Raw genomic sequence first — 57,671 nt, 5'->3', positions numbered from 1 at the left:
AGTCCTGCAGTACCGAATTCCAATTCTTTGTAGAATCTATCTTCGATTTCTTTTTCATCTTTTAAAGCATTCAGTTCTGATTTTGTGTTTTCATCAATATATGGATTGTTTAACCAATCCCCATAGATTTTTTTATAATCCATGTATTCCACTCCCTTACTATAATTTTTTATAAGGATAAAACTAATATAAACCTATTTTATTATATTAGTCTTTGAAATAAAAGTAAACTTATACTGTTACTTTGATGCTTGCATGAAAAGAGTGATACGATAAAAAAAATTTAAAAAATTTAATTTTTTTTATATGCAATAAAAATTAAAGAATATGCATAAAATAAAATTTATTTTTAAAAGGCAACTGGATTAATATGGATCTTGATAAGAGGATAAATGAGAGTCAAACTCACTTATACTTTAATTAAGATAATATAATTAAGAATAGTCCCAAAATTTAATCTATTTTAAAGAAACTAAAAAATTAATAAAATTTTTAAATTAATAAACATAAATATTCAAGTAATTCTTTATAATTAATACAATAATTATAATAAAAAGTTAAAAACAAGCATAAAATGTAAAAAAATGAGTTTACTTTATCTTAAAAATTATTTATAATAAGGTCATAGTTAAGCTTAACAAATTTCGACATAATATAAAGATATATTCCCCAAAAATTTTTAAGTACCATTGTTAAAAAAATAACTACTATATTATATCTTAAGTAAAAACATCAAGAAAAGGAGAGTTATTATGGAGAAACAAGAGAATAATAAGTTAGGTTTATTAATGCTTGTTTTATTAGGAATAGGTTCTATGATTGGCGGCGGGATTTTTAATAGTCCAACAGATTTAATTAAGCAGGGAAATCCTCAAGCAGTGCTTATAGGATGGATTGTTGGTGGTATAGGTGTTATATCTCTTGCCTTAGTATTTAATTTACTTGCTAATAAGAAATCTGAACTTACTGGTGGAATTTATGCTTATGCCAAAGAAGGGTTTGGTAACTTTGCAGGATTTAACTCAGCTTGGGGATACTGGCTAAGTGCTTGGCTTGGAAATGTTGCATTTGTTATTTTATTATTTAAGACTTTATCAGATTTTACAGGTGGTATGAATCCATTTATAACTTTTATATTAGCATCAATATTTTTATGGTCAGTATTCTTACTTCAAATAAAGGGTGTAAAAAATGCAGGAATTATAAATGCTGTAGCAACAGTAGCTAAATTAGTACCTATAGTATTAGCTATTATCTTAGGAGTTTTAGTATTTAAAAAAGATATATTTGTAGTTCAAAATTGGAAGAATACTTTAGCCGCGACTGGTGAGGCTACATCTTTATTAAAACAAGTTAACGGTTCTATGGGTGCTATATTATGGTGCTTTGTTGGAATAGAGGCTGCTGTAGTTTTATCTGAAAGAGCGAAGTCTCAAAAAATAGTTGGAAAAGCAATTATTATTAGTTTACTTTCAACCTTAGCTATATATATGTTAGTAAGTATTATAGCCATGGGAGTTATACCAGCTAAAGAATTAGGAAATTCTATAACTCCATTTTCTGATTTACTAGGAAAAACTGCAATTGGACAAGCGGGAGCTTTAGTTGCTAGATTGGGACTTATAATTTCATTATTTGGTGCTTTTATTAGTTGGGTTATGTTAGCTGCTGAAACACCATATATCCTTGCAAAAGATGGAGCAATGCCTAAGTATTTCTCAAAGACAAATAAAAATGATTGTCCAGTAAATTCATTATTTATAACTACAGTATGTACACAATTATTTTTGTTATCTTTATTATCAAGTTCATTCCAAAAAGCATATTCAATGGTGTTTAATATTGCTACAACTGCTATTTTAATACCATATTTATTATCTGCTTTCTATGGATTAAAAGTTTCAATAAAAGAAAACTTTACATTTAAAGACAAGATAATATCTGCAATTGCATCTTTATACACAGCTTATGTTGTATATTCGGTTGGATTAACATACATTGGATTAACAGTTATATTATATGCATTCGGTATTTTAGTGTATTTAAAGGCTAAGAAAGAACATGGAAAAAGTATTGATAAAAAAGAAAAAGTTGCAATGGCCATAATAGTTCTAATAGCTTTACTAGTTATAGCTTTAATTGCAACAGGAAAAATAACTGTATAATTAAAATGTTTAAAAATATTATTAGTTTAAAATATAAAATACAATACAAAATGATAATAAATTATAAAATCAGTCAGTCACTTCATTGTGATTGGCTTTTTTATATGAACAATTATACATAATTAAGGGTGAATATGCAATACATAAATGAAACTCTTAATTGTAGAAATTATAAATAATTAAATTAAAAGTGTAAACAATAATAGTGCATACTTTATAAAAAGAATTTTACAAAAGAAAAGGAGAGTAGGGAATGAGTGAAGATAAAGGTAAATTAGGTTTATGGATGCTAATCTTGATTGGAATAGGATCAATGATTGGGGGAGGTATTTTTAATAGTCCTACGGATATGATTCAAGTAGCTAACCCTCAAGCAGCTATTATTGCTTGGATTATAGGTGGGGTAGGTATTATAGGGTTAGCACTTGTTTTTAGTATGCTTGCCAATAAAAAACCTGAGCTTACAGGTGGTATATATACTTATGCTAGGGAAGGATTTGGTGAGTTTGCTGGTTTCAATTCTGCTTGGGGATATTGGATAAGTGCATGGCTTGGAAATGTAGCCTTTATAGTGTTATTGTTCAAAACATTGGGTGATTTAGTTGGGGGATTAAATCCTTTAATATCATTTATATTAGGTAGTTTATTTTTATGGGCTGTGTATTTCATGCAAATGAGGGGGACTAAAAATACAGGTGCTATTAATTCTATAGTAACTGTGGCTAAATTAATTCCTATATTCTTAGCAATTGTTTTAGGAATATTAGTTTTTAAGGGGGGTATATTCTTTGTACCTAATTGGAAAAATGTTTTAGCCTCTACAGGAGGAAAAACCAATGTATTAACTCAAATTAGTCGTTCTATGGGAACTATATTATGGAGTTTTGTTGGGGTAGAAGCAGCAGCTGTTTTATCAGAAAGAGCTAAGTCTCAAAAAATTGTATCTAAAGCTATAATAACCAGCTTGCTTGTAACCTTAGCTATATATATGTTAGTAAGTCTTATAACTATGGGAGTGGTTGAAGCAAAAGCATTGGGTAAATCTGTGACACCGTTTGCTGATCTTTTAGGGAACACAATTATTGGAAAGAGTGGAGCTTTAATCGCAAAGTTAGGACTTATAATTTCTCTTGTTGGAGCTTTTATAAGTTGGGTAATGCTAGCTGCTGAAATACCTTACTTAGTAGCTAAAGATGGAAGCATGCCAAAGTGGTTTAGTGAATTAAATGAAAATGGTACTCCTAGAAACTCTCTATTAGTTACTACTATATGTACTCAAATATTTATTTTTGCACTTTTATCAAACTCTTTTCAAAAAGCATATTTTATAATTTATAGTATTGCGACTACTTCTATAGTAATACCATATCTATTTTCGGCATTATATGGACTTAAAATATCTTTCACTGATGGATTTACAACTAGAGATAAGGTTATTTCTATTATAGCATCTGTATATACTGTATATGTAGTTTATGCCATAGGTATAACTTATTTAGGTTTAACTATTATTTTATATGCATTAGGAATATATATATATATAAGATCTTCTAAAGAAAATGGAAAAGAAATAAGCAAAAATGATAAGTTGGCTATGCTAATTATAACCTTAATAGCTATATTTATGTTGGTTATGCTTTTAACTGGTAGAATAAAAATATAAAATAATATTGCAGATTATTTAACTAGTTATTTAATATTTTAACAAAGTGTCTAATTTTTTGTGAAACTTAGGCACTTTTCTGTTTTTAATAAATATGAAATAAAATTTAACATATATGAAAACAATCTTGTAAAAAGGCAAAAGAGGGAGTTTTTCGTATAGGTAATATATATATAATATTTAATGTTGATAGTTAAAAAACATGACAAATATTAATGAAAAAATTGTTTTATAATTAACATATAACAAAGAATTTCGGGGTTGATTATTATGAATTAATATAATATACTATATTTGAAATGAGAGGTTATTTATCCTTTTATTTATTTTATATTAGTTTTGGGGTTAATCATGTTGTGAAAATTTTTTCATTATACTGAAATAAGTATTGATCAATTCTTTATAAAAAGAATAAATAACCTACGATAAATTAAGTAAAATTTTTTATGTAATTTGGGGTTAAATATATTTAATTAGAATGGGGGAATATGTTATGTTAATGCCGTATAAAAATGAGCCATTTACTAATTTTTCTTTAAAAGAAAATCAAGATGCTATGTTAGAAGCTTTAAAATTAATCGATAGTGAAAAGGGTAAACACTTTCCACTTGTAATAAATGGAGAAAAAATAGATACTGATGAAAAAATAGTATCTAAAAACCCATCAAACTTCAATGAGGTTATAGGAACTACAGCTAAGGCTACAGTTGAACTTGCTGAAAAAGCTGTTCAATCTGCTTTAACTGCTTTTGAATCTTGGAAAAATGTTTGTCCTGCAGAAAGAGCTAATTATCTTTTCAATGTAGCGGCAATAATGAGACGTCGTAAACATGAATTCTCAGCTTTACTTGTAGAAGAAGCTGGTAAGATTTGGGCTGAAGCTGATGCTGATACTGCAGAAGCTATTGATTTCTTAGAGTACTATGGAAGACAAATGTTAAGCTATGCAAAGGGAATGGAAATCACACCAATTCCTAATGAATTAAATGAATGTAGATATATACCACTTGGAGTGGGATTAGTTGTTGCACCTTGGAACTTCCCATTAGCTATTTTAGTAGGTATGACAGCAGCTGCGATAGTAACAGGAAATACTGTTATCATGAAACCAGCGAGTACAACTCCAATCATAGCTGCTAAGTTTATGGAAGTTTTAGAAGAGATAAGATTACCAAAAGGTGTTGTTAACTTCTTACCAGGACCAGGAGGAGCTGTTGGTGATTATTTAACTTCACATCCACAAATTAGATTTATAAACTTTACAGGATCAATGGATGTAGGTTTAAGAATAAACAGAATGGCAGCTGAAATGGCTCCAGGACAAAAATGGATTAAACGTGTTGTAGCTGAAATGGGTGGTAAAGACTTCATATTAGTAGACAGCGAAGCTGATTTAGATGCAGCTGCAAAAGCTATCGTTGCTTCAGCATTCGGATTCCAAGGCCAAAAATGTTCAGCTTGTTCAAGAGCTATTATAGTTGAAGATGTTTATGATGAAGTTGTAGCTAAAGTTGTAGAAGAGACAAAGAAATTAAAAGTTGGCCAAGCTAGGGAGTATGGGGTAAATGTATCTCCTGTTATAGATGAAAAGGCTTACAATAAGATTTTAGAATATATTGAAATAGGTAAAGGTGAAGGAAGACTTTTAGCTGGTGGAGAAAAAGCTGGCGAAAATGGATACTTTATAGCACCTACAGTTATAGCTGATATTGATAGAAATGCAAGAATAGCTCAAGAAGAAATCTTTGGACCAGTAGTTGCTATAATTAAGGCTAAAGATTTTGAAGATGGTATATCTATTGCTAATGGAACTGTTTATGGATTAACAGGAGCATTCTTCTCTAAGAATAGATGCAAGGTTGAAAAAGCTAAAAGAGAGTTACATGCAGGAAATCTTTACATTAATAGAAAGTGTACAGGAGCACTTGTAGGTGTTGAACCATTTGGTGGATTCAACATGTCAGGAACTGATTCTAAAGCAGGTGGCGCTGATTACTTATTATTATTCTTACAGGCTAAAACTATTGGGGAAGTATTTTAATAACATATATTAAAGAGAGATGCAAATTAATGCATCTCTTTTATTTTATATATAAATAAATATGATATTGTTTAAAATGGTATAAGGTGTTAGAATATCAAGTGGTTGTTATAAAATAGGGGGGGTATAATGAACAAAAGTAATCTTAACAAAACGTGTTATGATTATATATTAATCATGATAGGAGTAAGTATAGCTGCTTTTGGGGTTAATCAGTTTTTAGTCCCTGCGAACTTAGTAATTGGTGGATTAGCTGGACTTGCTATTGTAATTGAACACATTACTAAGGCTACTATAGGATATGGTGTACCTCTTTGGATGAGCAATATAATAATTAATATTCCTTTATTTGCTATAAGTATAAAACAAAGGGGACTTAAATTCGGTACAAAATCTATGTTTGCGGCGATGTACTTCTCTGTAGCACTGTGGTATACAGAATTTATTCCGAGGGTTCTAATTAATGAAAATTTATTTCTATCCTCTATTTATGGCGCAATATCTTTGGGGGCTGGAGTAGGATTGGTGCTTAGAGCCTCAGCTACAACAGGTGGAAGTGATATGGCAGCTAGTATTATACAGTATAAATTTGAGTCTTTAACTATTGCTAAAATAATGATGTTTATAGACTCTACTATTATACTAATGGGAGCTATTGTTTTTGGGGTTGAAAGGGCTATGTATGCATTGGTTTCCGTTTATGTGGTATCTAAAGTGGTTTCTACTATAGTAGAGGGTGTAAATTTTGCTAAGGCTGTACTAATTATTTCTAACAAATCTACTGAGATATCAGAGAGTGTAGCATCTAAACTAAAAAGGGGTTCTACATATATAAAAGGAAGAGGAATGTATACTAAAGTAGAAAAAGATATGCTCTTTATTGTAGTATCACAAAAACAGATTGTATCTTTGAGGAAGATTGTAAAGGACATTGATCCTAAGGCTTTTATTACTGTAAGTGATGTTAGAGAGGCTTTGGGAGAAGGGTTTATGAAATTATAATATACTAATAACCTACATATAAAGTCTTGTATAATGTAATTTAAGTTAAAAATCTACATTATACAAGATTTTTCTTATATAATGTTTACTACTTTGGAAAAAAATATTATAATAAAAGAGTATATGGATTATTGTGACAAAGGGTGAGTGTATTGAATGCTTTTATAGAGGGATTAAGTAGTATTATAAAGCCAGTTAATAAAAGTAAGGTTATATTGCCATTTACAAAAGAAAAAAATTATAAAATTGATTTATGCCGTGTTATAAATGAAACTTTCAAAAAAATAGATAAGGAAATAGAAAAGTTTAATATACATAATGAAGATTTTGAAGTTAATCAAAAATTATTAGACTCTATAATGTACATAGGTAGATTTACATCTTTTGAAGAGACAATCAGTATATTGAAGATTTATAAAAAGGTTCTAAATATGGGTGTTATGAACTCAGTAAATTTAAATTGTTATAAAAAATTAAAAAAGATTAATTTGCATAATGATTTTTTTGATAATTTAGAACAAATAGCTTACAAAAAATATTATAAAGAGTTTTATAATTTTGCGGATTTTAATGAAATAACTAAAAAGGCTTCTATGCTTATCTTCGCATATTCAGGTGATAAGTTGAAGTATATTAATTCCGTAGCGGAAGAATGTATAGGGTATAGTTTATTTGAGTTACAGTCAAACGGGCTAGAAAGTATATGTTGTCCGAGCTATTCTAAAATTTTAACAAGATTAAGATTGTCGGCAAATAACTGTAGTAAACCGGTTAAAGACGAAATAAAGATAAAAGATAAAAGTGGTAATTTTAAGTGGATATACATAATTAAAGGTGATATAAACACAGGATCAGAAGATAGTACCATAATTTTTGCCTTTGATATTACAGAAAAGAAACGTATGCAGCAAGAATTGGTTAAAAGTGAAAAAAGATATAAAACAGTATTAGATCTTATGCCAGATGCCTTATTTATTTGTGAGGAAGAGAAAATTGTTTATACTAACAATTCTGGTATTGAGATGTTGGGTGGGGATTCCTTAGAAAAAATTAAGGACAAATCCTTTTATGAATTTTTTAACTATAATAGAGATAGTAAAAGTAAAGTAAAAGTAAGGGTTAGTGATTTAGAAAATAAGAAAGATAATAAAACTATTAAGATAAAATTAAAAAGAAAAAAGGATAGAAGAAACCTGAATTTAGAAATTAAGTGTGCGCTTATACCTTACAAAGGTAAAAAGGCTTTGTTAAGTATAGTGAGAGATATTACGGAGAGTAATAAGATAGATAGACTTCAAAAAAAAGTTTTAGAGAAAACGTTACTGTTAAAACAGGCTAGAGAACTTGATAAAATAAAATCAGAAATTTTTAGCAATATATCTCATGAAATTAGAACACCTCTAAATATAATTTTTTCTGCTAATCAGTTTATGATAAAACTTATACAGGAAGATATAGAAGTAGAACAGAAAAAGGATAAATTAAGAGAATACATAAACATGTCGATGCAAAATTCCTATAGAATATTAAGATTAGTTAATAATATTATTGATCTTAGCAGAGTGGAGCTTGGATATATGCCTTTAGAGTTAAAATGTTATAATATTGTAGAGGTTGTGGAGGATATCACAATGGCTGTATCTAATTATTTACATGATAGAGAAGTTAATTTGGTATTCGATACTAATGTGGAAGAAAAATATATGTACTTTGATTTAGATAAAATTAAACGAGTGATGTTGAATTTATTATCTAATGCAATAAAGTTTTCTGGAAGAGGAAGTGAAGTCTTAGTAAACTTAAATGCTAGTAAAAATAAGGTTGTCATTTCTGTAAAAGATAATGGAATAGGAATACCTAAAAATAAACAAAAAGAGATATTTAAAATATTTACTCAAGTAGATAAGTCTTTTAGCAGGATGGCTGAAGGTACGGGAGTTGGATTATCTGTAGTTAATGCTTTTGTCAAAATGCATAGTGGTAGAGTTTATGTAAATAGCGAATTCGGAGGAGGAAGTGAATTTGTTATAGATATTCCTTGTAGTAAGTATAGTTTAAAAGAAGAAGAAAAAATAAATAATTTGAATTTAGTAGAAGAAAAAGATATGCTTAGTATAGAGTTTTCTGATATATATAATAATTAATTATACATAAAATTATATAGTTTAATTTATTAATTAAAAAAGGGCTGAGTGGAATTTAATCAGCTCTTTTTAATTTAATAAACCATTTACAGTATATTGTATTAATTCTTCCTTTTTGAAGTAAGGAGCTAGAAATACAAACATTTTTTCGTTACCACAGTTATTGCAAGTACAGTAACAGAAATGATGAGGAGTACCCTCTATAAATTCTACAGACATGTCCTCTATTTTGAAATTTTTGCCACAAAACTCACAAGGGGTTTCATGGATTATTGAATATTCACTTTCTATGTATACCATAGTTTCTTTATGAATCATTAATACCTCCTAGGTTGAAATACTTATGACTTATTACAATAAATTTATGTTAACACTAAAATAAGTTAAAAACAAGGGAAAATTCCGTCAGTACACGCATATAAATTATTGTATAAGTGTAGTGGGGGGGTTTTTTATGATTAATATTATTTGGTTTTTTTTAATTGTTAGTGGTATAGGTTTTGGAATATTTAATGGACGAGGTGAAATTGTATCTAAGGCTATCGTAAACTCAGCTGGTTCAACAGTTCAACTTATAATAAATTTAGTTGGTATATTGGCTTTATGGTGTGGGGTTATAAAGATACTTCAGGAAAGTGGAGTTATGAGAGGGATAGCTAAATTATTGAAGCCTGTATTAAAAGTAATATTTAGGGATGAGGCAAGAAGTGAAAAAGCAATGGAGGCTATAATTATGAACTTATCTGCTAATATGATGGGTGTATCTAATGCGGCTACCCCAGCCGGTATAAAAGCTATGGAAGAGATGCAAAAATTAAACCCAGATAAAAGTAAAGCATCTAATGATATGGTTTTATTTTTGGTGTTAAACGCTACTTGTATTCAATTATTGCCTACAACTATTATTTCTGTTAGAGCAGCATATAATTCTAAAAATCCAGCGATAATAATTCTTCCAGCTATTATATCTACAGCTATTGCATCGATTGCGGGTATAGTCTTTTGTAAGATATTGCAAAAATATTTTTAGGGGGTGGATTTATGGGGGTTACAAATAACTTAGTATCACTAATTATTGGGTGTGTAGTGGTTATAGGGATATTAAAGGGTGTCAGGGTCTATGAATGTTTTATAGAAGGTGCTAAAGAAGGTATAAATATTTGTTTGAATATATTCCCTTATCTATTAGCTATGATTTTAGCGGTTGCTATAATAAGAGAGTCAGGACTTTTGGATGGAGTTATAAAGGTTTTGAATAAAGTAACATCTATATTTAATTTGCCTTCAGAAGTACTTCCATTAGTGCTAATAAAGCCTTTATCTGGAAGTGGTGCTTTAGGAGTATTTACAGATATTATAAAAAGTCATGGACCTGATACTTATATAGGTATACTTGCGTCCATAATAATGGGAACAACGGAAACTATATTTTACACTATATCTATATATTATGGTTCAGTAAAAATAAAGAAAATAAGACATACACTTTGGGCGGCTATACTTGCAGATATAGTAGCTATAATTTCAGCTATTTACTTTACTCAGCTGCTATTAAAATGATAGCAATATAAATTTAAGGTATCTTAAAATAACCTTAAAATATCATACTAATTATTTCAGAATTGATAGATATGTGTTACTATGTTGATAAATATTTAATGGTATTTAGTTAAATTGGATATTATTATTAAAAATATAAGTGGGTGAGTATATGATAAATATAGTAGATGTGGAAAAATCCTATAATGGTAAGGATAAGGTTATAGAAAAATTAAACCTTGTAATACCAGATGGGAAGATATTTGGTTTTTTAGGTCCTAACGGAGCAGGGAAGACTACCACCATAAAAATGATTACAGGTATTATAAATCCTGATAAAGGTAGTATAAATATAGGGGGTAATGACATCATAAAAAAACCCTTAGAGGCAAAAAAGAGTTTTGGTTTTGTACCAGATAATCCAGATATATTTTTGAGATTAAAAGGAATTGAATATCTAAATTTTATGGGAGATATCTATGAGGTACCAGAAGAGATAAGAAAAAATAGGATAGAATCCTTATGTGAAAGATTTGATATGAAAAAAGCACTTGGGGATAAAATTCAAAGTTATTCTCACGGTATGAGACAAAAGATAGTTATTATGGGAGTTTTAATCCATGATCCTGACATATGGATATTAGATGAACCTTTGACTGGTCTTGATCCAAAGTCATCTTTTATTTTAAAAGAAATGATGAGAGAACATGCGAAATCTGGAAAAACTGTTTTATTCTCAACCCACGTTTTAGAAGTAGCAGAAAAATTATGTGATATAGTTGCCATTATAAATAAAGGAAAAGTATTATATTGCGGCGATTTAGAAACTTTAAGAAGAGATTACAAAGAAAATGAATCCTTAGAAAACATTTTCTTGGAGCTTACTAAAAATGAATAAGGTTTTAGTGCTAACCAAGATACTTCTAAAAAGTGGTAATGGTATGGATTTTGCTTCTGCTTCAACTAAGAAAAAAAGAAATAAGATAGGATGGTTATCTAAAGGTAAAGGGGCTTTAAGTTATTTTATTTTAATGATTTTATTTATTCCTTTTGTTTTTAATTTATTTAAGATAGCTGGTGATATGTATAAAGTTTTAAAGCCTATTAATTATGAAAGTTTTGTTTTATCATCAGGTCTTTCTATAACAAGTATGCTTATATTTGTATTTGGAATTATATCTTCAATAACTATATATTATTTTTCCAATGATTTAGAATCTCTTATATCGTTACCATTTAAGCCGTGGGAAATAGTAATAAGCAAATTTTTTAGTATTCTTATATATATGTATATTGTAGCTTTAATTGCATATACACCTTCTATTTTAGCATATGGCTTAAATGAGGGTATAACTATTACGTACATTATATATTCAATTATAGTATTTATATTTTTACCTATAATACCTCTTACCATAGGAGGAATTATAGCAATAGTCATAATGAGTTTTACGTCTGTGGTTAAAAATAAAGATAGGTTTAGAATGGTTAGTGGGATGATTACATTTATCATAGTTATGGCTATTAATATTAATATGCAAAGCTTTGAAAACTTGAGTAGTGGTAATAGAAGTATCCAATCCTTGGTGAATAATAAGGGTAATTCTATATTTTCAATTGTTAATAAAGTTATACCTACAAATATGTTTGCTATAAAAAGCTTAACTTTTAGTTCAAAGCTTCTAGGATTTTTAAATATTATTTTATTTATATCTGTATCCATACTTGCTATATACATTTTTTTAGGAATTGCTCAAAGGTTGTATTTTAAGGGTCCTATAGGAAGCGGTGAAACTAGCGGGAAGAGAAAGGTGTTAACTTCTAAGGAGTTTGCAAAGAATACTCTAAGAAGGACTTCTTATCATTCATATTTGTTAAAGGAAATAAGGCTTATATTTAGAAATCCAACGTATTTTATGAATTGTGTTTTAATGAACTTTATTTTCCCTTTATTTTTTATAATCCCTATATTAGCAAATGGGGAAGGATTTAAATATTTAAAACAGGCAAGAGGGATATTAAAGGTGGGTTCACCACATTTGAGTCTTGTTTTAGCTATATCATTAGCATGGAGTTTTGTTATTTGTACCATGGGCCCTGTTGCTGTTACTAGTATTTCAAGGGAAGGTAAAGAAATTATATTAAGTAAATTTATACCGGTAGATTATAGTATACAATTGTTTGCTAAACTTTCTTCAGGAATATTAATTAACTTGGTAGGATGTGTTATAAGTTTAGTTATGTTTATAGTAATTTTTATGCCAAATATAAAAATTATATTATCTACATGTCTTATTATGTTCTTGGGAGTAGTTTTTGCAAACTTAATTGGGATATTAATAGATATATTACATCCTAAACTTATATGGGATAATGAGCAGAAGGCTGTAAAACAAAATATGAACGTGCTTATTTATATGCTAGTAATGTTTTTAATAGCTTCAATACCTATTTTTATGGTGTTTATGCTAAGTTTATCTTACTGCAAAGCTGTTTTAGTATTTACCATACCAGTAATTATATTAGACATATTACTATGGATGGGAGTAAAAAAGATAGGAAACAATAAGATATCTAAGTTAGAATTATAGTATATTTCATAGCAAGATTAAATTCAAAGGGATAAGTTTCATTATAATGAACTTATCCCTTTTTCTCATGTAATATATAACTTAAAATGTATTAAATGTGATAAATTACTTAAGTTTATCTTTATTATCTAAACAATAATATAATATTTTTTCTATTTTTTCTTTAAATTTTCCAAGAGATTTTTTACTATAATCCGAAGAATTTATTCTATCTACCTCTTTTTTAAGTTTATTTACTAAACTATCGTAAGCTTTTTTATAATTAAAATTATTTTTATGATTATTTTTTTTCTCACTATTATTTTTTTTATGTTGCACATTGTTAATCTTTTGATTATCTTTTTGTTGTCCCAAAAATATCACCTCGAATTATTTTTAAACTTCAGTATATATAGTATGAGTGTTATGGCTAAATGGTAAGTCAAAACTAGTTAAATATAGCAATATATAATTACTTGTACACTGGTGTAGAGTAATTGAGCTGAGTATAGTAGCTAGTACTTTAATATACTTTTAAATAATACCATCTATTTGAATTTCATATAGATAAAATTTATTTCATTGATAAAAAAATAAAGTAAAAATCGTAGATTTTTTATAGTTTTAATAGTATAATGTTAGTGAAAAGATATAAGTTTGTTAAAGAAAAATTTATCGACTTAAAGTTAAGAATTTTTCTATAATTAAAGTTCAAATGAAAGGGAATAAGCTATGACGTCTGATATTGGAAGTAAGATAAAAGAATTGAGAAATAGCAGAAAATTAACATTAAAGGAGTTAAGCTCTCAAACAGATTTATCTATAGGATTTTTATCTCAACTAGAGAGAGGGCTTACTACTATAGCTATTGATTCACTAGAAAAAATAGCCTCAGTTTTAGGTGTTGATTTATCTTACTTTTTTGTTATGCCTAAGGAGAACAAAGGAAGTGTATTAAGAAACTATGAAAAGGAAGTTTTTCAAGTAGTAAATTCAAAATTTATAACGTATCATTTAACTAATGATTTAGAAAATAAAAGTTTACTTCCAAGAATAATTGAACTACTACCAGGTAATGAAGAAGAATGTGTAAGTTCATATCAACATGAGGGTGAAGAATTTGTTTACGTACTAGAGGGAATATTGACGTTGTTTTTAGACAATAACAGGTATGAGCTTTACCCGGGGGATAGTGCTCATTTTGAGTCCACTTCAATTCATAATTGGGTAAACTCTACAAATAAAATTGTAAGGATTTTAACAGTTCATACTCCGAATGCGTTTAAGAATAAAAAATAAATAAATCATTAAAAAGGGGATGCTACTTTGGAAAAGGGGATTGTTTTTAATATACAAAAGTATTCTGTTCATGATGGACCAGGAATAAGAACTACAGTATTTTTAAAAGGATGTCCATTAAATTGTTGGTGGTGCCATAATCCTGAAAGTCAAAAATTAAGAGAACAACTTATGTATTTTGATAATAAGTGTGTTGCTTGTGGAAGTTGTGTAAAGTGGTGTAAGGAAGAGGCACTATCACTAAATGACGGTAAGATAAGTATAGATGAGAGTAAGTGCACACTTTGTGGAAGATGCACAGATGTTTGCTTAAAGGGTGCTTTAGAAATTGCAGGAAAAGAAGTAGACATTAATGAACTAATGAAAGAAATTAAAAAAGATGAAATATTCTATGATCAATCAAAAGGTGGTGTTACTTTCTCAGGTGGGGAACCTTTAGTACAAATTGATTTCTTAGAGAGTATGCTGAAGGCTTGCAAAGAAGCAGAAATTCACACTACGGTGGATACCTGTGCACATGCATCATGGGATAGTTTTGAAAGAATAATTGATTATACAGATTTGTTTTTAGTGGATTTAAAGCATATTAACAGTAGTGAGCATAAAAAGTATACAGGCGTGGGAAATGAACTTATTTTAGAAAATATTAAAAAATTATCAGAGTTAAGAAAAAATTTGTTTATTAGAATTCCAATTATGCCTGGAATTAATGATTCTAAGGAAACATTAGAAGATACAGTGAAATTTTTAAAGAATATTAATATGATTCAAGTAAATCTTTTACCATATCATAGGATTGGTATGGATAAGTATAGAAGACTGAATAAGGACTATAAACTAAAAGATTTAAAAGAGCCAACAAAGAAACAAATGATGGAAATTTCAGAATATTTCAAAGATAGTGGATTTAATGTAAAAATAGGGGGTTAATCATTATGATGGAAAAAACTGAAAGAGTAAAGAAATTAAGAGAACAAAGTGTTAAGGCAGAGCCTTATATATCTTTGGAAAGAGCAAAACTTGTAACTGAAGTTTACGAAAAGTATCAGGGAGCTGTTCCTACTCCAATTTTGAGAGCTTTAGCTTTTAAAAATATTATGGAAAAGAAAAAGCTTTGTATCAATGATGGAGAATTAATAGTAGGGGAAAGAGGAGAGAAACCAGCAGCAACTCCAACTTATCCAGAACTTTGCTGCCACACTGTTGAAGATTTTGATATTATGGACAGACGTGAAAAAATATCTTTTAAAGTTTGTGATGAAGATAAAAAATATCAAGCTGAAAACATTATACCGTTCTGGGAAAATAGAGCAATGCGCCATGTTTTATTAAATGATATGCCACAAGAATGGCATGATATTTATGAAGCAGGTATAATTACTGAATTTATGGAACAAAGAGCACCAGGACATACTGTTGCTGATGATAAAATTTACAATAGGGGATTTGCTGATTTTAAAGCTCAAATCCAAGAAGAAATAGCTAAACTAGATATTTTCAATGATCCAGAATTCTATGAAAAGAAAGCTCAATTAGAAGCTATGTCTATTTGTTGTGATGGATTAATTATATACGGTAAAAGATACGCAGAGTATGCAAGAGAACTTGCTGCAAAAGAAGCAGACCCAGTTAGAAAAGAAGAATTACTTGGAATAGCTGAAAGATGTGATTGGGTTCCAGAACACGCTCCAAGAACTTTTGCTGAAGCTCTTCAAATGTACTGGTTTGTACATTTAGGTGTAATAACTGAACTTAATACTTGGGATTCTTTCTGTCCGGGAAGATTAGACCAACATTTGAATCCATACTATGAAAAAGAAATGGCTGATGGAACATTAACTAAGGAACAAGCTCACGAATTACTAGAATGTTTCTGGGTTAAGTTTAATAACCAACCTGCTCCTCCAAAGGTTGGTATAACTTTAGAAGAGAGCGGAACTTATACTGACTTCTGTAACATCAACCTTGGTGGATTAACTAAAGAAGGTAGAAATGGTGTTAATGATGTAACTTATTTAATTTTAGATGTTATTGAAGATATGAGATTATTACAACCAAGTTCTAATGTTCAAATTAGTAAGTTGAATCCTGATAAGTTTATCAAAAGAGCAGCTAAGATAGTAAGAACTGGATTTGGACAACCATCAATGTATAATGTTGAAACTATAATCGCTGAAATGTTAAGAGTAGGAAAAACTATAGAAGATGCTAGATGTGGTGGTATTAGTGGATGTGTTGAAACAGGAGCATTTGGTAAAGAGCGTTATTCATTAACTGGATATTTCAACTTACCTAAAATACTTGAAGTAACATTACACAATGGAGTAGATCCAAACACAGGAAAGCAAATAGGTCTTAAGACTGGTGAAGTTACTGAGTTTAAATCTTTCGATGAGTTATTTGATGCTTATGAAAAACAAATAAATCATTTTGCAGATATTAAAATAAAGGGTAACCAAATAATTGAAAAGTTATACGCTATAAGAATGCCAGCTCCATTTATGTCAATAGTTATTGATGATTGTATAACAAATGCTAAAGACTACAATGCAGGTGGTGCTAGATATAACACTAGATATATTCAAGGTGTTGGTATTGGAACAATAACAGATGCTTTAACTGCTATTAAATATAATGTGTTTGATAAGAAAAACTTTAGCATGGAGGAATTAGTTAAAGCTTTAAATGATAATTTTGAAGGGCATGAAGTGATTCATAATATGGTATTAAACAAAACACCTAAATATGGAAATGATGACGATTATGCAGATGATATTATGAAAGAAGTGTTTGATGCTTACTTTGACGCTATAGATGGAAGAGTAGCTCCAACTGGAGCGACTTATAGAATAGATATGTTACCAACAACTTGTCACGTTTATTTTGGTAAAGTAACAGGAGCAACTCCAGATGGAAGATTTGCTCGCAAGCCACATACAGATGGTATTTCTCCATCCAAAGGAGCAGACAAAAATGGACCAACAGGTGTTATAAAATCTGCAGCTAAAATGGATCATATAAGAACTGGTGGTACACTATTAAACCAAAAATTCACTCCATCTGTATTAGCTGGTGAAGAAGGATTGGAAAAGGTTAAAGATTTAGTTAGATCTTACTTTATATTAGGTGGACATCATATTCAGTTTAATGTTGTTGACAAGCAAACCTTAATTAATGCACAAAATGATCCAGAAGAATATAAAGATTTAATTGTTCGTGTAGCTGGATACAGTGATTATTTCTATAACTTAGATAAAGTTCTTCAAGATGAAATAATTGATAGAACGGAACAATCACTTGATTGTGGATGTGGATGCTAATTTATAGTTTAAAGTTTTTGGATTGATAAAATAAATACAATTTTCCCTTTTAAATTGATAAAAATTATACAAATTTTATTAAAAAAGTAGTATAATATAATCTAAGGAAAAGATTAATAGGTATCAGAGTGTCGAAAGACAACTTTGATACCTTCAATTTAGACGGGGGGCTTTTTAATGAGTTATAATATCAGTTTTATAGGTTGTGGAAATATGGGACATGCTATGATTGGGGGAATAGTAAAATCAGAGTTAGTTAAAAACTCCAATATATACGTAGCAGATGCATTTAAACCATGTTTAGAGAGGGTGAAATCAGAATTTGGAGTAAATACTACTTCAGATAATAAGGAAGTAGCAAAGGTTGCAGATGTTTTAATTTTATCTATAAAACCTAATATTCTTGATAAAGTAGCGGAAGAAATAAAAGATGTTATAAAAAAAGATTGTATAGTAATTAGCATAGTTGCAGGAAAAGTTATAGAACATTTAGACAATGTTTTTGGAGAAGATGTTAAAATAGTAAGAGCAATGCCGAATACACCTGCTCTAGTTGGAGAAGGTATGTCTGCTTTGTGTGGAAATGAAAATATTAAAGAAGAAGATATGGAAAGAGCAAAAGACATATTTTCTAGCTTTGGTGGGGTTGAAGTGCTTCCAGAAAATTTAATCGATGCTTTTGTTTCTGTAAGTGGTTCTTCACCGGCTTACATATTTATGTTAATTGAAGCAATGGCAGATGCTGCTGTGTGTGATGGTATTCCTAGAAATAAGGCGTATAAAATAGCTGCACAAGCAGTTTTAGGTTCAGCAAAAATGGTTATTGAAACAGGAAAACATCCAGGAGAACTAAAAGATATGGTATGTTCTCCAGGGGGAACCACTATAGAAGCTGTTGAAATTTTAGAAGAAAAGGGATTAAGACATGCTGTTATGGCTGCTATGAAAACTTGTACAGCTAAGTGTAAATTAATGGCTCAAAGTAAATAATTAGTAATTATTATTTTAGGGCAAACATAGACTTGTAAATAGATAGATATTTATAAAAATTAACATATAAAGCGATTTATATGTTAATTTAACTTTAATTATTTTTGATGTATGGGGAAGTAACAAAATAAAGGAGATGGGGAAAATGAGTAGAGTACAAAGACTTGTTGAGTTAATGAAAGAAAAATCCTTAGATGCTATGTTTATTATGAAACTTTCAAATGTTAGATATGTTAGTAGGTTTACTGACGAAGCATCTTACTTACTTGTAACAAAAAATAATAATTATTTTATTACAGATGGAAGATTTACAGAACAAGCTGAGATACAATGTCCTGAGTTTAAAGTTTTAAATTGGAGAAATATAGGGGGAAGTATCGGCGAGTGTGTAAAAGTTATATTAACTGAATGGGAAAAGGATATAACTAATATTGGTTTTGAAAAGGATAAAGTTACTTTTGGATTATATGAGGGGATAAAAAATTCCAATCCTAATATAGAATTGGTTCCAACAGCTGGTTTAGTGGATGGGCTAAGATATGTTAAGGATGCAGAAGAAAAGAAATTTATGGTTGAAGCTGCTAGAATAGCAGATAAAGCTTTTTCTGAGATTTTAAACTTTGTTAAACCAGGTATGACTGAAAATGAGGTTGCTCTTCAATTAGAATATTTTATGAGAAAAGAAGGGGCAGAAGGGGTTTCTTTTGATACTATATTAATTTCTGGTGCTAAAACTTCATTATTGCATGGAAAACCAGATGATAAAGTTATCGAGAATGGAGAATTTTTATTATTTGATTTTGGAGCACTATATAAAGGCTACCATTCAGACATGACTAGAACTATAATGATTGGTGAACCAGACGAGAAGCAGGTAGAAGTATATAATCTTGTTAGAAAAGCTGAAGAAGAAGCTGTTAAGACTGTAAAAGCTGGAGTAAAAACAGATGTGCCAGATAAAAAAGCTAGAGAAGTTTTAGAGAAGTATATTGAATATTACTACCCAGGAATAGGTCATGGTGTAGGTTTAGAGTTACATGAAGAACCATTTATAAGTAATGTAGGTAATAGATTTTTTAAAGAAGATTGTATAGTTACAGTAGAGCCTGGAATATACATACCAGGTTGGGGTGGAGTCAGAGTAGAAGATTCAGTAATTGTTACTGAAGAAGGATGCGAAGTAATTACTCACTCTTCAAAAGATTTAATTATAATAAAATAGTAAATTAAAAAATCTAGAATTTTAAAATAAATAGCACCTAAACTTATTATGGACATAATAAAGTTTTAATCCAAATAAGTTGGTGCTATTTTTTTGTTTAATTTATAGAATTTATGATAAGAAAAACTGGATAGATGATTAATTAGTATAAATAGAGTATTTACTTATATGGTTAAATGCATATATTATATTAATTGAAGGAATACAGAAGAATATTTTAAGGGGGAGATGGAATGGAGAAGGTAGATAATAAAAAATCTCTTATAGCGGATTTATCATTACTTTTGTGTGCCATTATATGGGGAGTTGGCTTTGTAGCAACAGATACAGCTTTAAAGGAAGGGATAAAACCTTTTTATACCATGGCAATTAGATTTAGTATAGCATTTGTATTTTTATGTATTTTGTTCTTTAAAAAGTTAAAGAAGGTTTCTAAAAAGGATTTAAAGGCCGGTGCAGTAGTAGGAAGTATTTTATTTTTAGCATTTTCACTTCAAACTATAGGATTACAATTTACAACACCAGGGAAACAATCTTTTCTAACAGGTATATATGTTGTTATTGTTCCTTTTCTTTATTGGATAGTAACTAAAAAGGCACCTGATAAGTATACATTTCTATCTACAGTTCTTTGTCTTTTGGGTACATCCTTACTTACATTAGATGGAGGATTTAGTATTGCAAAAGGTGATACTTTAACTTTAATATGTGCAATATTCTTTGCAGCTCAAATTGTATTTATTGAATATTACATAAAAGAAACAGACCCAGTTATACTTACTATACTGCAAATGGGAATGGCAGCAATACTATCATTAATATGTGCTTTAGTTACTAAAGAACAAGTTCCGTTAGATATATCCACTAAGGGGTGGCTTGCCGTATTTTATTTAGGTTCTGTAAGTACTATGATTGCATATATAATACAAAATGTTGCTCAAAAGTATACATCATCAACACATGCAGCGATTATTCTTTGTTTAGAAACCGTTTTTGGATCTGTATTTTCTGCAATTTTGTTGAAAGAGAAATTTACACCAAAGATGATTTTAGGATGCATAATAATATTTATAGCTTTAGTTACTTCTGAAACTAAGTTAAAGTTTCTGAGAAGAAGTAATTTGAAGAAAGACTTAAGTGAATAAAGTTGAATATAAATAAGAAAATTTTCATAATATAAGGGAATAGACATATAAAAAAATCAGAGGATAATACCTCTGATTTTTTAAGGGGTTAGCACAAAAATTTCGTGCTCCATATGGGGGGATACATATATAATTTAGGGGGATCATATATGTATTTATAGTATTAACATAAAATTTGTTTTTAAACATACTTTTTAGAAAAGTTTAAAAATAATTTTTATTTACATATAATTTCTTTTAATAAATCAATAGGGTATAAGTATTATTAATCTTGACATAATAAAATCTATACTATATATTATTGATAATAGAAAAATTTATATATTTAAAGACTATGAAGAGAAGAGTAATAAATTTATATATTTAAAGAGAGCTAGGTTAGGTGAAAGCTAGCAATATAGAAGTTTATGAATATGGACTCTGAGTCTAGTTTTTGAGCTTATTATGCGGATAAGTAAAATTACTACGTTAGCATACGTTAAATTGCATGGTTATATATTTATAAAAGTTATTTATAAATATGCAACCTATTGAGACATTTGTAGAGATATAAATGTGAATTAGAGTGGTAACGCGATGAAACGCCTCTAAGCAGTAATGCTTAGAGGATTTTTTATTTTATATAATAAATAACAATATAATTTAAACTAAATATGATTCAATAATTATTGAAAAATTAAGGAGGTATATATATGTGTAATAAAAAACCTTTCTACATTACAACTCCAATATATTATCCATCTGCAAAGCTTCATATTGGTAATACTTATACCACTGTAGCTGCAGATGCAGTAGCAAGATTTAAAAGGTTAACAGGACATGATGTAATGTTTTTAACAGGGACAGATGAACATGGTCAAAAAATTCAAAGACTTGCTGAGAAAAAGGGAGTAACACCAAAAGAATATGTAGATGAGATAGTAGCAGGTATTAGAAAGTTATGGGACATCATGGATGTTAAGTATGATACATTTATAAGAACTACAGATAAACATCACATGGATACAGTAGGAAAGATATTCAAAAAATTATATGACCAAGGTGATATTTATAAAAGTTCTTATGAAGGATTATATTGCACACCTTGCGAATCATTTTGGACAGATACACAAGCAGAAGGTGGGAAATGCCCTGATTGTGGAAGACCTGTAGAGAAAGCTAAAGAAGAAGCCTATTTTTTAAAAATGTCTAAATACGCACCTAAGCTTATAGAATATATAGAAACTCATCCAGAGTTTATTCAACCAGAATCAAGAAAAAATGAAATGTTAAATAATTTTTTAAAACCAGGGTTACAAGACTTATGTGTATCTAGAACCTCTTTTGATTGGGGAATACCAGTGGAATTTGATAAAGGACACGTAGTTTATGTATGGATAGATGCTCTTTCAAATTATATTTCAGCTCTCGGATATGAAAACTCTGAGGAAAACATAATGGAAAGATACTGGCCAGCAGATGTACATTTAGTAGGAAAAGATATTATAAGATTCCATACTATCTATTGGCCAATTATGTTAATGGCCCTAGATTTACCTCTTCCAAAACAAGTTTTTGGCCATGGTTGGTTGATGCTTGAAGATGGTAAAATGTCAAAATCTAAAGGTAATGTAGTGGATCCTGAAATGCTTGTTAGTCATTTTGGTGTAGATGCTGTAAGATATTATTTGTTACATGAAATTCCATTTGGATCAGACGGAATATTTAGCAATGAAATATTTATCAAAAAAACAAATTCTGATCTTGCAAATGACCTTGGAAACTTGGTATCAAGAACAGTTACTATGATAGATAAATATTTTGGAGGAGAAATTCCAGAGATAGGGGAAAAGGCTGATATAGATGAGGAACTTATTTCTCTTGCATTAGCTACTCCTAAAAAGGTAGAAGAAGCCATTGACAATTTAAGAATACCAGTTGCCCTAGATAGTATATGGTCACTAATTAGAAGAACAAATAAATTTATAGATGAAACAGAGCCTTGGGTATTAGGTAAAGATGAAGATAAAAAGTCAAGACTTGGCACAGTCTTATATATTTTAAGTGAATCTATAAGATTTTCTTCTATACTTTTAAGTGCTTTCTTACCAAAGGCTAGTGAAAGAATAAATGAGCAATTAGGAATTAAAAAAGATTCATTTGAAAGTCTAAATGAGTTTAACGGGACTATATCTGGTACTAGGGTAAATAAAAACGGTGTAATATTCCCAAGGATAGATGTAGAAGCTAAACTTCAAGAACTTGAAAAGATTTCAGAAGAACAAAGACAAAAAGCTAAGGAAGCTTTAGGTATAGAAAAAGAGCAAGAGATGATTCCTATAAAAGAAGAGATTACTATAGAGGATTTTGAAAAAATAGACTTAAGGGTAGTAAAAGTACTGGAATGTGAACCTGTTAAAAAAGCAAATAAATTACTAAAATTAAAAGTGGATTTAGGTGGAGAAGTTAGACAAATTATATCTGGAATAGCTAAGTTCTATAAACCAGAAGATTTGATTGGTAAAAAAGTTGTTTTAGTTGCCAATTTAAAACCAGCGAAATTAAGAGGGGAACTATCTCAAGGAATGATTTTATCAGCAGCTACTAATGATGATAGTGAACTTAAAGTAACTTCTGTGGCAGATAATATTCCAACAGGTAGTATTGTAAGATAGTAAAATGTATGTAAAAATAACTTTGAGCATTCTTTAATTCTCAAAGTTATTTTTATTTAAGAAATATATTCTATAAAAATTATATATAAACTTTGTAAATTATATAGGTAAGTTGACTATTATATTATAAAATAGTAAAACATATATATTAAGATTTATTTTAACTAAAAGAGGTGAATTTAATGAAGTACGTTATTTCTATAATAGTGGGCGCGGTTATTGGTTATTTTACAAATTGGCTTGCTATAAAGATGTTATTTAAACCTCGTGAAGAGAAGAGGATTTTAGGTTTTAAGGTTCCATTTACACCTGGACTTATACCAAAAGAGAGATATAGAATTTCTAGGAGTGTGGGAGAAGCTATTGGCGAACACTTAATTACTGAAGATACCCTTATTAAGTCTTTAAAGAAAAAAGAGGTTAAAGAAGCAGTTAAAAAGGAGATTCTAAATAAATTTAAAACATTATTTAATAGTAATAAAAAAATAAAAGTGTTGTTACATGATATGTTTAAAGGAAAAGAACAAGAAATAATACAAAAGTTTTCTAACAGTATAAATCATTCATTAATATCTTATGCAAGGCGCGATGAGTTTAAAGATGCTATATATTTAGGGATTAAAAGTGAATCCCAAGTATTTATTAAGAGACCAATTTATGATTATTTAAAAGAATCAGATAGAATGCATATAAAAGCTACTATGAATGAAGAGGTTTATAGGTATATGGATTCTAAAAAAGTTGAAGAATATATAAAAGAATATTTAATAAAGGTAATAAATAAAAAAATCCAGAAAAATGAAAGTTTAGACTCAATTGTATCACAAAAAAGTATAGATATGATTAAGAATTATATATATAACCATAGGAATGAAATTGTAGCTGAAATTGAAAAGTTTCTGCAAAAAGAAGATATGGAAAAAGAAATAAAAACTATATTATATGATGCTGTTAAAACGAAGTTAAATCCTATGGTAGCTATGTTTATAAATGTTGATACATTGTACGAAAAAGCAATTCCTATCATTATGGAAAATTTAGAAAAAGAAAAGGCTAAGATAGCCATTATTTCATTTATAAATAAACAAATTGATAAATTTGCCAAAAAGGAAATATCAGAAATTGTAGAAGAGTTTTCTAAAGAAGATGGAGAGGATTTAATTAACAATATAGTTTCATTACTTAGTAATGAACTATTAACAAAAGATCTAGTTAAAGAGATAATAAATCTTATAGAAATAAAATTAAAGGAAGATAGAGTTACTTTTGAGGATCTTTTAAATATGATTAAATTTAATGGAAAAGATACTTTTGATAAAGTATATAAAAAACTAGTTTCACCAAAGAATCTTGATTCTACAATAGCACCAACTCTTCAAAGCTTAATAGCAGAGTTGCTTAATAAGAATTTAAATGAGATAATTCCGGAGAATGCTGGAAATATGCATCTTACAGAATTAGATGCATGGATAGATAATATTTATGGCAATTTGTTTAAAGTTGAAAGTAAAAATATATTTAAGGCTTTGAATATCTCTTCTATGGTAGAAGAAAAAATAAATGAGCTTGATGTTGAATTTACAGAAAAAATTGTTTTAGATATTGCAAGTAAAGAATTAAATGCAATTACTTGGTTAGGTGCTCTTTTGGGTGGGATAATTGGAATATTAACTCCTATTATCAATAATATTATGTAAATAGAAATGGAGTGGTATAGGTGATTTTTGATTCTCATGCACATTATGATGATGAAAGTTTTGATGAAGATAGACATGAACTTTTAGAAGGTTTGAATAAAGATAGAGGTATCATAGGAATATTAAACTGTGGCTCATCTATTGAAGGGGCTAGAGATTCATTTAAACTTGCTAAGAAATATGACTTCATATATGCAGCAGTTGGAGTTCATCCAGAATATGCTGATATAGTTTCAGATGATATTATAAAAGAAATAAAAGAAATGGCTAAAGATAATAAAGTTAGAGCTATAGGTGAAATAGGATTAGATTATTACTGGGAGGAGAATCCATCAAAAGAAGTGCAAAAAGAAGCTTTTAGAAAGCAAATGGAGCTTGCAAGGGAACTAAATCTTCCTGTAGTGATACATGATAGAGATGCACATAAAGATACCCTTGATATAATTAAAGAATTTCCAGATGTAAAAGGTGTTGTACATTGTTTTTCAGGAAGTGTTGAGTTTGCTAAAGAATGTTTAAATCAGGGATATTACATTGGAATCACAGGAGTTGTAACATTTAAAAATGCAAAAAAAATTATAGAGGTTGTAGAGACAGTTCCAATGGAAAGGCTTTTAGTAGAAACGGATTGTCCTTATATGGCACCGACTCCTCATAGAGGAGAAAGAAACAGGTCGGACTATATTGAATATGTTATTGAAAAGATAGCTGAAATTAAAAAGTTAAAAAGTGAGGAAATAGAAAAAATAACCATTGACAATGTTAAAAAACTTCTAAATTTATAGTAAATACGGAATTAATATGATATAATATCTTAAGTGAAAAAATATATGAAATTTTTTCCAAGTTTTCAATTGTTTATTTTACCTGTACAGTAAGGAGTAAGGGGGAAATTTAAGCATTAAATTGTTTAAATAGTAATTATATGAAAAATGGCTGCATATAATTATTACAAGCTAGAAAGATATAACCTTCTATAAAAGAATCTGTAATTTATTAATTACACTAAGTATGCTTTTAAAGCATTTTTTACTAATGATATTTTTGCCCCATTTGACGTAAAAAATAAATTAAGGTATAATACACAAAGACTCTTTAAAGGAGGGGAAAAAATGAATATGGTGTCGAAAGAAAAGCTTAAAGACTACTTTTTCAAAATACCAAAAACCCTTATAGTTTTTATCCTGATTTTAACTTGTACAACAATTACAATTTTAAAAATGAGAAAGACCATAACAGTGACAATAGATAATAAGGATACAGAAATTACAACCTTAAGCAGTAATTTAAGTACTGTATTAAGTGAAAATAATATTTCCTTAGGAGAAAAGGATTGGATTTCTGTACCTGCAGACAGCAAGATAAAAAATGGAGATAAGATTAATATTAAAAAAGCAATTAATGTTGCATTATCTGTTGATGGAAAACAGTTAAATGTAAAAACTGTAAAAAATACAGTAGGTGATGTATTGACAGAACAAGATGTAAAATTAAACAAGCTTGATAAAATATCTCCAGAAATTGATTCAAAGATAAAAGAAGGGTTAAATGTAAGCATAACACGAGTAGAAGAAAAGATACTAGAAAATAAACAGAAAGTTGACTTCTCTAAAGAAGTAAAAAAGACTGATGATTATGAAAAAGGTACTCAGAAAGTAGTACAAGATGGTAAGCATGGGGAGAAATTAATCTCTACAAAAGTTGTATATGAAGACGGAAAAGAAGTATCAAGAAAAGTGGTAGAAGAAAAGATCATAAAGAAACCTATTAATCAAATTTTAGCAGTAGGAACTAAGATGATGATTAAGCCTAGAAATTCACGTGGTTCTAAGCAAGGTTCTCCTATGGGCTATTCTAAAAAAATATCATTAACAGCAACGGCATATACAGCTGATTTTAATCATTTAGGCGTTAGAGATGATCCTTATGCAGGAATGACAGCAAGCGGAAACAGGGCGAAAAGAAATCCAAATGGATATAGCACTATAGCTGTAGATCCAACGGTTATTCCTTTGGGAACAAAGGTTTATGTAGAAGGTTATGGATTAGCTGTTGCTGAAGATACGGGAGGAGCCATAAAAGGAAATAAAATAGACCTTTTCATGGACACGTATGCTCAAACCCAGCAATGGGGTGTTAGAACAGTAAATCTTTATATTTTGAATTAATTTTAAAATATAAAGAGATCCATTTATAAAATGGTTAAACTATAAAAGATAATCTAAAATATAGATTATCTTTTATTTTTTATAATAATATTATAGACTATTTACAATGCTATTATATTAATATAAACTTTAAAAGGAAATTAATTTTATAGTATAATTAAATAGTTTAATATTTTTATTAGGGTTTGGAGGAAAGCTTTATGATAAAAGAAGTAATAGTTGTGGAAGGAAGAGATGATATAACAGCTGTTAAAAGAGCCGTAGATGCAGAAATAATAGCCGTTGGTGGCTTTGGTATAAATAAAAATGTAATAGAAAAGATAAAGGAAGCCCAAAAAAGGTGTGGAGTTATTGTGTTTACAGATCCCGATTTTGCAGGAGAGAAGATAAGGAAAATAATTTCTAAAAGAGTACCTAATATTAAACATGCTTATATATCACAAGAGGATGGGTTAAAAGATGGGGACATTGGAGTTGAGAATGCTTCACCTGATACTATATTAAAGGCCCTTAAAAATGCTAAGTTTGAAGTAACAGAGAAAAGATATTTCTTTGATATTGAAGATATGATATATTTTAACCTTACAGGAAAAGAAGATTCTAGAAGGAAAAGAGAACTTCTAGGTAAGGAATTAGGAATTGGATATGGTAACACAAATCAAATTATTACTAGGCTTAACAATTATGGTATAAGTAAAGAAGAATTTGTAGAAGCTTTAAATAGAATAGAAGATAAAATTTAAAGGAGCTGTGTTATGGATAATTTAAATACTAAAGAACTAGTAAATAGATATGACTTTAAGTTTTCTAAAAGTCTAGGACAGAATTTTTTAATTGATGAGACTGTTCTTTCTGATATATTAGATTCAGCTAATGTAACTAAAGAAGATTTTATAATTGAAATAGGTCCTGGAGTTGGGACGTTAACTAAAGAACTTTTAAAACGAGCTAAAAAGGTTTGTGCAGTGGAATTAGATAGCAGATTAATACCGATATTACAAACAGAGCTTTCTTCTTTTGATAATTTTATGCTAATTAATAAAGATGCATTAAAGATAGATTTTAAAGATATTATAGAGGAAGAAAACTCTGTAAAAATAGTTGCTAATCTGCCATACTATGTAACTACACCTATAATTTCTAAATTACTTACAGAAGGATGTAATTTTAAGTCATTAACTATAATGATACAGAAGGAAGTAGCAGAGAGAATGGCAGCTGACCCTAATACAAAGGAATATGGGGCATTATCTATATTAACTCAATATTATTGTAATACAGAAATTATAAGAAAAGTTTCACCTAGTTGCTTTATTCCAAGACCTAAAGTAGAATCCATAGTAATTAAGCTTGAGAAGTTAGAAAAACCTAGTGTAGAGGTTCAAGATGAAAAGATGTTTTTTGCAGTAGTAAGAGCCGCTTTTAACATGAGGAGAAAAACACTTTGGAACGCAACGAAAAATTTAGGTATTGAAAAAGGCACTATGGAGAATATTTTTGAGGAAAGTAAAATAGATTCAAAAAGAAGAGGAGAGACCTTAACTCTTCAAGAATTTGCAAATTTAACTAATACTATATTGAAATTTAAATAATTTAACTAAATAAGTTCACTTTTCAAAAGTCCTTTCATATATTATAAAGAATATGTTGTATATGGAGGGACTAAATTGGCTTCTAAAAAAAGTTATTCAAGATACTTTATAATATTACAAGAAGATGAAAAAGGTTATGCCTTAGAGAGAGAGAAGAGTTCTTCTGGATATGTTAAGCTAGAAAAAAAGAATAATAAGTGCAAGGTCTATTTCTATGCTCAAAACATAAATCCTGATATGGAACCATATTATATGGTTTTAGTTTGTGATGATAAAAACAAGAAGAAACTTGTAGTAACAGGAAAATTATCAACAGATGAACAAGGCAGAATCGATGTGAATAGTGAATATGAATTGGATAATATTGCTAACTCTAAAATTTCTATGTCACATATCATAGGGGCTTCTATTGCAAAAGTAATAGATAATAACATAATTTCTTTAATGAGTGGATTTACTAATAATGATGTCCCAAGGGATTGGAAGGGGTATGAGGTTGTAAAAGTATACAAAGAAGAAAGAAAAGATGAAGAAGAAAAACCTACTGAGAAGGAAAAAGAAACTAGAAAAAATAGTGATATAAGTGAAGTTAAAGAAGAACTGGACTCAAAAGAATTTAAGGAATATGAGGAAAAAGTTCAATCAAAAGTTGATGATAATAAAGAAGTGAGGGAAGATAAAGACGAGATTCCTGCTAAAAATGAAGAAGAGGTAAAGTGTGAATCTAGGGAAATTAATGACACAATAGAAACTAATATAAGAAAAGAACCTATGGAAAATGTGGATGAAAAGGAAATAGAGCTAGAAAAAGAAAGTGTAGAAGAAAAAGAGGTAGAGCTAGAAAGAGAAAATGTACAAGAAAAAGAGATAAGTGTGAAAAAAGAGCCTGTAACGGCTGAAGTTGAGATGAAAGAATTTAAAAAATGTACAGAATGTGAAATTAATAAGGAAATAGAACATAGTGTAGATACAAAATATGATAAAGAGGATGATACTAGCATTAAAGAAAAAGAGTATGTGGATATGTTTATGAATGAAATAGGTACATTAGATAACAATGAAGAAATAGAATACTGTACTTTAGAAGATATGGTTCGTAAACACAAGAAACATAAAAAACATATGGATGACTGTTGCTGTAAAAATAACTATCCTATAGGGAAACTTGGGAACTACTTTAAAGGTATATGTTGCGGATTTGAAGAAGTAGATCATATATCTAAGGAGATACCATATAGTGTATGGTACAAGGTGCCTGTAAAAGATTTAGATGATATGTATGATAACTCAGATTATCATAGATATACTGTAATGTATTATCCTATGCTTTGTTATTATTCATATATATGTAAACATGAACATTATTGTATGGGGTATAAGTGTAACAAAGAAGGAAAGTTAATGTATATAATGTATGCTATTCCAGGTACAAAGAGTAAAGAGTGCCAACCATACGGTGGCAGAACTGGTTTTGTAACTTGGGTTCCATGTAAGAATAAAAAGGATTATGGATATTGGATAATGTTCTACGATTTTAGAAAGTCTACAGTTGTTATACCTATAAAGAAATGCTAAAGATTTAATATATAATTATAAAAACTGCCTTAAGATTTTAGACAAGGCAGTTTTTATTTTGGAATAAAAGCAAAAATAATTTCATATAGTTTACTGTATTTGTAAAAAAGAATGGAGGGTATTATATGAGGTTAATGGTTTTACATGGGAAAAAAGTATTTACTGTTTTAGTTCTATTTTTACTTATGGGGTTAATGATGTTCGGAGAAACAAAATTACATGATAGATTAAAGTTAAGTACATTTACTCAAAATAATATACAAGAATTGAAACAGTATAGTGACAGTGAAAAAACTTTAAAATATTTATTACCAGTTAACTGGCAAACTAAAGAGGAATCATTTGGGGGTGGGGAGATAATATATCATAACAATTTTAAATCCCCTGATGGTGTTATAAATGGGTATGTTGAAATATGGAATAGTAAAAAAAAATTAAAGGAGTTTCTAGAGCAAAGCAAAGATATATCAGAAAAACAAAATAAAATAATTAATTATAGTATGGAGAAATTAGAAACTGATAAAGGGAATGGATACTTGATTACATACGAAATAGAAGTTACCCCAGGGAATATTTATAGAGCTGAGGAGTATTTCATTGAAAGAGGTAATAAGTTTATTAGGTTTTCATTTTTCGTAAATAAGAAGAACTTTACCAGTAATATGAGTAGAATTTTTAAAACCATAGTAGATACTGTTAAATTTCAAGAGTAAAATTCAATAGTATTAAAAAAAACATTAATTTTTTAAATAAAAAGTTCTTTTAGAAGGATTTTCATATATAGATGTAGAATTAATAGAATTGGAAAACTATATAAAAAGCTATACTACAACAAAACAAGACAACTTTTAATTTATAGTTACAAAATACCTTCACTTAAATAGATCCCTTTATAAAATCTACATCAATTATTATATTATTAATATATGGAGGGATAATATGAAAAAGATAGGTATAAAGATTTATTCGGTATTTCTGTCTCTATTTGTTATAAGCCTTATTTTTACACCACAAGTTGCTTATGGTATAGAGACGCTTAAACAATCATCAGTAAAGGTAACTTTAGGAAATCTCAAAGAAGGTAATACACTAGAAGAAGGATATATAGATGGAGTTATTGAAAGTGCCAATGATTTAACTAGTGTATCCATACTTATTAACGATTCTAAGTTAGGAGATTTAAACCTAAAGGATAAAAAAGCTATAGAAAGAGAAAGTAAAAATTTATATATAACTAATTTTAATTACAAATTTGACATTTCAAATTTCTATAGTGGACAGTATAATCTAAAGTTTATGATGAAAGATGATAAAGGGAATACGAGTGAAGATATTAAATCTATTAAAATTAAAAGTAAGGAACCAGTGCAGAATGATTCTATAAAGGTGGTTAAGAAAAATTCTCGTACACTAAATTATTTACAGGTCTCATCTTCTAAAACGCCTATTATGGGAAAAGCAGAAATTACAAAAGGACAAGCTGTTACATACTTAAAAAATGGAAATCCTAATAAAAGTGAGGATGACATAGTTTATTTTGTCAACTCTACATGGGAAGAAGCAGAGTATGAAGGGATTCGTCCAGATGTTGCTTTTGTTCAGATGATGAAAGAAACAGGCTATCTTAAGTTTGGGGGCGATGTTGGATCAGACCAAAATAATTTTGCAGGTATTGGTGCCGTAGGTGGAGGAGCTAAAGGGGATAGTTTTCCAGATATTAAGACTGGTATAAGAGCGGTAGTACAGCATTTAAAAGCTTATGCTAGTAAAGAACCATTAAAAAATAAACAGGTAGATCCAAGATACCATTTAGTTGAAAAAGGTATTTCTCCTTATGTCGAAGGACTTTCAGGGAAATGGGCATCAGATCTAGGTTATGGTGAAGACATAGTTAAATCAATAAACTATGTAAAGACCTTACAAGAATTTATACAAAAAGCAACAATTAATTATTTTAAGGTATATGATGGAGCTAACGAGGTTAAAGGTAACAACTATAAATATGGAAAAACATATACATTAAAAGCATCTGCTAATGCAGATTCAAAAGCATTATACCAATTTTGGTTAAAAGACCTAAGAACGAATTCTTGGGCAATATTAAGGGATTATAATGAAAATCCTAACTTTAACTGGACAGCACCAACAAATGGGGAAAAATACTTATTGGGAATTCATGTAAAAGATATGAGATCTGTAAATAAAACAGATAACTTTAGATATGATCCAATAGTATTATCTCCAGGAAAAGCGAAGTTAAATGAGTTTAAGGTGTATGATGGAGCCAATGAGGTTAAAGGTAGCAACTATAAATATGGAAAAACATATACATTAAAAGCATCTGCTAATGCAGATTCAAAAGTATTATATCAATTTTGGTTAAAAGACTTAAGAACGAATTCTTGGGCAATATTAAGGGATTATAATGAAAATCCTAACTTTAACTGGACAGCACCAACAAATGGGGAAAAATACTTATTAGGAATTCATGTAAAAGATAAAGAATCTCCAAATAGAACAGACGATTTTAGATATGACCCAATAGTATTATCTCCGGGAAAAGCTAAATTAAATGAGTTTAAGGTATATGATGGAGCTAATGAGGTTAAAGGTAACAACTATAAATCTGGAAAAACATATACATTAAAAGCATCTGCTAATGCAGATACAAAAGTGTTATACCAATTTTGGTTAAAAGACCTAAGAACGAATTCTTGGGCAATATTAAGGGATTATAATGAAAATCCTAACTTTAACTGGACAGCACCAACAAATGGGGAAAAATACTTATTAGGAATTCATGTAAAAGATAAAGGGTCTAGAAATAGAACAGATGATTTTAGATATGATTCAATAGTAGTATCCCAAGGAAAAGCTAAGTTAAATTATTTCAAGGTATATGATGGAGCCAATGAGGTTAAAGGTAATAACTATAAATCTGGAAAAACATATACATTGAAAGCATCTGCTAATGCAGATACAAAAGTGTTATACCAATTTTGGTTAAAAGACTTAAGAACGAACTCTTGGGCAATATTAAGGGATTATAATGAAAATCCTAACTTTAACTGGACAGCACCAACAAATGGGGAAAAATACTTATTAGGAATTCATGTAAAAGATAAAGGGTCTAGAAATAGAACAGATGATTTTAGATATGATCCAATAGTAGTATCCCAAGGAAAAGCTAAGTTAAATTATTTCAAGGTATATGATGGAGCCAATGAGGTTAAAGGTAATAACTATAAATCTGGAAAAACATATACATTGAAAGCATCTGCTAATGCAGATACAAAAGTGTTATACCAATTTTGGTTAAAAGACTTAAGAACGAACTCTTGGGCAATATTAAGGGATTATAATGAAAATCCTAACTTTAACTGGACAGCACCAACAAATGGGGAAAAATACTTATTAGGAATTCATGTAAAAGATAAAGGGTCTAGAAATAGAACAGATGACTTTAGATATGATCCAATAGTAGTATCCCAAGGAAAAGCTAAGTTAAATTATTTCAAGGTATATGATGGGGCTAATGAGGTTAAAGGTAACAACTATAAATCTGGAAAAACATATACATTGAAAGCATCTGCTAATGCAGATACAAAAGTGTTATACCAATTTTGGTTAAAAGACTTAAGAACGAACTCTTGGGCAATATTAAGGGATTATAATGAAAATCCTAACTTTAACTGGACAGCACCAACAAATGGGGAAAAATACTTATTAGGAATTCATGTAAAAGATAAAGGGTCTAGAAATAGAACAGATGACTTTAGATATGATCCAATAGTATTATCTCCAGGAAAAGCGAAGTTAAATGAGTTTAAGGTGTATGATGGAGCCAATGAGGTTAAAGGTAGCAACTATAAAGGTGGAAAAACATATACATTAAAGGCATCTGCTAATGCAGATTCAAAAGTGTTATATCAATATTGGCTAAAAGACCTAAGAACGAATTCTTGGGCTATACTAAGAGATTATAGTGAAAGTTCTAACTTTAATTGGACAGCACCAACAAGTGGGGGAAGATACTTATTGGGTATTCATGTAAAAGATAAAGGATCTAGAAATAGAACAGATGACTTTAGATATGACCCAATAACTATAGAAGCGTCAGTTGCACGTAAACTCATAGTACTTGATGCTGGACATGGTGGAAAAGATCCAGGTGCCCAAGCTGCAGGCTTAAAAGAAGCGGAGATAAATCAAAATTTAACATTGAAATTAGGAAATAAATTAAAGACTATGGGATATGATGTTATATATACAAGAGATTACATACCTGTAAATTATAGAGAGGTAAGAGAAGATCTTGAAGCAAGGATAAATGTAGCAAATTCTAGAAAAGCTGATTTATTTATTAGTATACATCATGATGCAACTCCAGGAGGAGAAGGTACAAGCACTCATTATAGCACATATATGCCAAAGTTAGATACATCTGGCACTGTAACAATTGGTGATGTTATATATGATCGAACTCCTTGTAATGAGGCTATAAAAAGTAGAGAACTATCTAAGCTTATAGCTAAGAGGTTAGGGAATGTAGGCTTTAAGGATAGGGGAGCACAAGATCATAATTTATATGTTACAAGAAATGCTATTATGCCTTCAGTACTTATAGAGTGTGGATTTATAGACAATCCTAGAGATAGGGATAAATTCATGAATTCTAATACTCAAAATAAAATGGTGGATGCAATAGCAAGTTCTATAGCAGATTTATTTTAAACAAAATGTGAATTAAATTGATTTAGAGTAATATAAGTATTATAATTAAATAGAAAAAAATAAGAGAAGCTTAAAAGCTTCTCTTATTTATTATACGGAGGTGTTCTATGAGACCTATTTTATTTAGTATTTTTGGACTAGAAATAAAAGGTTATGGACTGATGATAGCTATTGGTGTATTATCGGCTTTAATGATTTTATTAAATATATCAAGAAAACATGGATACAATGAAGATAATGTTTGGAGTATATTTTTCTACGCAATTATAGGTGGTGCTGTAGGTGGTAAACTCCTTTGGGTTATTACCGACATTAAGCTTATAATAGATGAACCAAGTATTCTATTAAATTTAGGATATGGATTTGTAATTTATGGTGCTATAATAGGAGGGGTTATAGCTATATATATGGCTTGTAAAAAATATAATTGGAATACTTTAAAGTTTCTAGATATAGCAGTACCGTGTGTTGCTATAGCCCAGGGATTCGGTAGAATTGGATGTTTATTTGCAGGATGTTGCTATGGTGCACATACAGATTCTCATTTAGGTATAGTTTTTGAAAATTCATTATTTGCACCTCCGGGGGTAAGACTTCATCCTACTCAGATTTATTCATCTATATTTGATTTTTTATTAGGAGCTTTTTTATTGTTGTATCTTAAGAAAGATCATAAAGATGGACAGGTATTTGGGGCATATATTATAAGTTATAGTATAGGAAGATTTTTAATAGAATTTTTAAGGGACGATCCAAGAGGTAGTGTGGGAATGTTGTCTACATCCCAGTTTATTGCTATATTCACTCTAATTTTTGGAGTATTAATGTTTTCAAGATATAGATTTAAGAAAAATCAAAAATAGTTAGAGAGGGTTTTTAGAGTGAGGATACATAAGAAATCGCTTATTTTAACTTTTATTTTATGTATATGTTTTACAATGACAGGATGCAATAAGTTAAGAACTGCAAAAATTAAATTAGGACTTAAGAATAATAATTTTGAATATATGAGATTAAACAAAGTAAAACAATTAGTAATTCAAAGTACACGTGATAAAGGGTTTAGATTTGTTGTAACTAATAACGATGTTATAAAGGAAGCTTATGATATACTCTCTTCAGCTAAAAAAGCTAATGGCAAATCTTATTTAGAATCAGATTATATATTTGAAATTCATGAAAAAAATGGAGAAGTACATCGTTTTAATTATGTGGCAGGGCTAGATAAAAAAGAGGGAGGAAACTTATACGATGATAAAAATGTATATGTGGTTTCTTCTAGGTTAGATAATGATATATTAAACAACTTTGAAAATATAAGAAAGCCTAGAGCTTTTAAAAATGTTTATTATAAATCAATACTAGATACTATAGGTAAGTATATGGATAGTAATAAGGATTTAGCAAATAAAAAAGTCGGATTAAATTTAAAAGATGATATAGATATACAAAAGTTTATTTTATCCTCAGATTTAGAAGAGTTTAAAAATAGTTTAAAAGAAAAATTTCCTATGATTGAACTTACAGAAAAAACTGAAGACTGTGATATAATTATAAATATAGATACTGAAGGATATAAGTCTATAGTATATAAATCTATTATTGAATTTTCTTATAAAAAAACTAATACTAAGCCTAAAAAGTATTATGTTTGGGGTAAATACTCTAATAGGAACTGGAAGATAGATATTTATGATGATAAAAAGCCGAAAGACTTTTAATTTTAACTTTTAGAGGAGGAATTAAAATGAGTAGTTGTGATGGATGCCCAAGCAAATCAAGTTGCTCAAAGGCTTCAGAAGATAAAGGTTGTAGTGTTATATTACCTAAGTTTGGACATGTAAAAAATGTAATAGGTGTTATGAGTGGAAAAGGTGGAGTAGGTAAATCAACAGTAACAGGTATATTAGCTACGAAGCTTAGAAGTTCAGGCTATAAAGTTGGAGTTTTAGATGCAGATATAACAGGACCATCTATGCCAAGGTTTTTTGGAATTAATACAGAAAGAGCAACAATTAGTCCGACAGAAGACCCAAAGGTATTCAAATTTATTCCGGTTGAAACTAAGCAAGGTATAAAAGTTATATCTTTAAATTTATTAACAGAAAAAGAAGAAGAACCAGTTATATGGAGAGGTCCCGTAATAAATGGTGTTTTAAATCAGATGTATGGAGATACAGAATGGGGAGAGTTAGACTATCTTTTAATAGATATGCCTCCTGGAACAGGGGATATATCATTAACAGTAATGCAAAGTCTACCTATTAATAGTATAGTAATAGTTTCAACACCTCAAGATATGGTTTCTATGATAGTTAAAAAAGTAGTTATAATGGCTAAAAAACTTAACATAAAAACCCTTGGGGTTGTGGAAAACATGAGCTATGTGAAATGTAAATGTGGAGAAAAAATGAAGGTGTTTTCTAATAAGTCTGCAGAAGAGGGAGCAAAGGAACTTGGACTTCCATTACTTTCTGAAATGCCTATAAATAAAGAATTAATAGAACATATGGAAAGTGGAGATATAGAAAGTTTTATATCTTCAGATAAGACTTACGATGAGCTTTTACAAAACTTCAATAAAGAGTACTCTAATAATAGAGTGATATTATAGTATTTAAAGATTATTTTTAAAGTAATTAAAACCCGAGAATTTTAATCTCGGGTTTTTTATTTTAAAAAAATTATTTTATTATTTAGAATCTATATTTATATTATTAGTAGCTAATATTTGTTTTAAAGGAAACATTGCTACTAAAAATGATGTTATACAAAATTCAAAAGATAAAAATGATAAGTTATAATTTAAAGAATAGATAAAAGGATTAGCGCCTTTAGCATATTCTGAAAAGAAAATTATCCCAGATAATACGTGACATGTTAGTCTCCCAACCATACCTATTAATACTCCAGATATGAGTTTGGATTTTATTATAGCGTCACTATCCTTTTTAACATTAGGTTTAAGATATCCACTTAGACCTATAAACATATAGGCAAGAGGGTAGTCAAGTAATAATTGAGCAGGATGGACAATATATCCACCGAAGAGCAAATCAATTATACCCATTAAGAATCCTGTAAGCATACCTACTTGAGGTCCATAGATTAGAGACATTATAACTATAGGAACCATACTTCCAGGAGTAATACTACCTCCTTGAGGCATTTTGTATAATGTAATTTTGTTTAATACTACAGATAAAGCTACAGCCATGCCTACTTTTACGATTATATTTGTAGTTAATTTTATTTTTTTTACAGATATAAAAGCTATAAGTAGAGCTAGTACAACTAAAATTGAAATAATATTAGGAACTGTAAGTAAACCTTTTGGTAACATAAAAAAACCTCCTCATTATTTGTGCAAGGAGCATTTAAAAATAGTTTATTAATAAACACATGCTTTCCTACGCTGGCATTACCCAGTTCAGGTTTTAAGGGTATTTCTCAGTCTAAAAAGACACCCCTAGCACAAAGATTTTATTTTAGATGATTAGTTCCAAGGTTATTATAGTATTAATATAATCATTTTACAAGTATTTAATAAATATTAAAAATTAAGCAGAGAGGAATTAAATACTCTCTGCTTAGATAAAGCTTATTTAAAATCTAATATTTATTTTACTTTCAATACTCTCATAGAATTCATTACTGCAAGTAATGCAACTCCAACATCTGCAAAGACAGCTGCCCACATAGTTGCAAGACCAAGTGCGATTAATAATAGAACAATAAGTTTTACACCTAGGGCAAAATAAATATTTTCTGTTACTATTTTTCTTGTGAACTTAGCTATTTTTATTGAATTTGATATTTTGGATGGTTCATCAGTCATAATAACAACGTCAGCAGCTTCTATAGCAGCATCAGAACCGAGTCCACCCATGGCAAATCCAACATCTGCCCTTGCTAGAACAGGAGCATCATTTATACCATCTCCTATAAAGGCTACCTTTGCTTTAGGGGATTTTTTAGCCATTATATTTTCAAATATGCTAACCTTATCTCCAGGTAGTAGTTCAGCATGGACTTCTGTGATATCCAAAGTATTTGCTACATTTTCAGCAGTGGTTTTATTATCGCCAGTTAGCATAACAAGATTTTTAATACCATAAGACTTTAACATAGATATAGCATCTTTTGCATCTTCTTTTATTTTATCTGATATAGTTATGCTTCCAAAGAAATTATTGTCAACAGCAACGTATACGCTAGTACCAATATCTTTTGATGGTATAAAGTTAACTCCGAACTTATTCATAAGTTTACTATTACCAGTTAAAATTGTTTTCCCATCAAACTCTGTTTTAATACCATGTCCAGGTATTTCCTCATAATTTTTTAGCTTATCTTTTTCTACTTTTTTTCCATAAGCTTTTATTATAGATGTTCCTATTGGATGAGATGAATATGCTTCACATAGTGCTGCATATTTTAAAAGATCTTCTTTCTTAATACCTTCTGCTGGATATAAGTTATTAACTTCAAATACACCTTTAGTTAAGGTACCAGTTTTATCGAAGACTACAGTTTCTAAGTCATTTAAAGCTTCTAGATAGTTACTTCCCTTAACTAAGACACCAGATTTTGAAGCGGCACCTATTCCTCCAAAGAATCCTAGTGGAACAGATATAACTAAAGCACAAGGACAAGATACAACAAGGAAGCTAAGTGCTCTTTGTACCCAATCTAAAAGATTAGAATCTTTTATAATCATTGGAGGTATAAATGCAAGGGCAATGGCTGCCATTACAACTAGGGGAGTATATACCCTAGCAAATTTAGTTATAAATTTCTCAGTTTCTGCTTTTTTTGAACCAGCATTTTCAACTAAGTCTAAAATTTTAGATACAGTAGATTCGGAAAAATCCTTTGTAACTTTCAATGTTAAAACACCATTTTTATTTATGAATCCACTTAGGATTTCATCACCTTTTTTAACATCACGAGGAAGAGATTCTCCTGTAAGTGCTGAGGTATCCATAGACGAATCTCCATCTAATATGAATCCGTCTAGGGGAACTTTTTCATAGGGTTTTATAACTATTATATCGCCAATAGAAACATCCTCAGGGGATACTTCTTCTATAGAGTCACCAATTTTTAAATTGGCTTTATCAGGTCTTATATCCATTAAGTCAGCAATTGAGTTTCTTGAGCGATTAACAGCTATATCTTGGAAAGTTTCTCCAACTTCATAAAATAACATAACTGCCACAGCTTCAGGGAAGTCTTTAATTGCAAAAGCTCCGATTGTTGCTATAGTCATTAGGAAATTTTCGTCAAAGACATCACCTTTTTTAATGTTAGATAAAGCTTTTAATAATACATTTTTACCAATTAAAATATAACTTACAAGGAAAATAGCAAGTTTAGGATAGAAATCAAACTTCATAATTAAACCGATAATAAATAGTATAGTTCCTAAGGATAGTCTAATAAGTGTATTTTTATCTACAACATAAGACTTGTCTAATTTCTGTTTTGTAGTTGTTTTAGTAGAAGTATTTTTATATTTTACTTTAACTCCAGGTTCTGTAGAATCTACAATGTTTTTTACACTATTAAATAATTCATCTCTTGAAATAAATTTTTCAAATTCTATATTTAAAGTAGAATTTGAAAAGTTAAAGCTTGCTTCCTTTACTGCCTCCAAATTATTAACTTTAGATTCAATTTTTGCTGCACAATTGGCACAATGCAGTCCTTCTAATATTAAACTCATTTTAGATGTGGATTTTGAATTTTTAACAGTTTCAATTATCTCCACATCAGGTTCTAATTTTTTTACGATAGCTTCAATTTCTGAAGTAACAATTTCCTTATTAACCCCTTGTTTAATAGTTACAGTTAAAAGGGAGGTACTAAAGTTTAGAACAGCACTTTCTACAGTACTTAGATTCTTAACCCTTTCCTCAATTTTAGCTGCACAGTTTGCACAATCCAAACCTTTTAATATAAATTTAAAATCCCTTTTTTCACTCATTATATATTCACCCCTTATTTAAGTCTTAGTCTTCATTTATATGATCTAGGGCCATATGGAAGATATCTTCAATATGGTTATCGTCAAGAGAATAGTATACTGATTTGCCTTCTTTTCTGTATTTTACAAGTCTAGCTTGTTTTAGAACTCTAAGTTGATGGGATATAGCTGATTGATTCATTTGGAGCAATGTTGCTATATCACATACACACATTTCAGATTTAAATAAAATAAAAATTATTTTTATTCTTGTAGAATCTGAAAAAACTTTAAAGAGATCTGAAATATCTTGCAATGTATCTTCATCTAGCATTTCTTTTTTTACTTTATCAACTATATCTTCGTGTATTACATTACACTTGCATACTTCAATAGGTTGCTTGGAATCTTTATTTTTAAGCATTAGTATCAACTCCATAATATATTCATATAAACATATGAGCATATATTCATATGTTCTTTGAATATATGATAACATTAATTTAGTGGACAATCAATATAGAAAATATTTTTTATTAAATATTAAGAAAAACTTATTTATATATTTTATATTATGTCAATATTAGAATAGGGATAAAAAATATAAGAAATATAAGATATTAAGGCAAAATTACGTTAATTTAGTGATATACCTTAAATTGAAAATTGATAATAATATATTAAGAGCGTATAATATTCCAAGTATGGTTTGTTCAATATATTGTGCAAGGGGGTACCATGTATATGCTATATGTAGTTAAGCGTGATGGTAGAAAAACAAACTTTGATTCCTCCAAAATATCTAAAGCCCTTAAAGGAGCAGCGGATGAGATAGGATATGTATTTAGTACAGAGGAAATAGAAACTTTTAAAAATGAAGCTTTAATTAGGATAAAAAAATTAGATAAGAAAGAGTTAAATGTAGAGGAAATCCAAAACATAGTAGAGAAAATGCTTTTAAGTAATGGACATAAAGATGTTGGCGTTGCATATTCAAACTATAGAAAAGAAAGAGATAGAATAAGAGAGATAAAATCAGATTTAATGAAAGCTATAAATAAAATAGGAGTAGAAACTGATAGGGATAATGCAAATGTAGGAAATAACTTCAGTTCAAAACTACTTAGAATAGCTAGTGAATCTAATAAATGGCATAACCTTTCAATGATGCCTAAGTATTTGGCAAAGTTACATGAAAATGGTGACTTATATTATCATGATTTAGATAGTTATAATCTTACAATCAATTGTTTACATATACCCACTAAAGAAATTTTACAAAGAGGATTTAATACGGGTTATGGAACAATAAATCAACCTAAAAGAATAGACTCAGCTGCTGAACTTTCATGTATTTTACTACAATCAACACAAAATGATATGTTCGGGGGGCAGTCACATCCGGATTTTGATAATGATATGGCTAGTTTTATACAGCCAACTAGAGAAGAAATTAAAAGAGAACTTAAGGGTTATGGTATAGACGGTGAGAAGTTAGAACAGTTAACGGAAGAAAAACTAAGGAGATCTATAAGTCAGGCTATGCAAGGTATTGTATATAATTTAAATACTATGCATTCTCGTGCAGGGTCTCAAGTTCCTTTTAGTTCTATTAATATAGGAATACCAAATTCAAAAGATGCGGCACTAGTATGTGAGTTATTCTTATTAGAATATGAAAAAGGACTTGGGAAAGGAGAACAACCTATTTTCCCAAATATAATTTTTAGAGTTAAATCAGGGGTAAATAGAGAAAAAGAAGCTCCGTTTTATTACTTATATGAACTTGCATGTAGAGTTGCAAGTAAAAGGATGAATCCTACCTTTATGAATTTAGATGCTGATTTTAATAAGAAATATTTTGATATTGGGGTAGTTCCAGCTACTATGGGATGTAGAACATATATATGTTCTAATGTAAATGGTGAACCAGGAACAAAGGGAAGAGGAAATATAGCCCCAACTACTATTAATTTACCAAGGTTAGGATTAATGGCAAAGGGTGATAGAAATAAATTCTTTGAACTTTTAAGAAATAAGTTAGATTTAGCAAAAGAATCTTTACTTCATAGATATGATGTATTAAAAAAATTAAAAGTAAAGGATCTTCCTTTTATAGCCGGTCAAAATTTATTAAAAGGATCAGAAAATTTAAGTGGAGATGATTCTATCGAACCTATACTGAAACAAGGAAGTTTCGCCATAGGATTTATAGGTCTTGCAGAAGCTTTAGTAGCAATAACAGGAAAGCATCATGGCGAAGATGTGGAATCTAGAAATTTAGGTATTGATATAATAAACTATATTAGAGATTATACAGATAAGGCTACAGAAGAAACAAAGCTAAACTGGAGTACATACGCAACACCAGCGGAAGGATTGAGTGGTAAATTTATAGTTCAAGATAGAAAAGTATTTGGGGAAATAAAGGGAGTTACTGATAAGAATTACTATACTAATAGTTACCATGTTCCAGTTGGATATCCAATTTCTATAAAGGATAAAATAGATATAGAGGCACCATATCATAGCTTGTGCAATGGTGGGCATATAACTTATCTAGAGGTAGATGATTGTCCTACAGGAGATGCTATAATGTCTATATTAAATTATGCTTATAGTAAGACAAATATAAGTTATATAGGCATTAATTTTCATATAAGATATTGTAGAAGTTGTGGAACATACCTACAGACAGGGGAAGAAAGCTGTCCAGTTTGTGGAGGTAAAGATATTCAGGGAATATCAAGAGTTACAGGTTATTTAAGTCTAGATGAAAGGTTTGGAGCAGGTAAGTATTATGAAAGAGAAGATAGAGTTACTCACACTAGTAGTAAAAAAGGATATACTGACTATGTAAGTAAATAGGTGATATATGTGAATACAGAAGATAGGAATATAAGACTTTCAGGGATAATTTTTGAGAGTTTAGCTAACGGGCCAGGTATAAGGAGAGTATTTTTTTCCCAAGGATGTACACATAATTGTGAAGGCTGTTTTAATAAACACACACACAGTTTTCATGGGGGAGAAATTTTTAGTATTAAAAATTTAATAGATGATTTAAAGGATAACCCTATAATAAATGGAGTTACTTTTAGTGGAGGAGATCCTTTAGAACAAGCAGAAAGTTTTTATTACTTAGCACAAGAAGTTAAAAATTTAGGTTTAAATATTTGGTGTTATACGGGTTATACTTTCGAATATATTCTAAAGCATTTAGATGAAAAGGCATTTTGGAAGGAGCTCTTAGATAGTATTGATGTAATTGTAGATGGGAGATTTATGGAATCACAGAAGAATCATAGTTTAAAGTATAGAGGATCTAGGAATCAGAGAATCATAGATGTGAAAAAGAGCTTAGAGTTAGGTAAAATAATTCAATTAAATTATTAATAAAGGGATACTATAGTATCCCTTTAATTTTGTTCATCTTCATAATCGTTTTTATAATTCGCTCTATAGCTAAGCATGATTTCATTTAGTATGTCACCAGCTGCAGGTGGAGTGTATGTTATAGCATTGGCACCAGCTGCTATAGTTTCTCTTATAGTGTCTTCTGTAGGACCACCAGTAGCTATGATAGGGAAATCAGGAAACCTTTCTCTTATCTTTCTTACGATATGTGCAGTCCTTTTAGCACCTGATACGTTAAGAATAGTGGCTCCAGAGGCTATTCTTGCCTCGATATCTTCAAATTCTGAAACTACAGTAACTATAATAGGTATATCTATAGTTTCTCTCATTTGAGTTATAACTTCATTTGGAGTAGGATTATTTACTACTACCCCCAAAGCTCCTTTAAACTCAGCATCTAATGCTAAATTAACTACTCTTTTTCCAGTAGTAATTCCACCACCTACACCACAAAAAATTGGAACATCTGCTGCTAGGAGTAGTGAAGCTGTTATTATTGGTTGAGGGGTAAATGGATAGACAGCTATAATAGCGTCAGCATTAGTATTTTTTATTAAAGCAACATCTGTGGTAAATAAGAAAGACTTTAATCTTTTACCAAATATCACAATACCACTGGCATCTCTTATGGCATTAGGTACTTGTATCATATGGTTTCTTAAAGTGCCATTAATTATTGGTACATTTTTACGCATAGAGCTTCACTCCTTTTATATGAATTTATATATAATTATAGATTACTATTATATTTAATTAAATTATTTATATTTTGTAAAGTAATTTATAAAAAATATAAATATTAATTTTAAGTTACTATTTATATAATTTATATTGTATATTAATAATCTAAAATAAACAATTTATTTTCTAAATTTCTAATAGGTTGTAAGTCCTCTATGTCTAATATATTACTATCTATTTTTTCACTATGGGTAAAATTAATTAAAAAATCTTCTATACCTGAAAGTTCAAAATTTAATCTAGGAGTTTTATAATGCATAGGTATAACTAAATTGCTCTTTATTGAACGACATACTGAGTAAGCCTCTTTATTATCTATAGTGTAATTTCCACCTACTGGTATTAATAATATATTTATATTACCTAGGATTTGAATTTCTTTTAGTGTAAGAAGATGTCCTAAATCACCTAGATGACAAAGAGTTATACCATCAACTTCCACCTTAAATATTGTGTTTTCTCCTCTTTTTGCCCCATTAAACTTATCATGATATGATTTAAATCCCTTTATTTTAATATCATCTATTAAAAACTTTCCATGACTATCTATAACTACATAATCCCCGCTTACATATTGAAGACAGTTATGGTCAAAATGGTGGTGACTTATTAGAAGTATATCTGCTTTTTCTTTGTAAACTTCATATCCTATAGTGTCATCAAAAGGATCGATAAGAATTTTTTTATCATTTTTAGAGATTATTAAAAAACTAGAGTGTCCAAGCCACTTGATTTTCAAAATATCACATCCTTAATTAAAGTATTATATACTATAGTTTGTATGCATTATATTTAGTATACAAGGAAAGAATGAAAAATAGTTTGAATAAATAAGTCTAGAGTGTTAATTTTTTATATTTACCAGTTGAAATACTATGTAGATTCATTATATAATTTATTATACAATCTATTGACTATATGAAATAAAATAGTTATATTATATTTATAATTAACTATAATATATAAAAAATTATGTTATAAAGGTTTTGATTAGGAAGAGTAATTAATCCGTAAACTTTCAGAGAGTGGGATGAGGTGCGAACCCATAGTGGAAGATTAGTGAAAATCACCTAGGAGCCTAGAGCTGAAACTTTAGTAAGCTTTTACGTAATCCTGCGTTAAAGGATAGGGTATAAATGTGTACTTGAATGTATAACTACCATAGGTGGTATAGCGAAGAATTTAACTTCGTCCTATTTTGGACGGAGTTTTTTATTTTATAATGGATATAATTAAAATATAGAAACGGAAGGAGTAAAAATATATGTACAAAAAAATCGATACTTCAAAGAGTTTTGTTCAAAGAGAAAAGGAAATAGCTGAATTTTGGAATAATAAAGAAATAATTAAAAAAAGCTTTGAATTAAACCAAGATGGTGAGTACTTTACATTTTTTGATGGACCTCCAACGGCAAATGGTAAGCCACATATAGGTCATATTTTAACAAGAGTTATGAAAGATTTAATCCCAAGATATAAAGTTATGAAGGGATATAAGGTTATAAGAAAAGCAGGATGGGATACTCATGGACTTCCAGTAGAATTAGAAGTTGAAAAAATGCTTAAAATCTCAGGAAAAGAACAAATTGAGAGTTATGGTGTAGAAAAGTTTGTTAAAGAGTGTAAGGATAGTGTATTTAAGTACACAAGTCTTTGGAAAGATATGTCTGAAAAAATTGCTTACTGGGTTGATATGGATAATCCATATATAACTTATGATGATAACTATATAGAATCAGTATGGTGGGCATTGAAACAGATGTGGGATAAGGACTTACTATTCAAAGGTCATAAGATAATGCCTTATTGCCCAAGATGTGGAACAGCACTATCTTCTCATGAGGTTGCTCAAGGATATAAAGATGTAAAAGAATCAACAGCTTTTGTAAAGTTTAAAGTTAAGGGAGAAGAAAATAAATACTTCCTAGCTTGGACGACAACACCTTGGACACTTCCAAGTAATATAGCTTTAACCATAAATAAGAAATATGATTATATAGAAGTTAAGCAAAATGAAGAAATATATATTTTAGCTAAGGAATTAGCGCCTAAGGTTTTAGGAGAAGATTATAGTATAGTTAAAGAATTCAAGGGTGAAGATATTTTAGGTATGGAGTATGAACAATTATTTAAATTTGAAACTCCAGAGGAAAAAGCCTTTTATATAATCCATGGTGACTTTGTAACTTTAACGGATGGTACTGGTATTGTACATACAGCACCAGCTTATGGTGAAGATGACAGCCTTGTATGTAAGAAACATGGTCTTCCTTTAATTAATTTAGTAGATAAGAGTGGATGCTTTGTAGAATCTGTTGAGCCTTGGAAAGGGTTATTTGTTAAAAAAGCAGATCCTAAGATAATAGATTATATGAATGAGAATAATATGCTTTATAAATCAGAAAAGTTTACTCACTCATATCCACATTGCTGGAGATGTGATACCCCGCTTTTATATTATCCAAAAGATAGTTGGTTTGTTAGAACTACAGCAGTAAAAGAGAATTTAATTAAAAACAATCAAAGTATAAACTGGTTACCAGATAACATCAAAAACGGAAGAATGGGAAAATTCCTAGAAAACAATATCGATTGGGGTATTAGTAGGGATAGATATTGGGGTACTCCACTTCCTATTTGGGAATGTGAGTGTGGACACAAAGAATGTATAGGTAGTAGAGAAGAGTTAAAGGAAAAAGGTGTAGAAGTTAAAGAAGAATTAGAACTTCATAAGCCTTATATAGATGAAGTACACTTAAATTGTTCAAAATGTGGCAAAGAGATGAAGAGAACTAAGGAAGTTATTGACTGTTGGTTTGATTCTGGATCGATGCCTTTTGCACAGCATCATTATCCATTTGAAAATAAAGAGTTATTTGAAAAGAATTTCCCAGCACAATTTATTTCGGAAGCTGTTGACCAAACAAGAGGATGGTTCTATACATTACTTGCAATTTCAACTATTTTATTTGATAAGGCACCATTTGAAAACTGTATAGTTCTAGGTCACGTTTTAGATAAAAAAGGCATTAAAATGTCAAAATCTAAAGGGAATATAGTTGAACCATTTGAAGTTTTAGAAAACCAAGGAGCCGATGCTACAAGATGGCATTTCTATACAGCTAGTGCACCATGGCTTCCAACTAGATTTTCAGGAGATGATGTATCTGAAGCTCAAAGAAAATTCTTAAGTACTTTATGGAATGTATATTCTTTCTATGTACTTTATGCTGATATAGATAAATTCAATCCTTTAGAATACAAAGATTTTAAGTCTAAAAATGTTATGGATAAGTGGATAATTTCAAAATTAAATTCATTAATTAATACAATTGAAGAAGATTTAGATAATTATAGAATAACAGATGCCGCTTTAGCTCTCGAAGAATTTGTAGATGAATTATCTAATTGGTATGTAAGAAGAAATCGTTCTAGATTCTGGTCAGAGGATTTAACAGAAGATAAGATTGGAGCTTATGTAACTTTATATAATGTGTTAGTTACATTTAGTAAAATAGCATCTCCATTTATACCATTTATGACAGAAGAAGTTTACCAAAACCTTGTAAAAGGTCTTGATAATAGCGAACCAGACAGTGTTCATTTATGTGCTTGGCCACTAGCTTGTGAGTCTTTAATTGATGAGAAGTTAGAAAAGGAAATGTCAATTGCATACAAAGTAGTTAAACTAGGAAGATCAGCTAGAAATGGAGCTAATATTAAGAATAGGCAACCACTTTCTAAAATGCTTCTATCTACAAAGTCTATACCTGAGTATTATGGAGACATAATTAAGGATGAACTTAATATTAAGGGAATAGAGTTTGGGGCTGATGTATCTCAATACGTTAACTTTGAAATAAAACCTAACCTTCCAGTATTAGGTAGGGAGTATGGTAAATTAATTCCTCAAATAAGAAAAGCATTAGCTTCTCAGAATCAAATGGAATTAGCTCAAAGAGTAAGTAATGGTGAGAGTGTAATTATTAATGTAGAAGGCACCGATATAGAATTTAACAAAGAGAGCTTACTTGTTACAATGCAAGGCTTGGAAGGCTATGCTTTTTCAGGGGAAGGAGATCTAGGAGTTTTATTAGATACTACAATAACTGAAGAATTAAAAGAAGAAGGACAGGTAAGAGAAATATTAAGTAAGATTCAAAACATGAGAAAAGATAGTGGATTTGAAGTTGCTGATAAAATTAAATTATATATAGATGATAATAAAGTTTTAGAGGCTGTAGTGAAGAAATACGAGGATACAATAAAAAGAGAAACTTTAACAGTTGAAATTTTATACAATGAGAATAGAGAGTATAATGATATTAAGATAAATGGTGAAGAACTTAAAATATATATAGAAGTTATAAAATAATTTATCTTAAACAAAAATAGAATTTGCTTTTGCGAATTCTATTTTTCTCTTTTTATTTTAAATCTTTTCTGATATTATAGTTAGTGATTACTAAAATAATATAATATTATATAAATTTGTTAGGGTGTGTTAAAATGAATGAAACAGTTACTGTTGTCATACCATCAAGAAATGAAGAGAATTTTATAGGAAAATGTCTAGATTCTTTTATGAGTCAAAGTTATCCTAAAGAGTTAATGGAAGTTTTTGTTTGTGATGGAATGTCAGGAGATAAAACTAGGGAAATAGTTAATGAGTACTCAAAAAAATATGGAAATGTTTTTCTAATAGATAATCCTGGTCTTTCAGCACCAAAAGGAATGAATGAAGGGATTAAAAAAAGTAAGAGTGATATAGTAATAATTTTCGGAGCACATGCCCATGCTGATGTAGATTTTGTTAAAAACAATGTATTAGCCCTACAAAATAATGAGATAGGATGTTCTGGTGGACCTATAAAAACTGTTAGTACAAGTTTAAAAGGTGAGGCCATATCTGAAGCCATGAGTTCACCTTTTGGAGTGGGAAATGCATTATTTAGATATGCCACAGAAAGGGCTTATGTGGATACAGTTGCTTTTGGTGCTTATAGAAAAGGAGTATTAGATTCCATAGGATATTTTGATGAGGAATTAGTTAGAAATCAGGATGATGAACTTAACTTTAGAGTTACAAAAAATAACTATAAGATAATTTTAGATCCAGATATAAAATCAACATACTATAGTAGAGCTTCCTTAAAAAAATTATGGAAACAATATTATCAATATGGATTTTGGAAAGTTAGAGTTATGCAAAAGCATGGAAAGACATCATCAATTAGACATCTCATACCATTAGCTTTTGTTACTACTAATATGATTGGTGCATTAGGATCATTTTTTTGTAAACCAATAAGAATGTTATGGATTTTGGAGCTTTTATTATATTTCACATTAGATATAATATTTTCTGTAAAGAAAAGTAAAGGGAATATAAAAATTCTAGGGTATTTATTTATAATATTTCCCATACTACATTTAAGTTATGGAATAGGCTTTTTAGAAGGATTAATAACTTTCTATTTATTAAAGTCTAAAAATTCTATAGATAAAAATACTAAGATGTCTAGATAAGTTAACAATTAGATTATACATAAATATAAATAAATCTTGCATTTTATGCAAGATTTATTTATATTTAACTAAAAACCAAAGATAAAATATATAAACAAAGAAGGTGATCTTATTGAAAAGAGTTATTTTACTTGTTATAGATAGTTTAGGCATAGGTGAAATGGAAGATATAAAAATAAATAGACCTATAGATGTAGGAAGCAATACTCTAAAGCATATACTAGAAAATAACAAGGAACTAAGTATTAATAATTTAATAAAGTTAGGATTAATAAATGCATTAGGTGAGGAAGTGGGAGATTATAAGAAAGTATCGAATGCTATATATGGCGAAGCTAATTTAACTCATCCTGGTGCTGACTCTTTCTATGGTCATTATGAAATAGCAGGTGCAAAGATAGAAAATCCTGTAGTATATCCCCTAGAGCATTATATAGACAGTATAAAATTTAGGTTGGAAAAGTTAGGATACGGAGTAGAGAAGGTAACTAAATTTCAATCTTCTTATCTTTTTGTAGATGAAGGAATCTTTGTTTGTGATAATATAGAAGCTGAATATGGTAATGTATACTCGGTTATAGGAAGTAATGAAAAAGTAGATTATAATAAAGTAAAATTAATAGCTAAAGAAGTACGAAATATAACTAAAGTTTCAAGGGTGGTTTCAGTAATTACAAAAGTTACTGTAGAAGAATTAACAAGGTGTATTGAGATAAAGGAAGGAAAGTATATAGGAATAAATTCTCCTAAATGCAATTTATATAATAGGGAATATGAAGTTGAACACCTAGGTTACGGTATAAATAATCAGGGTCATTGTATTACAAAATTAAAAAAAATTAATGTACCAGTGATTTCAATTGGTAAAGTTTCAGATATCATAGATGTGGATGTGGATAAAAGAATATATGGAGTTAATACTAATCTTATAATTGAAAATAGCTTGGAGCAAATTAAATCTTTAGATTATGGGTTTATATTTATAAATATTCAAGAAACAGATTTAGCAGGACATCTTGAAGATGTAAAGATGTATGGTAAACAATTAGAAAAAGTTGATAAGTTTATAGGAGAAATAATAAATTTAATTGGTGGAGACGACTTTCTTATAGTTATGGCTGATCACGGAAATGATCCCACAATAGGTCATAGTAAACATACCCGCGAAAGGGTGCCTATTCTTATATATAATAAGTGTATGCACGGTGAAATTTATTTAGGAACTAGAAAAACAATGAGTGATGTCGGTGCAACCATTGTAGAAATATTTAATGGAGAAAGAACAGAGGTAGGAGAGAGCTTTTTTTCTAAATTAAAAATATAAATTATAATATTAAGTTATAAATATTATGATTATGTGATATATTTAATATAAAGGTATTGTGGGACTAATTGAATTATTTTGATAAAGAGGTGTAATAGTGTGACTTTAGATAAGAAAGAAGTACTTAATTTGTTTTGGAAATCTGGAGAAGGAATTGAATTTAAGATAGGTGAATTGTGTAGAAAAAGTGGTAAGTATTATTTTAAATATGAAGTTGAAAGTGTAAAAGAGGCTTTAGAACAAGGATTTGAACTATTGCCCTCATTTCCAAGATTAGATTCTGAATATTTTAGAGAAGAGCTTTTTAGAATTTTTGTAGAAAGAATACCAAATAAAAATAGAAAAGAGTATAATAATAATCTTACTGAAAATGATGAATTTATAGCCTTGAAGGAGACTAAAGGGGTAATGACTAAGGATTCTTTATTTTTTAAGGAATTTTATTATAGCGAAAATCAGGAATTAGATGAAGAGGATAAATTATTAGAAACAGATAAAAAAAATAATAACTAATAAAAAAATCAGGTTTACTTTAACCTGATTTTTTTATTTTATAATTTAACAAAGTAAAGATAAAATTACAATAATTTAATTTAATCAAAACAATTATAGGATAGTATGTAAGAGAAGTACATTACAAGTTGAAGGGGGATAATTATGAAGAAAAGTAATGTAATAATAATACTCTGCATAATTTCTATATTTTCCTTAGGTGTAGTATTAGTAACATTAAAAAAAGGTGATAAGAGGGAGAATAGTTACAAGGCAACTACTTCTCAAGTTAAAAATGAAAATACGAAAGAAAACAAAGAGAAAAAGTTAAAAGGAAATCCTAAATATGTTTTTTTATTTATAGGTGATGGAAATGCTATGCCACAAATCAATGCAGCTGAAAACTATTTATCTGCTAAAGATGGTAATGGAAATAAACCTAATGCGTATAAAATAAAGGAAAACAAATTAAGTTTTACAAGGTTTCCTGTTATGGGTATGACAACTACTTATGCTGCAGACACTTTTATAACAGATTCAGCATCAGCCGGAACTGCTATATCTACAGGAAATAAAACAGATGATGGTGTGATTTCTATGGGGAGTGATAGAAAAACTTCATATAAAACCATAGCTGAAATAGTAAGGGAAAGTGGTAAAAAGGTAGGCATAGTTTCAAGTGTTTCTATAGATCATGCAACTCCAGCAGTTTTCTATGCACATAATAAAACTAGAAAAAATTATTATGAAATAGCTATGAATATGCCTAGGAGTGACTTTAATTATTTTGCAGGGGGAGGATTAAAAGAACCTATAGGTAAGAATAAAGATAAGCCTCATGTACATGAAGAAGCTAAAAAATTAGGATATAAGATAGTTAAGACTAAAGAGGATTTTAATAAACTAAGTAATAAAGAAGAAAAAATAATTGCAGAATCTCCAGTATTAGATGAGGAACAAGCCTTGCCTTATGAAGTTGATAATAGTAAAGATGGAATAACTCTTAAAGAGTTTACTAAAAAAGGTATAGAAGTTTTAAATAATGAAAAAGGTTTTTTTATGATGGTGGAAGGTGGAAAAATTGATTGGGCATGTCATGCAAACGATGCAACAACTTCAATAAAGGATATATAGCCTTTGATGAATCTGTTAAAGTTGCTATAGAATTTTATGAAAAGTATCCAGAAGATACTCTAATAGTGGTAACTGCAGACCATGAAACAGGAGGATTGACTCAAGGGTTTGCAGGAACAGGGTATGATAATTATTACGATTTATTATATAATCAAAAAGTTTCTTATGATAAATTTGATAACATAGTTAAAAATTATTCAGAAGAAAAAAAAGAGAATGCAAAGTTTGAAGAATTTATGCCTAATATAACTAAAAACTTTGGCCTTACAACAGAAGGAACAGATGAGAGATTAAAATTAAAAGATCATGAATTAAAACAATTAAAATATGCTTTCCATATGAGTATGAAAGATGAAAAATCTAGAAAGCTAAACTCACAAGAAAAACTTTTATATGGAAGTTATGATCCATTAACCGTAACTATAACTCATATATTAAACCAAAAGGCAGGTATAGGATGGACATCCTATGCACATACAGGAGTACCAGTTCCAACCTTTGCAAAGGGACAAGGAGAAGAACTTTTCAATGGGTATTACGATAATACTGATATATTTTATAAGTTAAAGATAGCACTTAACCTAAAATAAATATCTAATTTCTAGATAGATAAGAATAGATTTGGATTTATTTTTTATAGAGGTGAAAACTATGCTATGTAAAGAAAATGTATCAAAGATATTTATTTTAGTATTAATTATTGTAATTGGGTTTTTAATTTTTATACCTACTGGATTTGAAAAGCATAAAGATAATATAAAATCCATAAGAGGTAAGGGAAAGATTATAGAAGTAGATAACTCTCAAATGAGGACAAGGGGTATTGTTAAAACAGGAACTCAAACAGTTATAGTGGAAGTTATGAATGGTAAATTTAAGGGAGAAAAGGTTGAAGCGGTAAATAAGGTTATGAGTAAGTTGAAATTGGACAAAATATTCCAAGTGGGCGATAATACATTAATTGTTATAGATTATAACAAAGATGTGATTTCAAATGTTAATGTAATAGATCATTATAGGATAAATATTGAAGGCATACTTTTGTTAGTATTTGTTACTTTAATAATATTAATTTCAGGTTGGACAGGAGTTAAAGCTATTATTTCGTTTATATTTACGATTATGGTAATTTGGAAGGTGTTGATTCCTGGATTTTTAAAGGGGGTAGATCCCATAGTATTATCTTTGGTTTTAGTTACTATAATAACATTTGTCATAATATTTTTGGTAGCAGGTTTTACAAAAAAAGCTTTGGTTGTTTTTTATGGTTAAATGTTGGAATTATAACTACATGTATTTTAGGTATAGTTTTTGGTAAAGCATTTAATATACATGGAGCAATAGTTCCTTTTTCAGAAAGTTTACTTTATAGTGGATATGCACATTTAGATATAACTAAGATTTTTTATTCGGGGATATTTATAGCATCTTCTGAAGCAGTTATGGATGTATCTATGGATATATCTTCAGCATTAAGTGAGATTGTAAATAAGAAACCTGATATTGCAGCAAGGGAAGCTATAAATTCAGGAATTAATATTTCAACGGCAATTCTTGGAACTATGACGACCACTTTATTATTGGCATACTCAGGTGGTATACTGCTATGTTAATGGTTTTTATGGCTCAAGGTGTTCCAATGATAAATATAATTAATATGACATATGTAGCAGGAGAAATACTTCATACCTTAGTTGGAAGCTTTGGGCTTATAACTGTAGCACCTTTTACAGCTCTAGTAGGAGGCGTTATGTTTACAAAAGAAAACAATAAGAAAAAAAGTGAAGAGGAGATTTCTGTGGCTAGGTTTTAATTAACTGTATATTTTCCCTAATAAAATAGACATGTAGGTTAGCTAGATGTTTAAAGTATAACTATGTATAATCCTCGAAATCTGATAGAATTAAAACATAGAATTTAAATGTATAGTACTTATAGGGGGTTTATTTATGGAAAGTAAAAGTAAGGGTATAATTTTTATGCTCATGTCTGCTTTTCTCTATGCTTTAATGAATGTTTTTATAAAATGGGGAAATGATATACCGTTATTTCAAAGAATGTTTTTTACAAATATCGTTACATTTATAATTGCTTTTACCTTTGCTATTAAAAATGGAACTACTTTACTTGGTGAAAAGAAAAATCAGAAGTTTTTATTTATGAGATCTGTGTTGGGATTAGGAGCTATGGTAACAAATTTTTATGCCATAAGCAAACTTATGATAGCAGATTCATCTATGCTAAATAAATTATCACCTTTTTTTGTAACTATCTTTGCATATATTTTTCTGAAGGAAAAGCTCAGTAAAATACAACTCCCAATTTTGGCACTTGTATTCATTGGAGCACTACTAGTAATTAAGCCTAAGTTTAGTATGGGGATGATACCAGCCTTATCAGGATTTATTTCAGCGGTTTTATCTGGTGCGGCATACACCTATTTGAGGTTTCTAGGTGATAAAGAAGATCCCTCTACTATTGTGGTTCATTTTTCATTAATTTCTATGATTGGAACTTTACCAGGAATGTTTTTGAATTTTAAAATACCTGATACAAGGATGAGTTTTATTTTGATATGTATAGGACTTTGTTATGGATTTGCACAAGTTTCCATGACTTTAGCATATAAATATGCTCCAGCAGCAGAGGTTTCTATTTATAATTATATAAATATAATATTTGCATCAATATTAGGTTTTTGTATATTTAGAGAAGTACCAGATGTTTATAGTATCATAGGAGGAGTAATTATAATAAGTGCTGCCATTATTTTATACTTATATGATAAAAAATGTTCAAGTGGGATATTAAAAGAAAGAGAAGTATAAAATTATGTATTGGTACCCATAATAATATTGCTATGAAAATAAAATAAGAGGTGATATTATGACATATACTTTACCAGACTTACCTTATGAATATAATGCTTTAGAACCTTATTATGATGAAGAAACACTTAGGATACATCATGATGTACATCATAAGTCTTATGTAGATGGATTAAATAATGCGGAAAGTAAGTTAGATGAGGCTAGAAGTAAGGGAGATTATGCTTTAATTAAACATTGGGAAAAAGAACTTGCTTTTCATGGTTCAGGGCATATTCTTCATACATTATTTTGGGAAAATATGTGCCCAAGCAAAAATGAACCAGGTGGAAAATTATTAGATCAAATAGAAAAGGATTTTGGAAGTTATGAAAATTTTCAAAAGCAATTTTCTGCAGCAGCTATAGCTGTAGAAGGTTCAGGATGGGCAATATTATGCTGGAATCCTTGTTTTAATAAACTTGTAATTCTTCAATGTGAAAAACATCAAAACTTAACTCAATGGGGTGTAGCACCATTATTAGTTTTGGATGTATGGGAGCATGCATATTACTTAAAGTATAGAAATAAAAGAGCGGATTTTGTAAATGCATTTTACAATATTATTAATTGGAATTCTGTTAATATGAGATTTACAAAGGCTACAAGCTTATAAAACTCCTCATTTGAGGAGTTTTTTTAATAGAAATGATTAGGATCTTTTGTATATAAATCAGTT

At 29.2% G+C, this 57,671-nt stretch carries 46 protein-coding genes, 1 pseudogene, 1 riboswitch and 1 other annotated feature (2 of these 49 running past the window's edge); of the genes and pseudogenes, 38 read left to right on the top strand and 9 right to left on the bottom strand.

The window, feature by feature from the left end:
• A protein-coding gene (locus tag FGL08_RS11325; protein WP_138210895.1) for a phospho-sugar mutase crosses the window boundary here: on the bottom strand, nucleotides 1-143 show its start. Its footprint begins 1,585 nt before the window's first position; only the first 143 of its 1,728 coding nucleotides appear in the window; the start codon lies at nucleotides 141-143; its stop codon lies off the left edge, out of view.
• Nucleotides 144-752: 609 nt separating this feature from the next.
• On the opposite strand from FGL08_RS11325, the gene FGL08_RS11320 reads away from it, so the two are divergent.
• The 5 genes from FGL08_RS11320 (at nucleotide 753) to FGL08_RS11300 (ending at nucleotide 9,015) form a co-directional block, all read left to right on the top strand.
• Nucleotides 753-2,165 carry a basic amino acid/polyamine antiporter gene (locus FGL08_RS11320; RefSeq protein ID WP_138210894.1) on the top strand — a complete coding sequence of 471 codons (1,413 nt, stop codon included), beginning with the start codon at nucleotides 753-755 and terminating at the stop codon, nucleotides 2,163-2,165.
• 253 nt (nucleotides 2,166-2,418) lie between these two features.
• A complete protein-coding gene (locus FGL08_RS11315) occupies nucleotides 2,419-3,828 on the top strand; it encodes a basic amino acid/polyamine antiporter (protein ID WP_138210893.1) in 1,410 nt (469 codons plus the stop codon).
• Nucleotides 3,829-4,321: 493 nt separating this feature from the next.
• Nucleotides 4,322-5,869 (top strand): L-glutamate gamma-semialdehyde dehydrogenase, encoded by a 1,548-nt coding sequence (pruA, locus tag FGL08_RS11310; RefSeq protein WP_138210892.1) that lies wholly within the window; start codon nucleotides 4,322-4,324, stop codon nucleotides 5,867-5,869.
• 129 nt (nucleotides 5,870-5,998) lie between these two features.
• Nucleotides 5,999-6,871, top strand: a complete 873-nt coding sequence (locus FGL08_RS11305; RefSeq protein ID WP_138210891.1) for a YitT family protein — start codon at nucleotides 5,999-6,001, stop codon at nucleotides 6,869-6,871.
• A gap of 152 nt (nucleotides 6,872-7,023) precedes the next feature.
• Nucleotides 7,024-9,015 carry a sensor histidine kinase gene (locus tag FGL08_RS11300; RefSeq protein ID WP_138210890.1) on the top strand — a complete coding sequence of 664 codons (1,992 nt, stop codon included), beginning with the start codon at nucleotides 7,024-7,026 and terminating at the stop codon, nucleotides 9,013-9,015.
• A 69-nt stretch (nucleotides 9,016-9,084) separates the two neighbouring features.
• Here the strand turns inward: FGL08_RS11300 and FGL08_RS11295 are convergent, their stop codons facing one another.
• Nucleotides 9,085-9,333, bottom strand: a complete 249-nt coding sequence (locus tag FGL08_RS11295) for a metal-binding protein (protein WP_138210889.1) — start codon at nucleotides 9,331-9,333, stop codon at nucleotides 9,085-9,087.
• A 136-nt stretch (nucleotides 9,334-9,469) separates the two neighbouring features.
• Between FGL08_RS11295 and FGL08_RS11290 the strand changes: the two genes are divergently transcribed.
• From FGL08_RS11290 to FGL08_RS11275, 4 genes are all read left to right on the top strand, one after another.
• Nucleotides 9,470-10,045, top strand: a complete 576-nt coding sequence (locus tag FGL08_RS11290) for a nucleoside recognition domain-containing protein (RefSeq protein ID WP_138210888.1) — start codon at nucleotides 9,470-9,472, stop codon at nucleotides 10,043-10,045.
• 11 nt (nucleotides 10,046-10,056) lie between these two features.
• A complete protein-coding gene (locus FGL08_RS11285; protein WP_138210887.1) occupies nucleotides 10,057-10,575 on the top strand; it encodes a spore maturation protein in 519 nt (172 codons plus the stop codon).
• A gap of 151 nt (nucleotides 10,576-10,726) precedes the next feature.
• Nucleotides 10,727-11,452 carry an ABC transporter ATP-binding protein gene (locus FGL08_RS11280; protein WP_138210886.1) on the top strand — a complete coding sequence of 242 codons (726 nt, stop codon included), beginning with the start codon at nucleotides 10,727-10,729 and terminating at the stop codon, nucleotides 11,450-11,452.
• Nucleotides 11,445-13,145 (top strand): putative ABC transporter permease subunit, encoded by a 1,701-nt coding sequence (locus tag FGL08_RS11275; RefSeq protein WP_138210885.1) that lies wholly within the window; start codon nucleotides 11,445-11,447, stop codon nucleotides 13,143-13,145. The genes FGL08_RS11280 and FGL08_RS11275 overlap by 8 nt, the downstream gene beginning before the upstream one ends.
• A 105-nt stretch (nucleotides 13,146-13,250) precedes the next feature.
• Here FGL08_RS11275 and FGL08_RS11270 read toward each other — a convergent pair whose 3' ends face one another.
• On the bottom strand, nucleotides 13,251-13,499 hold the full coding sequence (locus FGL08_RS11270) for a hypothetical protein (RefSeq protein ID WP_138210884.1): 249 nt from the start codon (nucleotides 13,497-13,499) through the stop codon (nucleotides 13,251-13,253).
• Nucleotides 13,500-13,856: 357 nt separating this feature from the next.
• Between FGL08_RS11270 and FGL08_RS11265 the strand changes: the two genes are divergently transcribed.
• From FGL08_RS11265 to FGL08_RS11180, 18 genes are all read left to right on the top strand, one after another.
• Nucleotides 13,857-14,423, top strand: coding sequence for a helix-turn-helix domain-containing protein (locus FGL08_RS11265; RefSeq protein WP_138210883.1), 567 nt, complete (start codon nucleotides 13,857-13,859; stop codon nucleotides 14,421-14,423).
• Between the two features lie 27 nt (nucleotides 14,424-14,450).
• The gene (locus FGL08_RS11260) at nucleotides 14,451-15,353 is read left to right on the top strand and encodes a trans-4-hydroxy-L-proline dehydratase activase (RefSeq protein ID WP_138210882.1); all 903 of its coding nucleotides are present in this window, start codon (nucleotides 14,451-14,453) and stop codon (nucleotides 15,351-15,353) included.
• Nucleotides 15,354-15,358: 5 nt separating this feature from the next.
• Nucleotides 15,359-17,743 (top strand): trans-4-hydroxy-L-proline dehydratase, encoded by a 2,385-nt coding sequence (gene hypD / locus FGL08_RS11255; protein ID WP_138210881.1) that lies wholly within the window; start codon nucleotides 15,359-15,361, stop codon nucleotides 17,741-17,743.
• A 177-nt stretch (nucleotides 17,744-17,920) separates the two neighbouring features.
• On the top strand, nucleotides 17,921-18,733 hold the full coding sequence (gene proC / locus FGL08_RS11250; RefSeq protein WP_138210880.1) for a pyrroline-5-carboxylate reductase: 813 nt from the start codon (nucleotides 17,921-17,923) through the stop codon (nucleotides 18,731-18,733).
• A gap of 145 nt (nucleotides 18,734-18,878) precedes the next feature.
• Nucleotides 18,879-19,955: a M24 family metallopeptidase gene (locus FGL08_RS11245; RefSeq protein ID WP_138210879.1), complete on the top strand. Its 1,077-nt coding sequence runs from the start codon at nucleotides 18,879-18,881 to the stop codon at nucleotides 19,953-19,955.
• Between the two features lie 233 nt (nucleotides 19,956-20,188).
• A complete protein-coding gene (locus FGL08_RS11240; protein WP_138210878.1) occupies nucleotides 20,189-21,100 on the top strand; it encodes a DMT family transporter in 912 nt (303 codons plus the stop codon).
• A 692-nt stretch (nucleotides 21,101-21,792) separates the two neighbouring features.
• Entirely contained in the window at nucleotides 21,793-23,754 is a 1,962-nt protein-coding gene (metG, locus tag FGL08_RS11235) for a methionine--tRNA ligase (protein WP_138210877.1), read from the top strand.
• Between the two features lie 182 nt (nucleotides 23,755-23,936).
• Nucleotides 23,937-25,451 carry a DUF445 family protein gene (locus tag FGL08_RS11230; RefSeq protein ID WP_138210876.1) on the top strand — a complete coding sequence of 505 codons (1,515 nt, stop codon included), beginning with the start codon at nucleotides 23,937-23,939 and terminating at the stop codon, nucleotides 25,449-25,451.
• 20 nt (nucleotides 25,452-25,471) lie between these two features.
• Nucleotides 25,472-26,236 (top strand): TatD family hydrolase, encoded by a 765-nt coding sequence (locus FGL08_RS11225; protein ID WP_138210875.1) that lies wholly within the window; start codon nucleotides 25,472-25,474, stop codon nucleotides 26,234-26,236.
• A gap of 327 nt (nucleotides 26,237-26,563) precedes the next feature.
• The gene (locus tag FGL08_RS11220; RefSeq protein WP_138210874.1) at nucleotides 26,564-27,619 is read left to right on the top strand and encodes a resuscitation-promoting factor; all 1,056 of its coding nucleotides are present in this window, start codon (nucleotides 26,564-26,566) and stop codon (nucleotides 27,617-27,619) included.
• Nucleotides 27,620-27,819: 200 nt separating this feature from the next.
• Entirely contained in the window at nucleotides 27,820-28,362 is a 543-nt protein-coding gene (gene rnmV / locus FGL08_RS11215) for a ribonuclease M5 (RefSeq protein ID WP_138210873.1), read from the top strand.
• Between the two features lie 12 nt (nucleotides 28,363-28,374).
• Nucleotides 28,375-29,211 (top strand): 16S rRNA (adenine(1518)-N(6)/adenine(1519)-N(6))-dimethyltransferase RsmA, encoded by an 837-nt coding sequence (rsmA, locus tag FGL08_RS11210; protein WP_138210872.1) that lies wholly within the window; start codon nucleotides 28,375-28,377, stop codon nucleotides 29,209-29,211.
• Between the two features lie 75 nt (nucleotides 29,212-29,286).
• On the top strand, nucleotides 29,287-30,786 hold the full coding sequence (locus tag FGL08_RS11205) for a hypothetical protein (protein WP_138210871.1): 1,500 nt from the start codon (nucleotides 29,287-29,289) through the stop codon (nucleotides 30,784-30,786).
• A 125-nt stretch (nucleotides 30,787-30,911) separates the two neighbouring features.
• The gene (locus FGL08_RS11200) at nucleotides 30,912-31,499 is read left to right on the top strand and encodes a PsbP-related protein (RefSeq protein WP_138210870.1); all 588 of its coding nucleotides are present in this window, start codon (nucleotides 30,912-30,914) and stop codon (nucleotides 31,497-31,499) included.
• Nucleotides 31,500-31,725: 226 nt separating this feature from the next.
• The gene (locus FGL08_RS11195; protein WP_138210869.1) at nucleotides 31,726-35,520 is read left to right on the top strand and encodes an N-acetylmuramoyl-L-alanine amidase; all 3,795 of its coding nucleotides are present in this window, start codon (nucleotides 31,726-31,728) and stop codon (nucleotides 35,518-35,520) included.
• A 107-nt stretch (nucleotides 35,521-35,627) separates the two neighbouring features.
• On the top strand, nucleotides 35,628-36,383 hold the full coding sequence (locus FGL08_RS11190) for a prolipoprotein diacylglyceryl transferase (protein ID WP_138210868.1): 756 nt from the start codon (nucleotides 35,628-35,630) through the stop codon (nucleotides 36,381-36,383).
• Between the two features lie 18 nt (nucleotides 36,384-36,401).
• Nucleotides 36,402-37,241 carry a YhfM domain-containing protein gene (locus tag FGL08_RS11185; RefSeq protein ID WP_138210867.1) on the top strand — a complete coding sequence of 280 codons (840 nt, stop codon included), beginning with the start codon at nucleotides 36,402-36,404 and terminating at the stop codon, nucleotides 37,239-37,241.
• A 26-nt stretch (nucleotides 37,242-37,267) separates the two neighbouring features.
• Nucleotides 37,268-38,134 carry an Mrp/NBP35 family ATP-binding protein gene (locus tag FGL08_RS11180; protein WP_138210866.1) on the top strand — a complete coding sequence of 289 codons (867 nt, stop codon included), beginning with the start codon at nucleotides 37,268-37,270 and terminating at the stop codon, nucleotides 38,132-38,134.
• A gap of 78 nt (nucleotides 38,135-38,212) precedes the next feature.
• On the opposite strand, the gene thiT is transcribed toward FGL08_RS11180, so the two are convergent.
• The 3 genes from thiT to FGL08_RS11165 form a co-directional block, all read right to left on the bottom strand.
• Nucleotides 38,213-38,863, bottom strand: a complete 651-nt coding sequence (thiT, locus tag FGL08_RS11175; RefSeq protein WP_138210865.1) for an energy-coupled thiamine transporter ThiT — start codon at nucleotides 38,861-38,863, stop codon at nucleotides 38,213-38,215.
• A 47-nt stretch (nucleotides 38,864-38,910) separates the two neighbouring features.
• Nucleotides 38,911-39,001, bottom strand: a riboswitch (TPP riboswitch).
• Nucleotides 39,002-39,139: 138 nt separating this feature from the next.
• Nucleotides 39,140-41,509 carry a heavy metal translocating P-type ATPase gene (locus FGL08_RS11170; RefSeq protein ID WP_138210864.1) on the bottom strand — a complete coding sequence of 790 codons (2,370 nt, stop codon included), beginning with the start codon at nucleotides 41,507-41,509 and terminating at the stop codon, nucleotides 39,140-39,142.
• Between the two features lie 25 nt (nucleotides 41,510-41,534).
• Entirely contained in the window at nucleotides 41,535-41,912 is a 378-nt protein-coding gene (locus tag FGL08_RS11165; protein WP_138210863.1) for an ArsR/SmtB family transcription factor, read from the bottom strand.
• Nucleotides 41,913-42,232: 320 nt separating this feature from the next.
• Between FGL08_RS11165 and nrdD the strand changes: the two genes are divergently transcribed.
• Nucleotides 42,233-44,356 carry an anaerobic ribonucleoside-triphosphate reductase gene (nrdD, locus tag FGL08_RS11160; RefSeq protein WP_138210862.1) on the top strand — a complete coding sequence of 708 codons (2,124 nt, stop codon included), beginning with the start codon at nucleotides 42,233-42,235 and terminating at the stop codon, nucleotides 44,354-44,356.
• 9 nt (nucleotides 44,357-44,365) lie between these two features.
• A complete protein-coding gene (nrdG, locus tag FGL08_RS11155; protein WP_138210861.1) occupies nucleotides 44,366-44,884 on the top strand; it encodes an anaerobic ribonucleoside-triphosphate reductase activating protein in 519 nt (172 codons plus the stop codon).
• A 23-nt stretch (nucleotides 44,885-44,907) separates the two neighbouring features.
• Here nrdG and FGL08_RS11150 read toward each other — a convergent pair whose 3' ends face one another.
• Nucleotides 44,908-45,600, bottom strand: a complete 693-nt coding sequence (locus FGL08_RS11150; protein ID WP_138210860.1) for a beta/alpha barrel domain-containing protein — start codon at nucleotides 45,598-45,600, stop codon at nucleotides 44,908-44,910.
• A gap of 143 nt (nucleotides 45,601-45,743) precedes the next feature.
• Complete coding sequence (locus FGL08_RS11145; protein WP_138210859.1) at nucleotides 45,744-46,385, bottom strand: MBL fold metallo-hydrolase; 642 nt, start codon at nucleotides 46,383-46,385, stop codon at nucleotides 45,744-45,746.
• A 238-nt stretch (nucleotides 46,386-46,623) separates the two neighbouring features.
• Nucleotides 46,624-46,845: a binding site (T-box leader), on the top strand.
• Between the two features lie 65 nt (nucleotides 46,846-46,910).
• Between FGL08_RS11145 and ileS the strand changes: the two genes are divergently transcribed.
• The 9 genes and pseudogenes from ileS to FGL08_RS11100 all read left to right on the top strand — a co-directional run bounded on the left by ileS (nucleotide 46,911) and on the right by FGL08_RS11100 (nucleotide 57,608).
• Nucleotides 46,911-50,021 carry an isoleucine--tRNA ligase gene (gene ileS, locus FGL08_RS11140; protein WP_138210858.1) on the top strand — a complete coding sequence of 1,037 codons (3,111 nt, stop codon included), beginning with the start codon at nucleotides 46,911-46,913 and terminating at the stop codon, nucleotides 50,019-50,021.
• Nucleotides 50,022-50,155: 134 nt separating this feature from the next.
• The gene (locus tag FGL08_RS11135; protein WP_138210857.1) at nucleotides 50,156-51,175 is read left to right on the top strand and encodes a glycosyltransferase family 2 protein; all 1,020 of its coding nucleotides are present in this window, start codon (nucleotides 50,156-50,158) and stop codon (nucleotides 51,173-51,175) included.
• Between the two features lie 112 nt (nucleotides 51,176-51,287).
• A complete protein-coding gene (locus tag FGL08_RS11130; protein WP_138210856.1) occupies nucleotides 51,288-52,499 on the top strand; it encodes a phosphopentomutase in 1,212 nt (403 codons plus the stop codon).
• A gap of 99 nt (nucleotides 52,500-52,598) precedes the next feature.
• A complete protein-coding gene (locus tag FGL08_RS11125) occupies nucleotides 52,599-53,012 on the top strand; it encodes a hypothetical protein (protein WP_138210855.1) in 414 nt (137 codons plus the stop codon).
• A gap of 144 nt (nucleotides 53,013-53,156) precedes the next feature.
• A complete protein-coding gene (locus tag FGL08_RS11120; protein ID WP_138210854.1) occupies nucleotides 53,157-54,125 on the top strand; it encodes an alkaline phosphatase in 969 nt (322 codons plus the stop codon).
• Entirely contained in the window at nucleotides 54,083-54,715 is a 633-nt protein-coding gene (locus FGL08_RS11115; protein WP_279232972.1) for an alkaline phosphatase, read from the top strand. The genes FGL08_RS11120 and FGL08_RS11115 overlap by 43 nt, the downstream gene beginning before the upstream one ends.
• A 61-nt stretch (nucleotides 54,716-54,776) precedes the next feature.
• Nucleotides 54,777-55,938: pseudogene (locus FGL08_RS13765) on the top strand (YibE/F family protein).
• A gap of 136 nt (nucleotides 55,939-56,074) precedes the next feature.
• Nucleotides 56,075-56,953 (top strand): DMT family transporter, encoded by an 879-nt coding sequence (locus FGL08_RS11105; protein ID WP_138210852.1) that lies wholly within the window; start codon nucleotides 56,075-56,077, stop codon nucleotides 56,951-56,953.
• 58 nt (nucleotides 56,954-57,011) lie between these two features.
• A complete protein-coding gene (locus tag FGL08_RS11100) occupies nucleotides 57,012-57,608 on the top strand; it encodes a superoxide dismutase (protein ID WP_138210851.1) in 597 nt (198 codons plus the stop codon).
• A 23-nt stretch (nucleotides 57,609-57,631) separates the two neighbouring features.
• On the opposite strand, the gene FGL08_RS11095 is transcribed toward FGL08_RS11100, so the two are convergent.
• Nucleotides 57,632-57,671 carry the 3' portion of a hypothetical protein gene (locus FGL08_RS11095; protein WP_138210850.1) on the bottom strand. Its footprint extends 164 nt past the window's final position, so 40 of the gene's 204 nt are visible here — the last part of the coding sequence; the start codon falls outside the window, past its right edge — the gene reads right to left on this strand; the stop codon is at nucleotides 57,632-57,634.

The sequence above is a fragment of the Hathewaya histolytica genome, from assembly GCF_901482605.1.
GTDB lineage: Bacteria > Bacillota > Clostridia > Clostridiales > Clostridiaceae > Hathewaya > Hathewaya histolytica.
This window is presented reverse-complemented; position numbering and strand designations above follow the sequence as displayed.

Excerpts from the sequence above, each read along its gene's own strand:
- FGL08_RS11275 (WP_138210885.1), top strand. The coding sequence starts at position 11,445 with ATGAATAAGGTTTTAGTGCTAACCAAGATACTTCTAAAAAGTGGTAAT.
- FGL08_RS11240 (WP_138210878.1), top strand. The coding sequence starts at position 20,189 with ATGGAGAAGGTAGATAATAAAAAATCTCTTATAGCGGATTTATCATTA.
- FGL08_RS11290 (WP_138210888.1), top strand. The coding sequence starts at position 9,470 with ATGATTAATATTATTTGGTTTTTTTTAATTGTTAGTGGTATAGGTTTT.
- FGL08_RS11200 (WP_138210870.1), top strand. The coding sequence starts at position 30,912 with ATGAGGTTAATGGTTTTACATGGGAAAAAAGTATTTACTGTTTTAGTT.
- FGL08_RS11305 (WP_138210891.1), top strand. The coding sequence starts at position 5,999 with ATGAACAAAAGTAATCTTAACAAAACGTGTTATGATTATATATTAATC.
- FGL08_RS11220 (WP_138210874.1), top strand. The coding sequence starts at position 26,564 with ATGAATATGGTGTCGAAAGAAAAGCTTAAAGACTACTTTTTCAAAATA.
- FGL08_RS11190 (WP_138210868.1), top strand. The coding sequence starts at position 35,628 with ATGAGACCTATTTTATTTAGTATTTTTGGACTAGAAATAAAAGGTTAT.
- pruA (WP_138210892.1), top strand. The coding sequence starts at position 4,322 with ATGTTAATGCCGTATAAAAATGAGCCATTTACTAATTTTTCTTTAAAA.
- FGL08_RS11180 (WP_138210866.1), top strand. The coding sequence starts at position 37,268 with ATGAGTAGTTGTGATGGATGCCCAAGCAAATCAAGTTGCTCAAAGGCT.
- hypD (WP_138210881.1), top strand. The coding sequence starts at position 15,359 with ATGATGGAAAAAACTGAAAGAGTAAAGAAATTAAGAGAACAAAGTGTT.
- proC (WP_138210880.1), top strand. The coding sequence starts at position 17,921 with ATGAGTTATAATATCAGTTTTATAGGTTGTGGAAATATGGGACATGCT.
- rsmA (WP_138210872.1), top strand. The coding sequence starts at position 28,375 with ATGGATAATTTAAATACTAAAGAACTAGTAAATAGATATGACTTTAAG.
- FGL08_RS11195 (WP_138210869.1), top strand. The coding sequence starts at position 31,726 with ATGAAAAAGATAGGTATAAAGATTTATTCGGTATTTCTGTCTCTATTT.
- FGL08_RS11135 (WP_138210857.1), top strand. The coding sequence starts at position 50,156 with ATGAATGAAACAGTTACTGTTGTCATACCATCAAGAAATGAAGAGAAT.
- ileS (WP_138210858.1), top strand. The coding sequence starts at position 46,911 with ATGTACAAAAAAATCGATACTTCAAAGAGTTTTGTTCAAAGAGAAAAG.
- FGL08_RS11285 (WP_138210887.1), top strand. The coding sequence starts at position 10,057 with ATGGGGGTTACAAATAACTTAGTATCACTAATTATTGGGTGTGTAGTG.
- FGL08_RS11295 (WP_138210889.1), bottom strand. The coding sequence starts at position 9,333 with ATGATTCATAAAGAAACTATGGTATACATAGAAAGTGAATATTCAATA.
- rnmV (WP_138210873.1), top strand. The coding sequence starts at position 27,820 with ATGATAAAAGAAGTAATAGTTGTGGAAGGAAGAGATGATATAACAGCT.
- nrdD (WP_138210862.1), top strand. The coding sequence starts at position 42,233 with ATGCTATATGTAGTTAAGCGTGATGGTAGAAAAACAAACTTTGATTCC.
- FGL08_RS11265 (WP_138210883.1), top strand. The coding sequence starts at position 13,857 with ATGACGTCTGATATTGGAAGTAAGATAAAAGAATTGAGAAATAGCAGA.
- FGL08_RS11320 (WP_138210894.1), top strand. The coding sequence starts at position 753 with ATGGAGAAACAAGAGAATAATAAGTTAGGTTTATTAATGCTTGTTTTA.
- FGL08_RS11120 (WP_138210854.1), top strand. The coding sequence starts at position 53,157 with ATGAAGAAAAGTAATGTAATAATAATACTCTGCATAATTTCTATATTT.
- FGL08_RS11315 (WP_138210893.1), top strand. The coding sequence starts at position 2,419 with ATGAGTGAAGATAAAGGTAAATTAGGTTTATGGATGCTAATCTTGATT.
- metG (WP_138210877.1), top strand. The coding sequence starts at position 21,793 with ATGTGTAATAAAAAACCTTTCTACATTACAACTCCAATATATTATCCA.
- FGL08_RS11245 (WP_138210879.1), top strand. The coding sequence starts at position 18,879 with ATGAGTAGAGTACAAAGACTTGTTGAGTTAATGAAAGAAAAATCCTTA.
- FGL08_RS11280 (WP_138210886.1), top strand. The coding sequence starts at position 10,727 with ATGATAAATATAGTAGATGTGGAAAAATCCTATAATGGTAAGGATAAG.
- FGL08_RS11150 (WP_138210860.1), bottom strand. The coding sequence starts at position 45,600 with ATGCGTAAAAATGTACCAATAATTAATGGCACTTTAAGAAACCATATG.
- FGL08_RS11170 (WP_138210864.1), bottom strand. The coding sequence starts at position 41,509 with ATGAGTGAAAAAAGGGATTTTAAATTTATATTAAAAGGTTTGGATTGT.
- thiT (WP_138210865.1), bottom strand. The coding sequence starts at position 38,863 with ATGTTACCAAAAGGTTTACTTACAGTTCCTAATATTATTTCAATTTTA.
- FGL08_RS11105 (WP_138210852.1), top strand. The coding sequence starts at position 56,075 with ATGGAAAGTAAAAGTAAGGGTATAATTTTTATGCTCATGTCTGCTTTT.
- FGL08_RS11230 (WP_138210876.1), top strand. The coding sequence starts at position 23,937 with ATGAAGTACGTTATTTCTATAATAGTGGGCGCGGTTATTGGTTATTTT.
- FGL08_RS11100 (WP_138210851.1), top strand. The coding sequence starts at position 57,012 with ATGACATATACTTTACCAGACTTACCTTATGAATATAATGCTTTAGAA.
- FGL08_RS11165 (WP_138210863.1), bottom strand. The coding sequence starts at position 41,912 with ATGCTTAAAAATAAAGATTCCAAGCAACCTATTGAAGTATGCAAGTGT.
- FGL08_RS11115 (WP_279232972.1), top strand. The coding sequence starts at position 54,083 with ATGTCATGCAAACGATGCAACAACTTCAATAAAGGATATATAGCCTTT.